The organism is Bradyrhizobium sp. SZCCHNS3052, assembly GCF_032484495.1.
Classification (GTDB): domain Bacteria; phylum Pseudomonadota; class Alphaproteobacteria; order Rhizobiales; family Xanthobacteraceae; genus Bradyrhizobium.
The window spans coordinates 1-57,671 of the sequence record NZ_JAUETB010000013.1; the positions used below are offsets into that span (position 1 = coordinate 1).

The window sequence follows — 57,671 nt, forward strand, 5'->3', positions numbered from 1 at the left end:
TGCGCTTCATGCTCTGGTCCTCGTTGGGGCCAGAACGAACTTCAAGCTGGATTAAGCCCGAGGGGCAAGGTCACGCGTGCCCAACGGTGACCAAGAGACAAGGCAGCCGAGTGTCTTGCAGCTCGCGATCCTGCCCGCCTCCAATACGGAAGGCTTGGTATCCTCGAGGTCCATGCCAAAGCTCGGGGGAATATCGAGAAGGCGGCTTTTCTTTCCTGTCATTTTGGCCAATAGAGTCTGGATCGGATTTTGATAGAGCTATTTGAACGTCAATAATTTAGGGGGCAATGGTGAGGGCAAGCGCGATCGTAGCAGCCGCGTCTTCCATTCCACAAGTCGGCAGCTTCCTAAAAGTCCGCGGCAAGAGCTGGATCGTCGAGCGCGCCGAGCGGCGTGGGCCGGTCGACGTTGTCACCCTCATCTCCTGCGAAGACGATTCGCAGGGCGAGGCGATTGAGCTGGCCTATGGGGCGGAGCTGAAGCCGGAGATCCTCGATCCCAACGACTGGTCGCCGCTGCTCACCAGCGGCTTCGAGGGGCCGCAGCGCCTCGGCGCCTATCTGCGTTCCACGGAATGGCGCACGGCCACCGCCGCCGACCGCAAGCTGTTCCAGGCGCCGTTCCGGGCCGGCATCCGGCTGGAATCCTACCAGCTGCTGCCGCTCGCCAAGGCGCTGGAGTTGCCGCGCGTCAATCTCCTGATCGGCGACGATGTCGGCCTCGGCAAGACGGTCGAGGCCGGGTTGATCGTGCGCGAGCTCCTGCTGCGGCGCCGCGTCGACTCCATCCTGGTCGCAGCCCCAGCGTCGATGCTGCTGCAATGGCAGGATGAGCTGGCGCAGAAGTTCGGCCTCGATTTCACGATCGTGGACCGCGAGCATCTCCTGGAGACGCGGCGCACCCGGGGTTTTTCGGCCAACCCCTGGAGCGTCGGTTCGCGCTTCATCGTCTCGCACAGCGTGCTCTCCGACGAGACCTATACCGGCGGCCTGCGCGAGCTGCTGGCGCCGTTCCGCGCTGGATCGATGTTCATCCTCGACGAGGCGCACCACGCCGCGCCATCATCTGGGGCCGCCTGGGCGGTCGAGAGCCAGATGACCAAGGCCGTGCGCGACATCGCCGCGCTGTTCGAGCATCGCCTGTTCCTGTCGGCGACTCCGCACAACGGCCATTCGAACTCGTTCGCGACCTTGCTGGAGATCCTCGATCCGCAGCGTTTTACCCGCGGTATTGCGGTCGAGGCCAAGGATCTGGAGCCGGTCATGGTGCGCCGGCTCAAGGAGGATCTTCGCCGGCTCGGTCATGCCTTCCCAGAGCGCATCGTCGATGCGATTCCCATCTCCGGCCTGCGGCCGGATGCGCCCGAGCTGCGGCTCGCCCTCATGCTCGACGAGTACAGCCAGTCGTCGACCGGTGGCAGCAAGGCGCGCTTCCTGTTCGCCAATCTGCAGCAGCGTCTGTTCTCCTCGATCGCAGCATTCCACCGCACGCTGACGACGCATCGGCGCAGCCTCGCCCGGAAGAGCGAGGAGCTTGCGTCCGACACGCCCGAGACCACAAGCGAGACCACGCCCGAGCTGATCGAGGACAACGAGGACATCGAAACCGCGACCCATCACGCCCGCGGCGAGCTCGGCGATCTCAACGCCGCCATCGCCCATGTCGACCGCATGCTGGCCATCAGCGCCGCTGCGCGCGACGAGCCCGATGCCCGCATCGCGGTGATGCTCGACTGGATCGAAGAGCACATGCTCGACGAGAGCTACGCCTGGCAGGACCGCCGGCTGATCCTGTTCACCGAATGGGAGGACACCCGCCGCTGGCTGGTCGAGCGGCTCAAGGAAGGGCTGCTGCAGCGTAGCCTCGGCCGCGTCGATCTCGACGGCCGCATCCTCAACTTCACCGGCCAGACCAGCCTCGCCGAGCGCGACCGCATCAAGATCGCCTTCAATGCCCCGTTCGACAAGGAGCCGGTGCGCATTCTCGTCTGCACCGATGCCGCGCGCGAGGGCCTCAATCTGCAGGCCCGCTGTCACGATCTCATCCATGTCGATCTGCCCTGGAATCCGTCGCGCCTCGAACAGCGCAACGGCCGCATCGACCGCAAGCTGCAGCCATCGAAGACCGTCACCTGCCGCTATTTCGTCTACACCCAGCGTGAGGAGGACCGGGTGCTGGATGCGCTGGTGCGCAAGACCGAGGTGATCCGCCAGCAGCTCGGCGCCTCCGGCGAGGTGCTGCGCCAGACCATCGAGACCACGCTCGCCCGCCAGGGCATCCGCCGCGGCGATGCGGCGAAGCTGGCCGACAGCATCAGCGGCGCCACGTCGGAGCGCACAGGCATCGCCGCGCGCGAGCTCGATGAGGACGCCGATCGCCGCGTGGCCCGCCTGAAGCAGGAGGAGGAGCGCCTGCAGCGCGCGCTCGAAAACGCCCGGAAGCGCGTCGGCGTCGACGGCGCCGACATCCGCCACGTCATCGAGGTCGCCCTCAAGGACGACGGCGCAGCGCTGCAGCCGGGCAGTTTCAGCGTGCCCGAAGCGGTGCTGCTCGATCCGGACACCCCGAGCTTTGCCAAGGACCCGAGCTGGGCGTCGCTGTTCGACGAGCTGCGGCCCGGCCGCCCGGCGACGCCAAAGGAGCGTGCGCGCTGGCGGCGCGACACCCCGGTGCGCGGTCTCGTGTTCGCTCCTCCGCTCGTGAGGGAGGGGCAGCCGGAGCCGCATGACGTGGTCCAGCTCCATCTCGAACATCGTCTCGTCAAGCGGCTGCTGTCGCGCTTCGTCAGCCAGGGCTTTCAGACCCGCCTCGGGCGCGTCACCGCGATCGTCTCCTCCGGCGGGCAGCCGCGCGTCGTGCTGCTCGGCCGGCTCTGCCTGTTCGGCCCGGGCGCCCGCCGCCTGCATGAGGAGATCATTCCCGTCACGGCCGCCTGGCGCGACACACGCCGCGACGCCAGCCCGCTGGTGCCCTTTGCCGAGACCGGCGAGGTCACCACCATCCAGCAGCTCGACGAGGCCCTGCGCCGCGGCGTCTCGCCCGCGAACGGCGTGCTCGACCGTCTGGGCCAGATGGTCGAGCGCGACATCGCCGACCTCCGTCCGCATATCGAGGCGCGCGCCGACGCCTCCGAACAATCGGCTGTCGCCGATCTGGTCGAGAACGGCCGGCGCGAGGCCGAGGCGCTGGCGGCGCTGCTGCAACGCCAGATCGACCGCGTGCGCGAGGCCATGCACACGAAGACAATGCCAGAAGCGCCGGCGCAGATGGATCTGTTCGGCCCGAGCGACGACGACATCCGCAAGCAGCATGAGCGCGAGCTGCGCCAGTTCGAGGCCGACCGCCGCTCCTGGGACGGCAAGCTGCTGCGGCTGCAGCAGGAGCTGGACAGCGAACCTGAGAAAGTCCGCCGGGGCTATGAGGTGCAGGCGCGCCGGCTGGAGCCGGTCGGCCTCGTCTATCTCTGGCCGGCGACGAACTGATCATGACAATGACCTTTCATTCCCAACAGGACGAAACCTCGGAGTGGCTGAACTATCTGCAGCCCGAGGGCCTCGTCGTCGGCGCCAATGTGCTGCGCGAGACCGGCGTCACCCCGATCCGCCAGACCCCGCTCGACACCGAGACGGCGGCGCGCGCACTGCATCTCGATCCCGAGGTGCCGCGCGAGCAGGACCGGCTGTTCGAGCTGCACGATGCGTGGGGCTTCTTCGAGCAGGTGCTCGACTGGCCGGCGAAGCTGGTCGCCGGCAGCCCGGGCGGCCCCGCCGTCGATCCGGCGCTGACCGTGACGGTCCCGGAGCACGAGACCCTGCTGTCGCCGGACTACGCGCTGTTGTGGAACGGTGCGGCGCCCGCCGGCATTCCGGCCCAGGCGCTGGTCATGCTGTATCCGACCCTCGACGCCGACGGCCGCAATCAGTTCGAGCAGGGTGAATGGGAGGCGACGCCGCATCAGCGGCTGGAGCGGCTGTTGCGCGAGAGCAATGTCGGCGTCGGCATTCTCATCACGCGCAACGCGCTGCGGCTGATCTATGCGCCGCGCGGCGAAACCGCGGGCTGGCTGACCTGGCCGCTGGCCGCGCTCGGCCGCGTCGAGGGCCGGCCGATGCTGGCGGGCCTCAAATTGTGCCTCGGCCGCAACGCCTTCTTCACCGGCGCGCCGGAGCAGCGGCTGCGCAAGCTGCTGGAGGCCTCGCGCGAGGCGCAGAACGCCGTCTCCGAAAAGCTCTCCGGCCAGGTGCTCGGCGCGCTCTATGAGCTCTTGCGCGGCCTGCACCGCGCCGCGCCAGAGCAGATCGAGGCGCTCGCGACCAGTGATCCGCACCATCTCTATGAGGGCCTGCTCACGCTGCTCATGCGGCTCGTCTTTCTGCTCTATGCCGAGGACCGCGACCTCCTGCCATCGTCGACCGATCCGCAGCTGAAGCAGCTCTGGGACACCGGCTATTCGATCAAGACGTTGTATGCGCGGCTGCTGGTCGACGAGGCGCTCAACCCAGACACGATGGACGAGCGGCGCGGTGGCTGGGGCCAGCTGTTGGCCGTGTTCCGGTTGATCCATGGCGGCCACCCGCATTGGGTGACCGGCCGCGGTGGCAAGCTGTTCAATCCCGACGCCTTTCCGTTTCTCGAAGGCCGCTCCCGCGGCAGCGCCCGCAGCGAAGCGGCGATCCTGCCGGTCTCCGACGGCACTATCCTGCGCATCCTCCATGGCTTGATGACCATCGAGGGCAGGGGTTTGTCGGGCGAGAAGATCCGCGAACGGCTGTCCTATCGCTCGCTCGACGTCGAATCCATCGGCTCGGTCTACGAGACCGTGATGGGCTTTACGGCCTCGCGCGCCACCGAGCGCATGATCGCGCTGCGCGACGAGAAGAAGCTGCCGAACTTCATCGGCCTCGACACCCTGCTGGCCCAGAAGCCGGGCGACCGGCAGAAATGGCTGAAGGAGCGCGGCATCAAGCTCTCGGCCAGGCAGGCCCAGGGTGTGAAGAACGCGAAGGATCTCGCCGCGCTGATCGAGGCGTTCGGCTCGCTGGTCGACGAGCGCGCCTCGCCCAAGGCAACCCCGATCGGGCAGGGCGCGCCCTATCTGCAGCCGACCGAGGAGCGCCGCCGCTCCGGCTCGCACTACACGCCACGCTCCCTCACCGAGCCGATCGTCCGCCACGCCCTGGAGCCGGCCTTCGCCCGGCTCGGCACTGACGCCTCGCCTGAGGCCGTGCTGTCGCTGAAGGTCTGCGATCCCGCCTGCGGCTCCGGCGCCTTCCTGGTCGAAGCCTGCCGCCAGATCGGTGCCCGGCTGGAGCAGGCCTGGAACATGTACGGCGCGGAGAAGCCGAGGATTCCGCCGGATGAGGACGAGGCGCTGCATGCGCGGCGCCTGGTGGCGCAGAAATGCCTGTACGGCGTCGACCGCAATCCGATGGCGGTCGATCTCGCCCGGCTGTCGCTGTGGCTGGCGACGCTCGCCCGCGATCATGAGTTCACGTTTCTTGATCACGCGCTGAAGGCCGGCGACAGTCTTGTGGGGCTGACGCGGGCCCAGATCCAGGCCGTGCATTGGGACCCGTCCAAGCCGGGCCTGCCGCTGTTTCGAGAGACGATCGAGAAGGCGGTGAGCCGCGCGCTCGAAGGCCGCGAGGCGATTCGCAATGCGGATGATGATGTGCTCATCACGGCGCAGGCCGCGCGCTATTCGCGAGTTGTTGAGGCGAGCGACCCGGCGCGGATTGTGGGTGACTCTGTGATAGCTGCCCATTTTTCGGCTGACAAACAGCGCGACCGGGAGATTGAACGGCTTAAAGTGGAAGACCGGATCGCCGGCACCCCACCGAAATGGGATGAGTTGAGCGTCAAGCGAAAGGCTTTCCAAACGGAAGTAGGGTGGAATCCTTTCCACTGGGATATTGAATTTCCAGAAGTCTTTTTTCGCGAAAATGCAGGTTTTGATTGTATCGTAGGCAATCCGCCATTTGCAGGGAAGAATACGATCACGGCAGCGTCAGGCCCGTATTATTTGCCTTGGCTGCAGACACTGAACGTTGGCGCTCACGGAAACGCTGATCTCGTGGCACATTTCTTCCGGCGCGCATACGACTTGCTTCGTATTGGAGGAGCATTTGGTCTAATAGCGACAAACACGATTGGACAAGGTGATACACGAGAGACGGGACTCGCAACGATTTTGCGGCATGGAGGACATATCTTTCGGGCTACAAAACGTCGCCAATGGCCAAATGAAGGAGCAGCGGTTGTCATTTCGATAGTTCATATTCAAAGATGCGATTTGTCGATTCTGCCCGTTCTGGACGACCGTCCCGTCCGACGGATTTCAGCTTATTTAGTCGAGGGCGAACTAGATCATTCGCCTGCAAAATTGACCTCTAACGACCGTAGAGTCTTCAAAGGCTCCGAGCTCCACGGCGCTGGCTTCTTATTCGATGACGAAGGAGCCGAAAAGGGCGAATGTGAGTCGCTGGATAAGATGAGAGCTGTTCTTGCATCCGATCCGAAAAACGCGGACCGGATTCGTCCATTTTTGACAGGGCAAGATGTTGTCACGAGTCCGATACAGGCGACTCACCGATATGCAATCGATTTGAACGATCTTTCCGCTCAGGACGCCGAGTCCAACTATCCGATGTTGTTTGATATTCTCGCCCGACGAGTCTTGCCCCAACGGCGTCAAGACAATCGCGCTTCCAGGCGCAAAAACTGGTGGCGCTACGGCGAGAGGTCGTCCGGCCTTTACAACGCTATCAAAGGCAAGACTCGCCTTCTTTGTACGATCTTTACGTCTCCCCACATGTCTTTCTGTTTCGTCGGTAACTCATTTGTCTTCGCAAACATGGTGATCATTCTCCCCAACGAGACGTCTTCGGGCTTTAGCGTTCTTCAATCAAGAATCCATGAAACCTGGACAAGGTTCTTCGCTTCTACGCTTGAGGATAGGCTCCGGTACGCTCCTTCCGATTGCTTTTCGACATTCCCTTTTCCGTCCAGCTATGAGACGGGGGCAGCTCTCGAAACTGTAGGTCAGAACTATCACGATCACCGGGCCGCGCTGATGGTGGCGGCGAACGAAGGCATGACCAAGACCTACAATCATTTCCACGATGCGGACGACCGCGGCGACGCCATTCAGACTTTGCGCGATCTGCACGACGCCATGGATCGCGCCGTGCTCCGCGCCTACGGTTGGCATGACCTCGCTGACGAATTGTGCCCCGAATTCCTGACCGAGGATACGGAAGACGACCACACCTATCAGGGCCGCTATTTCTGGCCCGCCGATCAGCGTGACCGCGTGTTGGCCCGCCTGCTTGCGCTGAACGCCGAGCGGCACGCGGAGGAGATGGCAGCCGGACGGGCCCCAGCCGCGCAGGAGTCTGGTGAAGAAGCCGACGGGCTGGAGGATGCAGGCGCCGGCCCGTTGTTCGATCGCGATTGAGCCCGCAGGCTGGCTAAACCGCTGATTGCCATCGGCGGCCGGTTTGATAAGGCTTGCAGATCCAAGCCGTTGCTTGAGACTTTGGGGGACGCATGACCACAGCGGAGCCGACGCCGCCACAGCAGAGGCCGACCGATCGCCTTGTCGGCCTGCCGAAGCCCACGACCCCGGTGGCGGTGCGTGAGCGGCTGGTCGATCTCCTGCGCCGCGACCTGGTCGGGCCGCATCCTGACCTCGACCCAGACCTCGCGCGCGAGGTGATCGCAGGGGTCGCGCCCGCGACCTGGTATCTGACCGGCTTCCTCGGGCCGAAGCGCGACACCGGCGCGGCGAAGACGGAGGCGAGCGGCGATGCCGACATCGCGGCCGAGCAGGCGGCCGAAGATCTGCTCGAAACCCAGCGCGGCAGCGAGCCCCTGTCGGAGGTGACGCAAGGCAAGGGCGGCGCCCCGGACGAGGGGCAGACGGAAGCGCCGCCGGTGCGCTCGTTCCAGCCGTCCTCGATCGGGCTCACCGTGCTGCTGCCGCGCGACGCCAGCGGGCTGCAGGCGCGCGTGAGCTGGGGCGACTATGTCACCGAGCCGCGGCTGGATGACGCCGTGTTTCTCGAAGCCGCGCGCGAGATCGCCGAGGCGCGGGGCGAGACGCCGAAGACGCCGGGCCGGGAGACGCTGGACTGGCGCCGGATTCCCCGCGAGGAGACTGTACCCATCACCATCCGGCGCGGGGACGTGCCGCAGCGGATCGTTATCCCCAACAGCGCCGCGCCGATGGCGATCGGCGGCGGGCTCGAGCTCGTGGTGTCGGCGCGTGAGATCGAGACGGCCGATATCGACGGCGTCAAGCGCGAGCTGCTCGCGGTGTCGGTGTTCCTGGTCAATGCAAGGCCGCACACCATCCGCTTCCGCGACATCGCGTTCTGCTTCCAGGCCCGGCTGCAGCTCGATTTCGCCGCAGGTTTCGAGCGCCGCGACGACCGCGCCTCCTATGATTCCGACGAGGCCGACGAGCGGCTGGCCGACCTGCATTACCACGACGTCTGCTCCTATGCGGTCGGCCACAACACCTCGGGCGATTGGAGCGCGCCGGACGGCGAGGGGCGCGTGACCACCGTGTTCACCAATCCGCTGCCGATGCAGGAGGTCGAGAAGCTCGGCGCCGATATCGATCTTGCCGGTGTCGAGCGCTCGATGGCCGCGCTGGCCAAGGCGGCAGACGATGCCGGCACGCTGCAGGCGGCGCTGTCAGGCCTCCCCATTGCCTACGACGCCTGGGCCAAGGAGGAGGCAAAGCGCGTCGCCGGCATCGACGGCAAGCGCCGCCGCGAGGTCGCGACCAAATGCCTTGAGGACATTGCGATCGCGCGCGGGCGCATCGCCTCCGGACTGGCGCGGCTGCAGAGCGATCCGCTCAGCCGCGAGGCCTTTGGCATCATGAATCGGGTGATGGAGCGCGCCAACCGGCAGCGCAGCGCCGCCAACAACAAGAAGCCGTTGGATCAGCAGAAGGCGCCGACATGGCGCCTGTTCCAGCTCGCCTTCATCCTGCTCAACCTCGACGGCCTCGTCGACCCCGTTCATGCCGACCGGCCGATCGTGGATCTGCTGTTCTTCCCGACCGGCGGCGGCAAGACCGAGGCCTATCTCGGCCTCGCCGCGTTTGCGATCGCGCGCCGCCGGCTGAACAATCCAGGCCTGGCCGGGGCGGGGCTGTCGGTGGTGATGCGCTACACCCTGCGCCTGCTGACGCTGGACCAGCTGCAGCGCGCGGCGGGGCTGGTCTGCGCGCTGGAGCTGGAGCGCAAGGAGAAGAAGCGCCTCGGCGACTGGCCGATCGAGATCGGCCTGTGGGTCGGCGGCGGTGCCACGCCGAACAATCTCGGCAGCTCCCAGAACAGGAAAGAGAACACGGCCGTCTATTGGCTGGACCAGTACAAGAAAGGGAAGGGCCCAGCGCCGGCGCCACTAAAGAGCTGCCCCTGGTGCGGCGGCGAGCTGAAGAAGGAAGCGTTCGCGCTGCAGCCGTTGGCCGCGAGCCCGCGGCGGCTCGACCTGCGCTGCTACGAGATCGACTGCGCCTTCTCCAGCGACAGCCGGCTGCCGATCGTGGTCGTCGACGAGGAGATCTATGAGCGCCTGCCGGCCTTCATGATCGCCACCGTCGACAAATTCGCCAACGTGCCTTGGGAAGGCCGGGCCGGGGCCTTCTTCGGCCATGTCGAGCGCAGCGATGCGAACGGTTTCTACGGAGCAGCCGAGCCGCCGGGGAAGGGCACGAAGCTGCCGGCCGAGCTGCGGCCGATCGACCTCATCATCCAGGACGAGCTGCATCTCATCTCCGGGCCGCTCGGCACCGTGGCCGGGCTCTATGAGACCGCATTCGATCTCCTGGCGTCACGCAAGATCAATGGCGAATGGCGCGGGCCGAAGATCGTCGCCTCGACAGCGACCGTGCGCCGCGCCGAGACCCAGATCCGCAATCTGTTCGGCCGCGACCGCACCGCGATCTTCCCGCCGCCGGGTATTGGTCGCGACGATTCGTTCTTTGCCAGGGCCGATCGCGCCACGCCATCGCGGCTCTATCTCGGCATCGCCTCGCCGGGCCGCGGCCCGAAGCTGGTGTTCCTGCGCGCGCTGCAGACCTTGCTGTCGGGGGCCGAGGCGCTGTCGCGCCGCGGCAAGGATGATCCGGCCGATCCCTATCTGACGGCACTGTGCTATTTCAATGCGCTGCGCGAGCTCGGCGGCGCCCGCCGCATCGTCGATGACGAGGTGCGCGCGCATCTGACGACCTACGGCCGCAGCCGTGTCCGTCGCGAGCCTGCGGGCCAGCCATTTGCCGATCGGGTGCTGCGCGAGATTCAGGAGCTGACCTCGCGCTACACGACCGATCAGGTCTCCGACGCGCGGGCGCGGCTCGGGCTTGCAGTGTCCGACAAGAATGCCGTCGATGTCGCGCTGGCCACCAACATGATCTCGGTCGGTCTCGACATCGGCCGGCTCGGGATGATGGTGGTGCAGGGCCAGCCGAAGACGGCGGCCGAATACATCCAGGCGACATCGCGCGTCGGACGCGAGAGCGACAAGCCGGGCCTGGTCGTCACCCTGCTCAACATCCACAAGCCGCGCGACCGCACCCACTACGAGCAGTTCCGCGCCTTCCATCAGAGCTTCTATCGCGCGGTCGAGGCCACCAGCGTGACGCCGTTCGCGCCGCGCGCGCTCGATCGGGCGCTGGCCGCGACCCTGGTGGCGGGGCTGCGCCACGTGACGCCGAGCCTGACGCCGAACAAGGCGGTCGACAAGGTGGCGGACGAGCCCTCCGCCTACAAACGCGTGCGCGATGTGATCGAGGCCAAGATGCGGGTGGCGGGGGAGGACAGCGCCTCGATCGCGCGCTGCCTCGCGCGGCTCGACGAGCTGGAGGCGGCGTGGATCAGAATCGCGGACAAGCAGACCCGCAATGGCGACGAGTTCGCCTATGCCGGCCAGCAGGCGGTGCGCCGGCTGTTGCAGGACCCGTTCGATCAGCAGCCCAACATGGACAAGGAGCGGGAATGGTTCGTCGCGGGACGCTCGATGCGCGACACGGAGCCCGTCTCGCTGCTGAAGCTCAGGAAGCCGGACGGCAGCCTTCTCGGATAGTGGAATTCTCATGGCCGACATCACTCAGAACTTCAGCCAGCTGCTGCTGACCTATGGCCCCGGCGCCATGATGGACCTGCCGGACAATGCCGTGGTCATCGGCGGTCTCCAGGACTGGGACTACAAGGGCTCGAACTGGAAGCCGGTCGAGGAGGAGCGCCTGGTGGCGCTGTTGAAGCAGCAGCTCGGCACCAAGCTGAGCCCGAATTTTTCGGGGTTGCGGCATCCGCCGATGTTCGACGAGGAGCGCCGCGACAGCAACGCGCCCGGCGTCGGCGTGCGGCTGTTTCCCGAATGGTTCCTGGTCAACGAGGCGACCGCCAAGGGAGCGGACGTGATGCCGGCGGGGACGGGCAATGAGAAACGCCGCCGCATGGTCCAGTTTACCGAGCTCGACGTCAACGCCGGCGGCAGGCTGTCCTACACCGGCTCCGGAGCCAAGATCGGCGTCAACCCGATCCGTTTCGTCGGCGCCTGCACCAAGGGCCATCTGCAGGACATCGCCTGGCGCTATCTGACCCACCGCGGCAAGGATCAGTCCTGCCGCAAGCCGCTGTACTGGGTCGAGCGCGGCGTCAGCTCCGATCCCTCGGATATCTCGGTGCAATGCACCTGCGGCGCCTCGATCAGCATGGCCGATCTCTACAAGCCGCAGTTTCTCGGCAAATGCGATTGCCACAGCCCGTGGCTGACGCCGCGGCGCGATGCAAACGAGCAATGCAACGAGGATCTGCGGCTGCTGCCACGCTCGGCGACCAACACCTACTTTGCGCAGACGGTGACGGTGATCTCGCTGACCAAGTCGAACGACAGGCTGCGGCAGACGATCGCGGAGAACAAGACTGTCATCGACGGCATCCGCGCGCTTCCGAACTTCATCGTCGTGTTGCGAGCGATCCCGCAGCTCAAGGACGCCTTCAAGGAGTTCTCCGATGAGGAGATCCTGCAGGCGCTCAACAGCGACGACGGCTCCGGCGCCAATCCGAGCGCGCATCCGCACATCGCCGAGTTCGACATGATGGCGACCGGCGCGCCGGTGATCGGCAGCGACGGCGCCGGATCGTTCTTCTATGGCGAGACGCTGCCGCGCGACGCGCTCAAGCTCCAGGCCCCCTGGGACACGTTCCTGCAGGCCGTCGTGCGGGTTCACCGCTTGCGCGAGGTGACATGTTTGTACGGCTTCACCCGCCTGGAGCCGCCGCCGACCCCGGCCGAAAGCGAGCTCGACGAGATCCAGCTCGCCGTCGGCGGCGCCGACCTCGCCCGCAACGTCGAATGGCTGCCGGCGATCGAGCAGCTCGGCGAGGGCATCTTCCTGCACGTCGCGCCCGACTTCATCAATCAGTGGCTCGACGCCGACCCGACCGTCGCCAAAGCGGCGAACCTGCGCGACCGCGAACGCCGCGACGCCGCCCGCTTCAACCGCGAGCCCAAGCACCGAGGCATCGCCTATTGGGCGCTGCACTCGCTCTCGCACGCCTTCATGGCCGAGCTGGCGTTGGAATGCGGCTACCCTCTATCGTCCCTGAAGGAACGCATTTATTCCACCGGCCCCGCCCAAGCCGACCGCTTCGGCATCCTGATCTACACCTCCACCGCCGGCGGCCAGGGCACCCTCGGCGGCCTCAGCCACATGGCCGAACGCGCCGGCGAATTGCTGACCAGGGCTACAAGGCGCCTCGCCCTGTGCTCCAACGACCCAATCTGCGCCGAACACAGCGACGGCAGCGAGGAATACCCACTGCAGGGCGCAGCGTGCCACGCCTGTTTGCTGGTGCCCGAGACGAGCTGCGAGGCCAGGAACACGCGGCTGGACCGGGGGCTGCTGACACGGACGGTGCTGGGCGGGGGACTGCCGTTGTTGGAGAGAATCAGGTTGGATGCACCCTAGATCGATTCTGGTTCGTGTTGGATATCTGGCTGTTGAGAGAAGGTCCTGCGGAGCGGCTTAGCGAGTCTTGCTTCGCCTTTGAGCAATCTTTCATTGATCGATGTGCAGGTCATTCGCTGGCGCGGTGTTCACCGTCATTTCTTTTCGGTCTGTCGCTCGAGGGCTGACGCCATTGCGCCGAAACGATCCCCGGCAAATTCCTGTTTCTGATCGGTGTCCCTGATTGGAGGACTACGAGGCATGCTGGCTTGGCTCGATTTCGACTCCGATGCAATGCGGCGAGCGCACGAATTGCTCCAACAGTTTCGTGATTCCAGAACGCTCGATCATCTTCGGCTGGGCGGCGTGAGGGACGATTTCGCCGAGCATTTTTTCCCCGCCACTTCGACGATCATGCCTCATGCGCGCTATCTCATTCTGGTGCCGCGCGCGTTCCTGCAACTCGAGGCGGAGATCCGGAGGAGCCGTCGTTCACTTCAGCAGGCCGTCAAGCGGCTCGACGAAATCGAAGCGTCTCAGGCACACAGGCTGATCGCCGAGCTCGGAAAGAAAGTGAACAAACGTGAGCCGGATCGGCGGGATCTCGAAGGGTCCGGCATCATCGGTTGGGACAAGATCCGCGAGACAAAGAACGCCGAGTTCGTGAGCCAGACACCCTCCAACAGCTATTGGGCCTCACTACGAAAGCTTCAGATCCGGATTCCCAAGGGCTCGCGCGTACAATACATCGGCGAGATGATGGCCCGGGGGAACGTCAGGTATGCCCGCTCTGGAGTTCCTGAGGAGGAGTCCACCGGGCTCGAGCGAGTCATCTGGAACAAGGACGCAGTGGAGCTGGCGAGGGATGCGTCGGCCTGTCTCGAGCTCAACAAGAAGCAGGCAGACTTCCTTTGCGGACGGTATATCGGGCTGAATAGCCTGATGTCGCGGTTACTTCTCGCGCCCGAAAAGGGAATCAAGACGAAGGCCGATCTTGAGGAGTTCGGATATGTCTGGGACTATCCCTCGGCGATTGGTGATCCGACCGTCGAATCCGCCCGCCGGCTGTCCGCGCTCATTCAAGGCGCCAATCTTCTATATGGCGCTATGGTGACGAAAGAGTATGGGCTCGAACGTCACCAGGATTTTGATGGGTGGTGGCCGGCACTCGAGGAGTGGTTTGTCAGTCCGGAACGGGCGCTTGGCGCCAAAACCGCTAAGCGGACCGAATGGTCGACGGTCGCCGCTGTTTGCAACGATCGTTCCGTCGATCTTCATTTCCTCAAGGAGATCCAGGCCAGACTGAAGGACGCGAAGTCGCCGTCCGACCTGCTGGAGTCGTGCACCGCTCTGATTGTTCGCAGAGAGCAGGCCATCAAGCGGGGCAGCTATCGGCTTGGCCGGACGAGAGGCGCCGGCAGTGCCGACACGAAAAAATTCCGGGAAAGAGTGTTGAGCCAGCCAATTCGGCTGACGCGAGCCCCTGACTTCAGGTGGGGCATGGCGAGTGAGTTCATGTGGAACATCAACCTCGGCTTGGGCGTATGGGGCTGACGAGAGACCACCGCCGAAGTCTCCTTGAACAAATCGATCCTGGAGATCGGCGGCTCAGGGCCGGCCTCATCTTGACGTATTCGGCTGAAGCAACTGCTCTCGTGGCGATCCTTTCCACCCTCGCAGGACATTCTCTGAGCGGAGAAGACGCGGCGCTGCCTGGCATCGAAGATGGTTTCCGCATCATGCGCGATATCGAGACGCTCTCCAGTCGCGTGCGCGTCCTGCTGAATGTCGGCGGGTTTCGCGCGTCGAGCTTCAGAATGGCTGCGCCATTGGATGCGATCGTGCGGGAGATCGTTCCGCCGGATCGACAATGCTCGTTCCATCCGAAGCTGCTGATCTTCGAGTACGATACTGACGACAGGCAACAAAGGACCGTTGCATCTGACATTCGGATGTTCGTCTGCACCAGGAACGTGACGACCGACGATAGCGTCGATGCGATCGTGTCCCTTCGGCTCATCGAACGGAATGAAGTCACCGAAAACGGAAAGCGGCTTCGCGGCTTTCTTCAGGCGGCGCTGGACGAGGTCGGGGAAGACGTCCCCGCCGAGTTGAGCAGGCTGCTGAAGCGTCTCGATCATGTGGATTTGGAGCCGCTCCACGGTGCGCCGTCGCTGCAGGGGATCGAATTCCATGGGCAGATTCCCGGAAAGGAGGCGCTTTCCAGCCTGATATCTCGGTCGGCCGACGGCGTCGAAGAGAGAATTGTGGTCAGTCCGTTCATCGACAAGACCACCCTTCGTGAGTTCGCCCTGGGAGGGCAGCGCAGGACGTGCCTGCTCAGCGAGCCACGCGAGATTGCGAGGATCTGCGCGCTCGATGCGGGGGACGCCTTTCTCAGGGAGAATTTCGAATGCTATGAACTCCGTCGCGACCTCGATCAGTCGTTCCACTCGCTTCATGCAAAGCTGGTCCTGGACAGGACCGCCTCGGCCACCGTGGTCACCGTGGGGAGCGCGAACGCGACCCTGCGGGCATGGAGGGGCAAGAACTGGGAGGCTGTCATTCGTTTCCAGGCGAGGCAGGGCTACTACAACCAGGTCTTCGACGATCTGTTCGTGGATGACCGCGCGAAAAACGGCGTGGCGCTCTGTGTTCGAATCGTTCCGGTCCCTGAAGGTCCAGCTCCGGAGTCGGCAAAGGAAGCGGTTGCGAATCTGATTGCACGAGCGGCGCTGGATTGCACCATCAGCTGCCATGACGCAGCGAGCGTTACCGTCGATCTCTCGATGATCCCTGGAGACTCCGAGTTCGAGCTCAAGAGGGTTTCCTTCCGCCTGTTCGGCGAGATGGTGGATCATCAGGCGTGTCCGGAGATGGATGCCTGGAGATTGTCATGGAGCGTTCCTGTCGCGCGGTTCTCCGCATTTTTGTCGATCGCCGCGACGTTCATGACCGGAAGCGGCGAAGATGAAATTCGGGTGAATCGCCGCCTGGACGTCGATCCGGCCCTGCTAGCGCGAAGGAATCACGGGCTTCTCTCGGAGTTGGTGCAGGGCCGCGGAGTTCACGAGATACTTGCTGCCATTCTGGAAGGCACGGATCTCGGGTTCTCGCCGGACTTTGGCGGCGATGCTGGATCGTCATGGACGGTGAAGGGGGGCGCAGGTGTTTCGGTCGCCAGCCTGGAAGCACTGGTTTTTCTCTGTCTCAATGATGATCCCGAGTCCCTGGCCAAGCGATCCATGATCTCCGACGTGATGAAGGCGGAGTTTGCCGAGAGTCCCCCCGGAACCGATGCTGAAAAAATCGACCGTCATCGACGGCTGTTCGAAGCTGTCAAGAAGATTTGGGCGGAATTGGATCGTCAATTTCCCGTAAAGGCTCGTGACCCATGGGGCGCCTGAATCCAAAGCAGTTCCAACTCGATACGATCGAACACGTCTATCGGAGAATGGCCCGTGCGCCGAGCCGCTTTCTGGTGGCTGACGAGGTCGGCCTTGGCAAGACGATCATCGCTCGCGGCGTGATCCGCAGGTTTCAAAAGCATGCGGACGAGAATGCGGGACGCAACGCAAGCGGCAACCGGCAACTGGTGCTGTACGTCTGTTCCAGCTCGGACATTGGCAAGCAGAACGTCAAGAAGCTGATGTCGGAAGGGGGAGAAGCTCTCGGGAATGGTCGCGCCTCCAGGCTGACCATGCTCCTGTGCGACGAGGCCCGCGCGGCCTTGAAAGCCGTTCAGGATTCCGGACGCCGGCGCTCTTCCGATGACGAAGGACTGCCGCACGGATCGGCACTGGAGGTCGTTTGCCTGACCCCGGCGACATCGTTCGATTTCGGCTTTCCCGAGGGAAAGAAGGAAGAGCGTCAGTTTCTTCATGCGCTTCTGTCCGCAGCATTCGAAGGGTGCGGGTTCAAGGGCAACCTCCTGACGACGGCGGCGGCGAAGTTCTTCATACCTCCGGCCGAGGCGGCCCCTTCGGCCTGGCTGAATGCGGTGAAGCAGAAGCGCGTCAACGAGGTGGCTTGGATCTTGGACAACAAGCCGGTCGTGGTCGGATCGTTGCGGAAAAGGCTCGCGTTGCCCTTTCTGGACGAGTCGTTCGATCTGGAAAGGAGCGTGGCTCGCGAATTCTACAGGAGCCTGCGTATCGACAGGCGGGTCTCCACGATCGACGTGTTCAACCTCGCGGTGGACGAGTGCGTGGGATTTCTGGACAAGAAGAGCGAGAGGGCCGATCAGCTCAGGGCTTTGCGGCGTAGCGTCATCAGGAAAGTTCGCGAACAGCTCGCTCTCGTTGTCGTGTCGACACTCCAGCCCCATCTCGTGATTCTTGACGAATTCCAGAACTTCAGCGAACTGCTCGTCGAAAACTCAGCCGATGGACGCGGCACCAACGATATCGTTCGGACGCTTTTTGGAACAGAGTCGCGACTCCTGCTCCTGTCCGCGACGCCCTACAAGGCGGCGACCGCGGACTTCGAAATGGCCCAGCAAAGCCACTATCAGAAGTTCTGGGACACGATCAAGTTTCTGTTCCGAACTCATCGCAATGGTGAAGACCTGGTGAAGTCCATAGCCGAGCACTTCACTCTCTACAGGCAAAGCATTCAGGGCCTGAGTGAAGTCGGCGATTCGCACTTCCTGCAGGCAAAGAAATCCAAACTGCACATTCAGGCTCAGCTCAGGGAGGTGATGGTTCGAACCGAGCGGTTTCGATACCTCGATGACCCCGCGAACGGCGTCGATGAACGGCAAATCCAGCCTTGGGTGGATTGGGCTTCGAGCGAATCGGACGAAATGAGTGCACCGCTTCCCGGCGTCGAATTTCGCGTTCAAGATGGTCGCTACCTTGCCTGGCTCAAGACAGCCATCCGTCCGGAACAGCAGATGTTCCTGCCGGAGATCTGGGCCAGCATTCCGTACGCTCTCAATCTGATGCCGAAGAGCTACAAGATGATCAACTCGCTCTATGAGACCGACACACGTCTCGCCGATTGTCTGAAGCCGGCCATGCGGGCGACTGAAGCGCAAACGTTTTGCCCGTCACTTGACGAGATGCCGATCACCACGCTGGACAGCGTTGCGCCCAATCCGAAGATGCGGGAGTTGATCCGACAGATCAAGGAGGAAGGGCTCCATCATCACCTTTGGGTGTGTCCCACCAAGACCTACTATTCCGTCGCGGACGAGCAGGACCTGAAGGGACCTCGCAAGAGGCTGATCTTCAGCAGATGGCAGGCCGTCCCGCAGGCCGTCAGTATTCTGACGAGTCTGTATGCCGAAAAGATGCTCGGTGCAGCCGATGAATCGCACGGACGGTCACTGGAGTTGTCGTACGGTTCAGTCGAACTGGCGCCTGTGCTGTTTCATCCATCGCTTTGGCTGGCCGAGGTTGGACGGGTGATCTACGACCGCAGGACGTGTGGACGCGTTTCGCTGGATGCGTTGGAACAGATGGTGGCGAAACGGCTGGAGAGGGACCTCGCGGCTCGCAACATCAAGGTGGTTGATGGCCGGCTGGACTCCCTGGAGACGATCGCTGCCGTGTTTCATCGCATGGAGCAGAAGAGCTATGCCGCGCTCTACGGCAGAACCATCGGATCGAAATTTCAGCATTGGCCCAAAGCGAAACGTGCCGGGGAAGATGGCGAAGAGGCGGAAACGGAGACCAGTACAAGGAAGGCGATCGAAGCGTTTCACGACACATCTCAAGAGCAGGCGAAACGTCTGGCAAAGAGAATCTCCCGCTCGTCGCTCAACCTTCTTGCGCAGCTTGCGATTGCCGGGCCCGCGACCTCTCTCCTGAGGGTCTGTCTGCAGTTCGGCTTGCTGCATTCTGCCGAGACGTCTTCGGGCCGAGGGCACGGCGCCGAGGTGCCGGAAAAGATCCTTTCGGCCGTTCTGCGCGCGACCCACGGGCCGATCCGGCGCTTCTTCAATCACAGTCACGCCGGTCTCGTGATCCGGAAGCTGAGGCTGAATGGAAGATCGACGCATCTGGAAAGAACAGCGGCGTTCTGCGCTCGAAAGCATCTGTCTGCTGTCATGGACGAACTCGCGTTCCTGATGGAGGAGGATCTTCCACCCTTCGAGAAGCGGCCCGGCGATCGTGCGGTCGAACTGATCGAAGGGCTGGGCTCGAGCTTTCGAATTGCCGTTGGGACGCCCGTGTTTCGGGAGGTTCATGGCAAGGAGCGGCTGTCTGTAAAGAACCGGAATGTGAGCCGTCACATCGCGCAGGCCTTTGTCGACGAACGCGGGGCGAAGGATGACGCGGGCAAGGACCTCCTGAGGGATCAAATTCGGCGTGCCTTCAATTCTCCATTTTGGCCTTTCGTTCTGGCAACGACGTCCATCGGCCAGGAGGGGCTCGACTTTCACCGCTATTGTTCGGATGTGATCCATTGGAATCTTCCCGAGAGTCCGGTCGCTTTCGAGCAGAGGGAAGGAAGAATTCAGCGCTATCTCAGCAAGGCGATTCGTGAAGCGTGGGTGAAACGTAGAAGCTGGGACGAGTTTCTGCCGGCCGGGCTGCATTCGCGGGGGGCCACCGCAAAACTGAGCAACCCGTGGGCGCGCATCCAGGAGGTGCTCGAGAGCAGCGAAAGGGAAGGCAAAACCGATCGACGAGGTCTTTCACCGCAATGGATCTATGAGCGTGATGGTGAGTTCGCTCAGATACGTCGCTGGATCTTCTCTCATCCATTCTCGCGCGAGGCGGTGGCCTATCGTCGGATGCGTGACTCGGTTCTGCTTTATCGCCTGGCGCTCGGCCAAGCGCGTCAAGATGATCTGATTCGAGCGCTGAGCCAGCAGACCTTGTTCAGAGAATCCGATCCTGAACAGCGCCGGAGATTGATCCGTGAACTCTGGATAGACCTTTCACCACCGAAGTCAGGGCGGACGCTTTCGGAGTGATGGCATCGCCTGGCGGACTTTCCACCACCGTGGTGATGGCGCGCCCGGTCAGGCCGCCGAACGATCATTTTTGCCGTCCTGAGCCGCGTCCGGCTCATTCGAAGGGGGGTTATGGTGACGCCGCATAAAATAAATCCCTGCGTCGATGGGCATGGTGCGGCGACTGCTCTTCTCGAAGCGCACAGTTCCATCTCAATAATGCGGCGTCACCGTCGGTCGCTCCGCCCGGTCATCGACGCATGAGCTGTCGGCGCGTCGCGGTGCAGCGCGGGTGAGCGATGGCGACAGCTGGGGTCTCACGCGCGGCGTCGGAGAACCCGGATGTCGCTTTCGGCCTGCGCCCTTGTGGGCGCAGGCCTGGCGCTCATCCGGGCTACGCTGTGGGTGATGTCGCGCGCGGGCGGGCGGGCAAGGTCGGTTTTTTTAGGCGGCGCGGGGCTGGCGTCCGGGTCATTCGAAGCGCCAGTAGCGGCGGTCCTGGGGGGGCAGCGGCACCGGGTGGATCTGGCTCAGGCGGGGCGAGGGCAGGCGGCGGTCGAGCAGCAGCTTGAGGTCGTCCATCACGGCGCGGTTCTGGGCGAAGGTGGAATGGTTGAGGCCGAGAAACTCGTCGCCCAGGCGGGTGACGTCGATGGTGTCGAGCTCGCGCAGGGTGACCGGACCCTCGGCGGGAACGTCGCCGGCGCGCGAGAACTTCTGGATGAGGGACGATGCCCGCAGCGCCAGGTCGGCGGAGGAGGCATACAGCGTCATGTCCTGCGTGATCTTCTTCAGCACGGGAATGGCCTTCTTGAAGCCCTCGGTTTCGAGATCGGGGGCCGCCATCACCAGCCGATCGATCTGCACGGGCTTGGCAACCAGCGCATTCGTGCTGAGCGCATCAACGACGACCAGATTGCCCATGCTGTGCGCCAGGACGTCGATCCGTTCGACACCCAGATCGTTCTGGAGCTTCTGCACCAGCCTGATGAAGCCGTCGCGCGCGAACAGGGCGCTGTCGCGATCGAAGCCATAGTCGGTGATGCCGTCGCCGCGGGTGCTCCAGGCGAACAGCACCGGAAGGCCGCGATAATCGAGATCCCACAGCATCTGGGCGTTGCGGAAGACGGCGTCCTCGAAGCTGTTGTTGAAGCCGTGAACGAAGATCAGCGCCGTCTTGTGGTCATGCTCCCTGACCAGCGCGTCGAAATCCTGCTCGCTCAGGAACGCCGCCCGCTTCAGCGAGAAATGCTTCGTGTCGTTCTGCTTCTCGCGATAGAGCTCGAACGAGAACACTTTCCAGCTGCGCGGAAGCTCGACATTGCCGGTCTTGTGGTTCTCGGGAATCCGGACCGTCACCGCGCCGAACGACAGCTGCGGATGCCGCACGCCGGAGAATGCGACCGAATTGGAGCTGGGGGCGGGCTTTCGATCCGTGACGAACAGGAAATCGACCTCGCGCCGCGTATATCGCTTGGCGACGTCCTCGCCGTTCAGATCGTAGGGCATCGACTTGAGATGTCCGATCTGCTTGGAGCCGCCATCTTGCCAGACGTCGGGGACCCTGACGCCGGCGATCGTGCCCCCCTTGTTTCGCAGGGGCTTGAGCCCGAAGCCGGACTTGTCGTAGTCGATCGCCTCGGGACGCGGCGACGTGAGGCAGACGGCGCTGCCGATCTTCTCCCCACTAGCGTCCAGCCGAAACACCCAGTCGGTGCGGCCGGCGGTGTGCTCCACCTCGGCGACATGGACGGTGAAGGCCGAGTAGGTCCTGCTGTCGGTGATGCGGACCGCCTTCGGATTGCCGTAGGCGGCAATGAAGCCCAGGCTGTCATCGAGGCCGCCGCTGTCATTCACCACCGATCGATACTGCTCGATCGTCGCAACCTCCCGCAGCCCGGCGGTGTTGAGATTCACCACGGCCTGGACATAGGCGCGCAGCAGCGTGGCCGGGTCGGCGGCGGCGTCGGCCTTCAACGGCAGCAGCACGCAGCCTGCAGCGACGGCGATGATAGCCAAGGAGCGGGCAAGCGGCATCTGTCTCTCTAGGGCGAGGTTCGTCGGAATGGCAGCCGGCGAGATTATTCTTTCTCAACCGGAGCGGGCAGGCAAGCGCGTGCACGCCGGCCATCGCCCGGGCCAACAGCGCAGATGCAGACCGGGCTCGGGCTTTGGAGAGCGTGGCTGCGCTTGCAATGACTGCCATGGCGGCGAGCGTCGGTGCGTTCGTGCATTTGAGCGCCTAAGGACAATGTTACCTCTGCTGCCTCGCGCTTATGTCCCAGCTCGAGAAGAAGCCAAGTGCTGGTGACAAACATCGGCAGAGGATTGTATCTTTGAAAGACTCAATCTTGTAGCGATCAGGGCTAAATCCATCTAAGATTGAGATGGAAGATGTTGATAGCTCAGTGCGAGCCGGGCCGTTTGGTTGTTGTTTGATGGATGGTGCGTTCTAATAGAAGTTGGAGTGTCAATGTCATTCCATGAATTTATTTCCGAATGGCTGTTATGGATTACGCATATTGCCGTGGGTATTTCGGGAATCGTTGGCACGCGTGTTTTTGAAACAATCAAAGCTCATAAAAAGAAGAACGAAAAGTCGTCGATCAAGGCGTTTAAAATAGATAAGTTGCGGGAATTGAACATAGGGATTGGGAATCCGTCACCGATTCCAGATCGAGAGCTTGAAAGCGCTTTGGCTAAAATCGTTAGGAGCGCGCTCCCTGCTAGTGCGGCTTATCACGAGCGGCAGCAGGCGAACTACGAGCCAGCCCCGTCGCCTCCTTCTGAGTCGATTTGGCTAGATCCGCTACCTGCTCCCAGCAGAGATGAAGAAAGTCGGTGTCGAACGATCGACGCAAATCTGGTGGCAGAAAGGTTCGAGCCAGGGGCGATCGCTTTTTTCACGGTTACAATCCGGCTTCCCAGCAGTCGAGCAACTGGAAAATGGCGGGGAGCGGCACTTTTGAGTCTTGTTGATGGGCCCGTCGATGTCATTCTTGAGACTGAGGGCTTCACCATCTTGTCTGAGCGGCCGCCGCCGGTACTGATTTCAGACGATCGAGATAGTGCACCCGTTGCCTTTGAGCTTCGTATCGATGACCGAAGCTCGCGTTGGATACATGTCTTGCTCGTGCAGAACGGACGTCCTGTCGGTGAAATCAGCATAAATGAGTTCCCCGGTATTGGTTCAAGTCCTTCACAGCAGACGGCGAGTGCTGGTTACCGTATGGCAGCCGAAGCAGATCTGACATTGATCATTCGCGCCGCTGAAGGGCGAGTTGAGGTGTCGAGTCCTCGCGACCGAGCTTGTCTCGATCATGTCACGATGACTGGCTTCCAGTATCCGGAAAAGCCGTTTCGCGAGATATTGGAAGGCCGGCTCAAGAACTTGTACGATCTCAACTCCACCCCTCAGGGTGCGGCGCGGGAGATGATGATCGTGGGGGTCGATCTTGCCAAATGCCTACCGCCGGATCTGATTAAATTGCTGCGCCGCAAGGATGTGAGATCTGTCATGTTGCGGCACGAAGAGGATTTCGATTTTCCGCTTGAGCTCGCGTATCTCGATGACGAGCATGATCCGTATTTTGTAGGCGATCGCATAGCGGTTTGTCGCTGGTATCTCGGCGTGACAAATCCGCCTGACAGGATCTTAAAAAAGATCGCGCGAGCTGCCCTTATCAAGGGGACAGATGACGCTTTTGCCGCTGATGAAAGATTCATCAGCGGTGCTCTCGGCAATCGCGCGGAAACGTTCGAGTCACGGCAGGAAGTGATCGAGAAGATCTTCAAGACAAAGAACTTCGACCTGATCCACTTTACCGGGCACTGTCGGCAGAACGACGAAGCGATCGGCGGGCTAGAAATGGCCGATGGCTCATACCTGCGATTGAGTGATGTGGGGCAGCTCGAAATCGAGCGGAGGTTTGCGGGGGCGAATCCTCTGGTGTTCTTGAATGCCTGTGCCAGCGCTAAGCCATATCTGGGGCTCACCCAACGTGACAGCTTTGGCCATCGTTTCGTGGTGAACCAGGCTTGTGCCGTCATCGGAACGCTTTGGCCGGTCGCTGGAGACGTTGCGAACGAGTTCAGCAGGAAGTTCTACGAAGCGCTGGCATCCGAACCGATCAGCCGCGCACTCCTTACCGCGAAAGCTGCTCTCATCACAGAAGCTGATGAAGACGTCTCGGACGAAGACGAGCAACTGGCGCTGCGGCGATTGGCTCGGCAAGTGGCTGCTCGAAGCTACTGTCTATTTTCCAATCCCGATCTGCGGGTCGATGGCTTGAAGCAACTGGAGAAAGCACAATGACCAAGGACCGAAAAACGATCGCAGTGTTTACCAACAGCGCAGGCGACTTCAAATTGCTGAGTGAGAAGAACAAGGTCGAGCTTCCGGTCGAGGATTTGCGAAGAAGCCTCGACGAGTTCATGGCCTCGTTCAGCGAAATATTGCCCGCAGCAGACAAACCCCCAGCTGGTCTTGGTCTCAAGACCATATCCGTCGCGCTCGGCATCAACGGCAAAGGGCAAGTAGGATTCCTCGGAACGGGGGTAGAGGTTGGGGGCAGCGCGACACTCACGCTCACATTTGAACGGAACAAATAGGCAGCATCGTCCGGCGCGGATGGCAGGTAAAAGCGAACTGGACGACGTCTTTCATCAGAACTGCGAGTTTGGTCTTGCATCGTGGCAATCGGCCTGCCGGCCTCCGAGCGCGACGCGGGCTTGGGCGAGCGAGCTGAACAGACAAAGCCCGATACCGTCTCAGAACAGGACCTTTACTATCGATGCATTCTTGCCGTGGAAGGCAAAACACGCGCCGTCCATCGGCGAGTTCGATGGCCATCATACCCTCCGGTGGACGCACGAGATCGCGCAGGGTGTGCGCGATGGGCCTGTCATCAGGCAGCAAGGCACGAGCGAACTTGGCGCGCTTCCTTTGGGCGATTCCGAACTGCGCGCACCAGCGGAACAGCAGCCCGGTGACGATCCCGTGCTTGCGCGCGACGGCAGAGATCTTGGCGCCTGGCAGCTCGGTTTCTTCGCGATCGCGAGCTCCTCCTCGTCGCTAAACATGCGCCGAGCCGGTGCCCGGGGGCGCTGTCGGATCGCCGACGTCGTCGACTGTCAAGCGGCATTCGGGCTGTGATTCCTGGCACTGGTGTTCACGGCCGGACAGCCGGAGGGATGAAGATGGGCGCGCCAGTCGATCGTGACCTCGCCGCTAGCCAGTCGGTATGGTCAGCCGTGAAGCCGGCAGTATGGCACCGTGGCTGCACGGCGAGCTCGTGTCCCTGGGCCTTCCCTTGGTCCTGTTGGAAGCACGGCAGGCGGCGGCTGCCTTGCAGGCGCAGCTCAACAAGGCCGACAAGAATGACGCGCGCGGTTTGGCGCATCTGGTGCGGGCGGGCTGGTACCGACCGGTTCATGTCAAGAGTCAGGAACGTCACAAAATACGGCTTCTGCCGGGACGCCGGCGGACGCTCAAGCGCAAATTGCTCGACATAGAGAACGAGATCAGACAGCCCCTGAAGGTCTTCGGATTGATGGTCGAACCGCGGATTGCGCGCGCGACATTTGTAACGCGGGTGCACGCAGTTGGCGGCGTGCGACCGGCTCATCGCTGGCGTGACGGACTGTATGTTGAGAGCGTGGGAAGCGCTGTGGGCCGAGTACAGAAGGCTGCACGATTTGGCGGTGCAGATGGTCGGCCGGGACGAGCGCTGCCCACGCTTTTACGCCATTCCCGGCGTCGGTCCGGTGGCGGCACTGACCCTCAAGGCGGCCATCGATGATCCGCACAGGTTCAGCAAGTCGAAGACCGTCGGCGCGCATTTCGGACTGACTTCCCCGCGCATACAGACGGGCACATCGATCGACATCGAAGGGCACATTTCGAAGTGCGGCGATGGGGAGGTTCGCACCGTGCTCTACGAGGCGGCGAGCGCGATGCTGGTGCGTTCCAAGCAATGGTGAGGCATCAAGGCCTGGGGTGTCCGGATCGCAGCTAAGCGAGGCCACAAACGCGCGTTGGTCGCCGTTGCACGCAAGCTGGCGGTGGTCATGCATCGCATGTGGATTGACGGATCTGCGTTCCGGTTCACAGCCGAAGATGAAAGCGCCGCTAAACCGAGTTTTAGGAACCCGACGGCGCTCGCCGCCGCAATGTGAGAGCTCTAGCGAGTGCCGTCTGACAGACGGTGCGACGACAGAGGATTGGCTGAGCTTCCGCCGATCGGCGGAGAGGCGTTTGGTGGATCGAAGCGGATGCGGAGAGCACGCTATCTTGCCTGGGACGACAGCTCGATTGAGACGTCGAGCGCGCTACTGTGTCTTTGTTGCCCTGCGATCCTGACGACGACATGTGCGCCCGCTTGGCAGGCGGGGCTGAGCACGAACTCCTGGATGGACCACCAGATGTCATCACCCCGAAATCACGACGAAAGCCGGACCAATGCCATGTTGTCGACCGCTCGTGTGCAACCGTATAATATCATGCAGAGGAGACGATCATGTCGGAGCAGAAGGCGGAGAAGCGCCCGATTACTCCCTGCCGTCCGTAATCGGCCTGACCGTCCGTCTGCTGACGCGGCAGCGGCGGCCATGCAGAATGCGCGCTCTCACCAACACAGGAGGCGCGCCATGGAGTTCTTCTGCGGATTGGACGTCGGCATGGATCAGACCGCGTTTTGCGTGGTCGATGACAAGGGCGTCGTGCTGCTGGAGGTCGCGGTGACGACCGACCCGGACGCGATCAGGGGAGCACTGTCGCCGTATCTCGGCCGCCTGAGGCGGGTCGGCCACGAGGCGGGCGCACTGTCGCCGTGGCTGCATCCCGAATTGCTCCGTCGCGGCCTGCCGGCGATCTGTCTGGAGACTCAGCACGTGCGCGCCGCGCTGCAGGCGCAGCGCAACAAGACCGACCGGGCGGACGCGCTCGGTATCGCGCACATCATGCGCACTGGCTGGTTCCGGCGCGCGCACATCAAGACCGCGCCGTGCTATCGGCTGCGACTGCTGCTGACGCATCGCCGCAATCTCAAACGCAAATTCCTCGATCTCGAGAACGCGATCCGGCACTCGCTGAAGGCGTTCGGCATCCGGCTCAACCGCGTCGGCCGCGGCGCCTTTGCGCAGGCCGTGCGTGACGCGGTGGCCGGCGATGCACTGATCAGCGAGCTGATCGATGCCATGCTCAATGCCCGCGCGGCGCTGTGGAAGGAGTACTGCCGGCTGCACGGCCTGGTCGTCAAGCTGGTCGCCGGCCACGAGTTGTGCCGGCGCTTCATGCAGATTCCAGGCGTCGGGCCGATCGCCGCGCTGAGCTTCATGACGGCGATTGACGATCCGTCGCGCTTTCGGCGGTCACGCGATGTCGCGGCGTATTTTGGCCTGACGTCGCGGCGCTGGCAGTCGGGCACCTCGATCGATGTGCAGGGGCCGATCAGCAAGGCGGGCGACGCCGATGTGCGGCGCGCGCTCTACGAGGCGGCGAGCGCGCTGCTGACGCGCTTCAAGCGTCGTGACAAGGTCAAGACCTGGGGACTGGCGGTTGCCAAGCGGTCTGGACACCGCAAGGCGGTGGTCGCGGTGGCGCGCAAACTGGCGGTGATCATGCACGCGATGTGGTGCGACGGCACGGCGTATTGCGGCGATCAGGCGGTCAGCACCGCCGACGCGGCCGCGCATGCCAAGCGCAAGGATCGCAGGCTGCTGGGAGCGCTGGCATGAACCAAAGCAACAGCCCGGCAGCAACGAATAGGCGTCGCGGACGACGCGCGAAGTGATGGAGCTCCGCTGTCAGCGGATGAGGACCGGTGCAGATCCAAGACGACGGAACGCACGCTATCTTGCCTGCGAGGCGGTGCCCGAAGCGGCAGCGCGATCGCGCGAAATTGCCTGTGACGTGGCTCCGTCAGACCGATGGAAAATTGCGCCGCGACGGCTATGCTGCTGCCATCGTGCAGCGGCGCGACGCCGTCGCTGAGCGCGGAAAGCTGCACGGCGCACTGGGACTCCTCGCTGTCAAAGAGCTGCAGATCAGAGCGCGCTGCAGGTGTGTTTTTGACGATGACGATGGAGAGCACCGATGGCGAAAACGACGAAGACGATCGTGGCGGAGAGGCAGAACATCCGGCCGATTAAAGCGGCAAGATAAAAGCGCCTCTCCGCGGCGTAGAATCGGCGGTCGTAAGTTCTTGTGTCCCCATCTTACAGCGTGGCACCATTCCGAGAGTGGCGGTGTTGCTAACAGAAGAAAGCGACGAGAATTCAAGCTCTCTAACGGCACTCGTAGTAGATTGGCGAAGTCGGGCGTACATTGGTGCAGACTGCTCATTGGCGCGCGAAACGGCCGCTCACGTTTCACATAGATCGTTCATGGTTTGGATCTTCAGCGCAAGCGGCGGACGTTCAACGGCCGCGGCTCATTGACGTCTGTGGCGACCGAGCCGCCTCAAGGGATTACCAGAAATGAAACAGAAGGAGTCGGCTGGCCCATTTGCCTACTGAGGTTACCGGCGCAACGGGGCCGCAGCCGATGCCGAGCGGCCAGTGCGTCACGCTCACTTTCTATGGTATGATCGGAGCTTCCTGCGCGCTGAATGCAATCCGCCGAGGTCTATGCCAATGGAATTTGTTCTTGTGCCAGGACCCATGGTTCGTGCGTCTAGCCTTGAGCCAACCGCGCGCCATTTAGAGGGACTGGGATATCGTATTCAACTGCCCGACGTTCTGGCGCATCGGCATACGCCACCCGCCTGGAGGGAGTGGACCTCCCATTTGGCGGCCCTCGTGGACCTGAGTCCGAGGGCCGTCCTCGTTGGGCACAGCTCCGCTACCGCATTGATCGCTGATCTGGCAGCGAGACTGCCGTGCCGCTGCTTGATCATGGTCGACGGCGAAGTGCCGCCGTCGAAGGGACCAGTCGCCCCGATTAGACCGGCATTGCGAGAGCTCATCGAGAGGTTTGCAAGACCAGATGGGACGCTTCCGATCTGGTCCAGGTGGCAAGGGGATCAACGACGCGAGGCTCTCCTTGGGCTCGATATCTTAGGGCGTGCCCCCTCCGCGCTAGCTGCCTTCGAAAGCGACCTGCCTGAGTTTTCGATCAAATGGTTCGACGATATCATCGAGCTTTCTGAGTGGGACCACATCCCGGCTGGGTTCATTCAAACGTCAGCAATCCATGATCATTCGGCTGCTGAAGCCCGACATCGCGATTGGCCGGTCGTACGGCTGGACGGGACGCATCTTCACCCGACTCTCAGTCCGGCCGAAACTGCAGACGCCATCGTTGCCATGTCCAAGGGACTGGTTCAAAACCTCGATCCGTAGTGCAGAGTTGGTTGCCTAATCCGTCAGCTGGTCAGGACGATTCTTCGGCATGGCAGGCGTCCTTCTGCGCCCGGCCGACGCCAGCAATCCCGGCGGCGGCTCAATTTCGATTGGTCCGACGTCGGGTTGAGGCCGCGCAGAATTTGCGGTGCTGTTGACGACTGGAAAGTGTCAAGAGCTCTGAGCTTGAAGTAAAGTCGGTCAGCGCCTTCGTAGTTTGAATGGCGCCGTAACTGTGGCCGGGAGAGCCCATGGAAAAGACGCGGGACGCTCAAGGAACAGCACCGGCACAGAACCCGCTGGAGGACCAGCTCGTCACCCTTGATCGGTCGGCACAGGGACGCCCCAGCCACCTCACTCCGACTCAACTCGCGGCCCATCTGGCTTGTCCCCACCTCACTCAACTCGAGCGCCAGAGGCGTGAGGGGCTCCTGCCTATCGAGTACAGCCCCGACCCACGCCTCGAGGCGCTCCGTGAGCGAGGCCGCCAGCACGAATCGGCCTATGTCGAGAGGCTGCGAAGTGCCGGCCGCTCGATCTGCGACCTGCGCGACGAGCGCGATCCTAGGGCAACCCAGCGAGCGATGGAGGCGGGCTTCGACGCTATCGTGCAGGCTACGTTAGCCAATGATGTCTTCAGCGGTATTGCGGACGTGTTACTGCGCGTCGGCAGCACGATTTCGTCATTGCCGGGCTACGCCTACGAGCCGGCCGACACTAAGCTTTCACTTCAGACCAAGCCAGGCATGATCCTGCAACTGTGCACTTACGCCGAATTGCTGAAGCCGATGCAGGGGCTGGAACCCGAATCCATCCACGTCATCACGCCCCTTCAGCAGGAAACCTACCGCACTGCGCAGTTTGCGGCGTACTACCGTCTGGTACGTACCCGCCTGTTGACCGCAGTAAGCGCAGTTCCGGCGCCGAGGACGTATCCGCAACCTGTGGCTCACTGCGACGTCTGCACCTATTGGCGCTATTGCGACCAGCAGAGGCGCGCCGACGACCACCCTTCCTTGATCGCAGGCATCAGCGGCGCTCAAGTGCGTGAGTTCCAACAGCAGGGACTTCCCACGGTTACTGCCATTGCCCAAGGAGAGGGTCGGCTTCCTGACAAGCCCAAGCGAGGCGCTGAAGAAACCTACCGACGGCTCGGACAACAAGCCCGGTTGCAAGTGGCAAGCCGAGGTGCCGAGATGCCGCAGATCGAGGCGCTTGCGCTTGAGCCAGGCCGCGGCCTGGCAAGATTACCAGAGCCTTCGGCCGGCGATATTTTCCTCGACTTCGAGGGCGATCCATTCGTTGCCCCGCATGGCCTGGAATACCTCACCGGGGTGTGTTTCACCAATAAGGCCGGAAACGTCGAGTTCAACCAACAGTGGGCCCTACAGACGGGTGAGGAGAAGGTTGCCCTTGAGGCCTTTATCGACTTTGCGCTGGCTCGCGTGCAGGAGCACCCCGGGACCCATGTCTATCACTTCGGCGCTTACGAGCCCGCGGCCCTGAAAAGGCTCTCAGCCCGCCATGCGACCCGGGGATCTGAGCTGGACCAATTGCTACGCGGCCGGCGATTTGTGGACCTGCACGCCGTTGTGCGCGAGAGCTTTCGCATAGGCGTGGAGCGCTACGGTCTCAAGGAACTGGAAGCCTTGCATGGCTTTCAGCGCCGGCTAGACCTTCGAGACGCCGGAGTCGCGCGGCGCAACCTCGAACTAGTGCTTGAACTGGGGAATATCGAAGTCGTCCCAGACGAACTTCGTGACCGCGTCGCGGCGTACAACGCGGACGACTGCCTCTCCACCGAGAGCCTACGTGGTTGGCTCGAGCGCCAGCGCGACGAATGTTTCGCGCGCGGCCAGTACATTGATCGGCCGGTGCCCGGTACGCTGGCGCCAAGTGAGGACGTCAGCGCTCGCGATCAGCGCATTGCGTCGCTCCGGGACGTCTTGCGGCAGGGCTTGCCTGCGGACCTCGAAACCTGGACGGCGGACGAAAGGGCGCGGGCGCTCCTCGCTGCGATGCTCGGGTACTACCGTCAGGAAGAAAAGAACGCCTGGTGGGAGTTCTTTCGGCTTCGCGATCTGCCCGACGATGAACACCTCGACGAGCGACATATGCTCGCCGGGCTTGAGTTCGTCGAACGTCTTCCAAAAAACGGGCGCGAGCGGAATGCGCGATGCCGTTTCCGTTTCCCCATCCAGGAAACCGCTGTCGATGTCGGTGACACCGTCGTATGGCCGCTGCCCGCAGAGTCGGGCCAGGAACCTCACACGATGAAAACCACGGTCGAAGCGCTCGATCTCGACGACCGAACCATCGTGTTGAGCATCAGCGAGAAGGCCATGCAGTCCCTCCCTGCCTCGGTTTTCAAAGATCCGGTGGTCGGTGCCAAGCCGCTCGAAGAGGCCGTGCTGGCTTTCGCCGAGCATGTCTGCAACAGCGGGTTCGATCACGACAGCCCCTACGCCACTGCGGGTGAACTCTTGCGAGCACGTCCGCCGCGCCGGATCGCTGGCGTCGGCTACGAGCTCCGCCGTGCCGATGAAGAGGCTGGCCGGGCGCTGGTGCGCCTGTCTAACGAAATCGATGGCGGCGTGCTGCCCGTCCAGGGGCCGCCCGGAGCCGGCAAGACGACGCAGGGCGCCAATGCCATCCTGGCGCTCGCCGCGGCGGGCAAGAAGATCGGTATTACAGCGGTCAGCCACAAAGTCATTGACCACCTGTTGGTTGCCGTGGGCGAAGCTAACAACGATTCGCACAGCCTCCAAAATCTGCACTTGGTGCACAAGGATGATGAGCACGACGGTGTGGATGGCATTGAATTTGCCAAGTCGTCAGGCGAGGCGCTCGATCGCATTGCCCCGGGCACCATCGTCGGTGGCACCGCTTGGCTGTGGGCGCATCCTGATGCTATTGGCCGCCTAGACGTGCTGGTCATCGACGAGGCAGGACAGATGGCTCTGGCACAGGCGCTCGCGGCCGCGCGTGCGGCCCGCAATTTGCTGTTACTCGGTGACCCGCAGCAGCTTGAACAGCCCACGCGGGGCGCCCACGAAGACGGCGCGGACGTTGCTGCACTTGTGCACCTGCTAGGTCCCGGGCAGGCGACCCTGCGCCCCGACCAAGGTCTGTTCCTCGACCGCACTTACCGGCTGCACCCCGCCATTTGCGCGTTCACGTCGGAGGCCTATTACGAAAGGCGGCTGCAGTCTAATCGCGGTTTAGAGCGCCAACGTATCGATGGCGCCACGCTGTTCGCCGGTGCAGGGCTGTTCCTGGTGGAGGTGGCCCATCAAGGCAACCAAGCCCAATCCCTCGAAGAGGTTGAGGCCGTCGTTGCGATCGCTCGTTCGTTGCTGCAACCCGGCAACACGTGGACAAACGCCGATGGGGAAGGCCGCTTTTTGGAGCTGGAGGACATCCTAGTCGTCGCTCCCTACAATTCTCAAGTAAGTGCGCTGAGGCGTGCACTCGCCAGCTTTGATGTAGTCCGCGTCGGGACTGTTGACAAATTTCAGGGCCAGCAAGCGCCGGTAGTGATTTATTCGTGCGCTAGTTCATCACCCGAAGAGGCGCCCCGCGGCATGGCATTCCTGTATGATCCCCATAGGTTCAATGTGGCGACCAGCCGGGCGCGCGGCACGGTGATCGTTGTGGCGAATCCACGTCTCTTCGAACCCGATTGCCGCACGCCCGAACAGATGGGCTGGGCGAGCGGATTCTGCCGGTTTGAGGAGTTGGCAAGAAAGGTGACGCTACTCGAAATCGGCGGGGTTGGTCGTCTTCAAGGCCAGTAGAGGTCTAGAGATTATTTCAGGGCAGCCCGGAGCGGTGGCGAGCAACGTCAGGCGAGCCGCTGATAGCGGCTCGTCTCTCCTCATGTACAACTAGTCGCCTTTGCGGAGATTTGCCGTACCTCCGCTCCCCAAGGCCAAGGAGTAGCGCGTCGCTATTCACCGGAGTTCGGATGGCGAATGTCGACAGGCACATGCGCAATCTTACAGATCTCCTCAACGAGGAGACGTACCGCTCGCCCTTGCCACTCGATTTCATCGATCGGAGATTCCCAATACTCCGATAGGACGTAGGCCAAATGGCGCGCCTTAATGCTCAGGCCCTTCACAGTATTGGCAGGCGTTTCCATGATCGCTCGTTCGATCGGATCAAGGCAGGCCAGTAACGCCTCGTCATGTGCCGTAGCGTACTCGTCAGCTTGCTTCGATTGGTCGGAAACGCCGCGATCGAGCTCTGCCGCCAGCGCAATGAATTGTTCCTCAAGCGCCGAGAGCGTAGCGTCTGGGTCTGACGACATCACAGAATCAAGACTGTTGAACGAAATTCGCGTGTCCATTTGAGCTCCGACAGAGCCATTTGCGCCGCACGGCTTTGCAGCCGCTCTTTTCCTCTACCCGCTTCGTCTCCGGGTATTCGATGATGGTCTTCGTTCACCTCGGGTTGACCCATATTGCAGGTGGTTGTGCCGGCGCTCGGTCTTCTCGAGGCTCACTTGCTTGAACCTCTCGCCTCGACTTCATCGCTGGCCTCCAAGGGCATGCGCATTCAGAAACCGCCCCACAACTCTGAAAGAGAGACGGTATTTTTGTATTATAGGTTATAACCTATGGAATTTCCAGCCCCCCTTTGGTCCTACCGTCCAGATGAACTGGTCGGACCCAAAAGCGGCGCGCGGCGTTCTCGGGGAGAACGTTAGGCGGCTTCGGAAAGCAAAACGGTTAAGCCAAGAACGCTTGGCCGAGCTGACCGGGCTCGACCAGCCGCATATCAGCGAGATCGAGGCCGGGCTAATTAACCTCACTCTCGATAACGTCCAAGCGCTGGCTGTAGCGCTGGGCGTTGAGCCATCCGATCTGCTGAAAAGGCCTTGCTAGACGAGAACATTTTGAAATGCCGTTGATGAACCGGCGGGGAAGTAAGTCGATCACTCTTCCGTCCGAGCATTACGCGCGCCGGCGCTGGGGCTCGTCCGGCTACGAACCGGGCTGCTAGTCTGGCCGCTCACCTTCTGCGCATGGGCCTCGTACCGGCAACCTTCAACACGGTTGATGCTGTTCGCGCCGATTGGACGCGGAGACCGCCCCGATCGCATAGCGGCTTAGCACAGCGGAGACTCGGTGCTGTGCGAGCGTTTGGTGGTTGTAGCGCAATCGACCCATGTAGCCGCGTAATTATTGCAGGAGTGAGTCGCGCCGATGACGAATGCGAAATTGAATGGCCTCTGCAGGAAGCGAGCACACGCTAACTTCGAATGTCGCTGTGGCCTAGCGCCAGATGCACTTGCACGCCTGTCGACGCAAAGACGCGGCGATCAGTTCTCAGTCGAGCTGCCATCATTCCGGCCGAGGCTGAGGCAGCGCAACTGGGTAGGTACGGTGCAAGTATCGCATGACCACCGCAGGAGCGACGGAGAAGCTAGTCGTCACCAAATAGCAGATTTGCCGTTGGCACGGTGTCACCACTAGCGTGGTCTTCCGCTGCTGCTTCGACGTTTGACAGAGCCCCCGCGAGTAATGGATTGCCACCCAAGGTAATGTCGCTGCCCGCCTTCGTTCCTTCTCAGAAGAACTTGCAGTTCAGCAACCCCGAATAGGTGGCGCCAGACCTTTATCTGGGTCTGGGCCCGGCGCGCTGCGGCGTCACCGCGGTGCGGCCGAGAACCTCTACCGTCGAGCCCACTGTTTGCTGCCTGCTCTTGTCCTCCGCATCCCGGCCCTTAGACATATCCTTCGTCTCCTCACAAACGGCACCAGAAGCATCGGCACACAAGCAGTAGGCCCGCACCGTCATAGTGTTGACTTTGTCCATCCTGGCGATGAGCTGATTGCCGATCGCGCGACACGCTTCAGGGCTTTTCGTTTCGATCTGGCTCGTGCTCTGGAGCGTCCAGTTGACCTTGGTCTCGAGGTCCGCCTTGGATAGTCCCTTAGGATCGAGCGGAGGTTGCCCAACGAAGTATAGGATAAGAAGAGTCGTCGGAAGATCCGCCATCATGAGCCCCTTATTGGCCGACCGGCCGTAAATTTTGCAATTGTTGCCGGATCTGTTGCAGTGAAATTTGCTGGTCTTCGAGAATGGAGATCGTCGACGTGACCTGACGCGCGCGGTTTCGTTTGAAACCAGCGCCGCCCTCCGGCAATGTTACCAAGTCGTACTTGGCCACAACCGCTGGCTTTTTCGTGAAGACGATATTGAGCGTCTCATCGAGCTGGTAGTACCCACCGAGTGTAGCGAAATCCGCGCCCGGCGGGAATGTATACGTGTAGCTGGCCGTGCCGTTGAACTTCACGATTACCTGTGCCGTAAACTTGGGGTTGTCGATTGTTGAGCCTGCGGTGGCAGTCGCCTGCACGGAACGGTAAAGCCAATCTTTGATCGCCAGGTTTTTGGTCAGTGAATGATAGGAGATCGTCTCTTTTTCGCAGGGTAGGGCGTTGTCGAGGATGAGCTTTTCCGAATCGAAGTTGAAGTCAACACTGCCGGTGCGATTTCCTCGCATATCGAGGGTGACGCCGTTTCCCGTTCCCAACACCCAGTTCGAGAAACGCGTCGTCGCGGTCGCTGGCACCTTCCGGGTCAGGCCGGCACCGGGGACGATATCCGCTTCCGATTTCGGATTTAGGGTAACCGCGATCTTCCAGTTTCGCGCGTTGAACAATTCATGCGGCACTTCACGGTCGAGCGCGCCGAGCGCATCCTGAAGCTCGCAGGCCGAATGAAGCATTATCTCCCGCATCGGGAGCGCCCAGTCCGGGGCAATGTCCGGCATTATGGCGCAACCGCCGAGGCTGCCCCCAAGCACAAGCGCTAATCGTCGCAATCCTATCACGTTCCCCCCACCCGCCTATCCGTTACCGATGCAACCCCTCAAGCCTGCTTATAGTTTCGGTGCTGCGCAGCACCTCCCATCGCCTACTGCAAGCCGTCCGCTGCGGTACGCTCTTGCTGCAAGGAGACGTATCCCGCCCACCATCCCCGCCAGCGATCGAACGCTGGTCCACTCTCGAGTCGATATGCGAAGACTGCCGAGCCGCCACCGCTATCGATGTTGCAGGTGATATCGTGAGCGTGGTTTGCACTCTCGGCTTTTGGCGTACAAGATACGATCTTGTAGCCGGGCTCTGCCTGGAAGCGTGATTGATAGGTTTTGGAATGCGATGCCAGCGCGACCGGGTGATCGTCTTTGGTTTCCGAGATAGTATAGCTGCGTTCGAGCTTTGCTGGTCCCGCCGGCAATTTCGCAGACTCATTGTCGATCTCAATCGATTTCTTCGCATCCACAATTAGCTCTTCCTGAGAGACCACCCAGCAGCGCTTGTCGGACGGGATCTTGTCGATGTGCTGATACAGGGTACTTGCGACCAGCTCCGATGCGGGAATGAAGAAGTTCACGCCGTTTACCTTGCGCGTCTCGCCCCCGATCGTCCAATCTACGATCCCTCCCGATGCGACGCCCAAGAGATAACCATGATCTTCAAAGACTGGCCCGCCGCTATTGCCGGGATTCATTACGGTGTCGGTCTGCCAACGTATCTCTTTTGGAGGCGAGCCTTGATTGCTGACCAAGCCGCTCGCAATGCTAAGGTCCCGGTCGACCGGAAAGCCAAGCACGAGCACTGTCGTACCCATCGGCGCTTGTGATGGCTTCAAGACGATGGGCATCGGACAACGTTGTCCGCCCGCGTCGGAAACCGGCGCACCCAATTGAAGCAGCGCCAAGTCCCGCTGCTTATCGCGTTCCAGAACGGTTGCGGCTAATGGATTGGTCAAGCGCGACTTGAGCCGAACGTACAGGTCCAGCCGCTTGTAGTTGTTCGCGTCCGGGACGACATGGCTATTTGTAAGAATCAGCGTCTCACCGATCAAGAGACCGGAGCCGGCCCCGACTTCTTGTTTATCGTTGAACAAGGTTCCGATCGTCTCCACATGGGCGACGCGGGCGTCGTATTTTCCGGCAACCTTTACCGCAGCCGCATCAGCAAGGGCGCTGGCGGGAAAACTTAGCGCGGCCAGGAGCGCTAGCCGGGCTTGCCATAAAAGGTTTGCAGCGCCTCCCTGTCGAGGTCGCTCAGCTTTCCGTCGCCGTTCCATATCGGGTTACAATAATTCATGATGGATTGAGGATCGTACTTCGTAACCTTGTAGTCGCCGTCCGTGCCTTGGGCGTCTTTATGGCACTCCGGAGGAGCGTCATCCCGGTTTTGCTCATGTGTAAAGCCCAAGGCGTGCCCGAACTCATGGGCGGCGACGGCATAGACGCAAAACTCGCGGCTCGTCTGGCAACTCTTACTCCAGTTTTTGAAAGCGAAATTGAGGACCATGCCATCGGGACGCTGGTCGAGATATTTACCAAGAGCCTTCGTGTGAGCGCCTTCATCTGCAATGCGGATATGGATCCCGGGCGTATCCTTTGCGCATTTTCCCCAACCTTCAAATTTTATGTTCGAGTAATGCTGCCAAGTCTGTTCTGCGGCTTGTCGCACGATCAGACGATAAGGCGCGTCGTCCTTAGCCGAATTTTCCCAACAAACCTGAATGTTAGAGCGCTCCCACTTGGAGTCTCTCAAGACAGTTCCGAAAGCTTCTTCCTTGCTGACACCGGCTGGGAGCGCGGCTTGAGCTCGCGCCTTCGAGTGGTCAACCACTACTGCGCCGCTCATGACGACGCTAAACAATACAGGCCTTAAAAAACTAATCGGCGAAGGCATGCGAAGCCCGCGGATCGAAAACGATGTTTCAAAACAAGACAACCAAAAGTTGGCATAGATCAGCAATGAGCGCAAGAGCGACTTGGTGGGCTTCAACGGCTTGAGACGTCCTGCCAAGGTGCCATGATGGTCTGCTGGCAGCATCTCGGTCCATTCGGCGGCGGGGCGGTCTGCGTGAAGTGGGTCGTTGCGGCCATCGCGCGAGATCACCTAGACCTGTGGCTAGTCCTCGAGGTTTGCGTCCGCTCGTGCGGCAGAGCTGGGTGACTTCGATCGCGGTCACCCGCCCGGGGGAGCCGACGATTTCGGCGGGCACGGCTGAACAGTAGCCGCCGCCCGCTCCGATCTGAAGAACCCGCTCACCGAGGGCGATATTGAGGTGCTCCAAGTTGCGGGCCCAAAAGCTCGGCATCCCATTGTTGAGCTTCCGGCTCAGGTCGATCGAGATCAGGCCGTCGTAATCGCGCCAACTCGGGAATGCCAGGTTCGGCAAGCGCCTGAACGAGGCGAATTCCCGTGTGAGCCTCGTACGCCATCTGGTAGGGCAGGTGGGCCTTTGGCTGACCGAAGTTCGTAAAGATCTGGACAGGCGCGCCTAGACGGTCAGCCGCCACTGACCATCGTCCGTCGCGAGCACAGGGCGCAGTTCACCAACGTCCCGAACGCGGTCTTTGCGGACCCCCAGTCTTTCTGTCGAGGCCAAGGGCGTCCTCGGCCATCTTTTGTCGAGTCCCCGCAAATGGCACGTCCGCCTGGATCATATCGGGCGAGCCCTCGTCGGCCGCAAGAAGCTCCAGCGAATTTTCCGAGAGTTGATCGCCACTGACTACGTCACACGCGAAGCGCAACGAATTGTCGACAGACATCGGTTCGGTGAGATCGATTACGTCGCCCGCGACATGCCGGTCTCTGTGGATAAGTCGGTGCGTCCGCGGGGCCAAAAGGGACCTGCGTATAAAGACTCACCGCAGGGCCCTCAGAGACCTGCCTATAAAGGACTATATAAAAACGGATCCAGTCTGCCGGGAGCCTGCGTTCTTTAAAGGTTGGTCGGACACAATCGGCGTGACGCGCGATCAGATGGCCGAGCTCCGGGATGACGCGCGCCTTGATCCCAAGATCGTTACGCTCTTCGACGACGTCGCTGAAGGTTGGGAATTGATAGCCGCGCTCCCGGACCAAGCACGGGACGAGTTGCGCCAACGCTACAGGCGGGGTGGGCTCGACCGGTTTGCGATCGTAGAGCTCCGGACCCCATACCGACATTTGCTAGGTGGCGGTCGCCAGAAAGGCAGGTAAGCGATCGGGATGTTGGGAGGAACGCCTATATTATGCTCGGTGCAGTGACGTGACGAAGCTCTAGAACGCTAGGGGAGCCCGCGCGGCGGTCAAGGCGGCCGAACCGGAAGCTATGCCGTGTATCGTCCTTATCTCCCGCTCCCGCTGAACATACGCTGCGGGGCCCAGAGCGGGCCCAGGAGGCTGAAGCGACTAGGATCGGTCCCTCGTCGCGCCGATCTCCTTTGAAACACTCCAAGGCCATCCGGAAGGCTGGAGAGCTTTTGAACCGAGGGTACGCCAAGGCGCAATAGTCGGGGCATTGCTCGGAGACAGTCGGCACCTGGCCGGAGCTACGACAGCGGTTCGGTGCGAAATCGTTGATTTGCGCGGACCGCGCCTGTTTGCCAATCGTTAAAATAGTCGTTATGGCTCAGTGCCAGATTTCAGGGGTAGAAAACTGGCAAACGCCTTGATTCGTTAATCTTTTTTCTCTTCCCTAGGGAGCGCCATTTCCGGCGCTCAACCCTTCATGTCTGACCTGTAAGCGCGGCTCCGCAGCCTCGCGGCGCGCTGTCGCGTCCGAGCTTTGCTCATCGGGGCACCCTTCAGAGAGAAGGGCGCAGGGAAGGCCGGGTGCGGGCCGCACCCATGGCCCGCCTGCAGAAAGAAAAGCAGGCGGCAGTCACCACAGGATTGGCCGAACAACCGGCCTTCCCTGCGCGATGGGTTGAACGGCTGCTCCGTGCTCTCCCAGGGGACCGGGCTTGCTTGCCCCCGTCATCGGGATGTCGCCGACCAAGACACCAGCGTCGGGGTGTCGGGACCACACGGCTTGACCGTCCGCGAGGGGCTCGTTCGTCCGCACGCGAAACGCGCACTGCGATCCCAGGCGGCCACCGCATCTCCCGCTCCACGGTCCGTGACGATCGCGAAACGCCCCTTCAGCGAGCAGGAGACGGCGGGGAGCATCGATCTGATTTGCCCGACGACACAAGCGGAGAGTTGCCCGACGGAATGCGGCAAACTGGCACGACGGGCAGTTTGGGCATGGGTGCGATGCGGGAGGCGATTTGAGGGCGGTGAGTTGAGTGCGGCGTACCAAGATCTGGCATCTGGGGCGCTTGCTGCCGATGCCGCCGTGCGGCAGCTCTGCAATCGGATTGAGCGGGATCATTGCAAATGCAACGGCGCGGGAGCGCGCTTTCTGTCGGCAACATAGATCGGCGCATACGATTTCGTCGCTTGATATTTCACAAGCTTAGCATTTCGCATCTTTGCGGCCGAGCAAACATGGAGTAATCAAAGAACGTTTCTCGGGGAAGTTGATGACACCAAAGATTGTCACGATATTCAATAACAAGGGCGGCGTCGGAAAGACTACGTTGACCTTTCACTTGGCTCACGCGCTCGGCGAGCTTGGAAAAAAGGTCCTACTGATCGACCTCGATCCCCAGTGCAATCTGACGATCTTCTCGCTCGAAATGGAGCGCATCCATGATATCTGGGCCGCAGAAGACGACTTTATTGAAGATTTTGCTGCGACTAGAAAACGCACGCCGGCACGGAATTTCCAGGCGATGCTTCAGGAGCCTCGATCAATTCACTTCGACCTTAAGCCCACGGAAGACGGCACTGCCGAGATCGACAACTTGCCTCCGCCTATCAAGCTGGCCGAGAACGTCGACCTCATACCTGGCCGCCTGACGCTTCATCTCTTCGAAGCAAAAATCGGAGAGCGATGGAGCGGCATCTACCAAGGCGATCCCCTGGCTATTCGAACGGCAACGCGGGTGCGCCAAATCGCTTACCAATTTGCCCAGATTAACGGGTATGAACTCGTGATCTTCGATACATCACCGAGCCTAGGCGCTCTCAATCGGCATCTGCTGACGTTGGCAGATGGCTTTCTTATTCCCTGTGCGCCTGACTTATTTTCGGTTTACGGTATCCGAAACATAGGCAGCGCTCTCCGCCTTTGGCGCAAGCAGTTTGACACGATTTTTCAGTTGCTGTCAGATTCAAAGCGCGATCAATTTCCGAAGAAGTTTGTCAAACTCATCGGATATACGATCTACAATGCGAAACGCTATAGTGGTCTGCTCAACGATCTGGATCTGGCCACCGCACATTATCACTATGCCCAGCAGATACCTCAGACGATCTCCAAATTCATCGATGCCGAAAATTCATTGCCGTTCAAAAAAGTCTTGGCTGGCTCGATCGGTGGAACAGCAGTTATTCATACTCATAACACCTTTCCTGGGATGTCGCAAAAGTATCACAAGCCCATGTGGAAATTGCCGAGCATCGAGCTTCAACCTGAGGATAGCAGCACGATCGGCGGCAACCGAGGCAAGTTCGAAGCGACCCAAGGCAGCTACCACGCTTTTGCTAAGGACTTTCTTGAAAGGGTGGCTAAGCTTTGAATCCAGACGCAAACGATGGGCCAGGCAGCGATGTAGCAGCGGGTTCGGTGGAGTCGGTAGTATCTGGCGCCGCGAGGACAGGGGCTGCAGCTCAGCCATTGCCGGCCCCAACTGATGCTGAGTTGGATGCAATTGTATCGGCCTACGGTACCATGACCCATGACTTGAGGATTTTCATGTCCGGGGTTGAGCAGTACATTGGCGAGAACCCGCGTCTGACCGTTAACGGCCATCGGCTGGTGCACTCGTCAAAGAGTCGTCTGAAAGATCCCGGGCACCTGCGAGCTAAAGTCGTTCGTAAGGCTGCCGAAGGCAAGGCTATCACGATCAACGACTTCTACTCCAAGATAACAGATCTTGCAGGAGTTCGCATATTGCACCTGTTTCAAGAGCACTTTTCTGAGATTGACTCTGTGATCCGCAGGAAGGTGGATGAGGGCGATTGGTTCCTCGCTGAGCGCCCTAAGGCATATACTTGGGATCCTGAGGCGGCCGCCTACTTTCATAGGTTTGACCTCGAGGTTTCGGAGAAATCGACTTCTTACACCAGTATCCATTATCTGGTGAAGCCTCGCGCGGATTCGAAGCTGTGCTGCGAGGTTCAGGTCCGCACCTTGTTCGAAGAAATTTGGGGTGAAGTTGATCACCAGATTAACTATCCAGTCCCGACCGAGAATGTTTCGCTACGGGAGCAGATCAAAGTGCTTTCAAAGATTGTAGGTGCAGGGAGTCGTCTTCTAGATTCGCTGCAACGAGTCCAACAGGCCAACTGAGGGCGATCGCTTTGCGCGTCTCGTATATCAGCATTTGATGCAAACTCTGCGGAAACGCTCGAAAATGCGTGAGTAGTTGCATCTGCTCTTCCATCGAAATAGGTGCTAAATTTTCAGTACTTCACATCGGCGCGTCGGGTTGATCTGCTAATCATCTTATGATCAGTTAAAATGTATTGATGGCGAAACGCAGTAGTATTTTTATCTCGTCCCAATCCTATTGCAGCCGCACCGGCAAATTCAGCGGCCCCCGAAACCCAAACCCGTGCCACCGCACGCTGGCCGCATCCACCAGCTTCATCCTCGGAAACCGCTCGAACAGCATCGGCAGCAAAATCGCGCCGACGGTGCGGCGGGAGAGGTGGGCGCCGGCGCAGTGGTGGGGGCCGTTGCCGAAGGCCTGGTGGGGGTTGGGGTCGCGCAGGGCGTTGGTGGTCTCGCCGTCGGTGAACAGCTTCTCGTTATGGTTGGCGGAGGCCTGGATGGTCATCACGGTGTCGCCCTTCGGGATCAGGCAGCCGCGGATCTCGGTGTCCTCCATCACCAGGCGTGAGCTCGCCGGGCTCGGCGCCACCCAGCGCACACCTTCCTCGAAGACCGATCGTCATTTGTCCTGCGCGCGCACAGCGGCGAGCTGCTCCGGATTGGTGAGGAGGCCGTAGAGGATCGTCAGCAGCGCGTCGCGCGGTTCGTTGATGCCGCGGCAGCGGCCTCCGCACAGGAATGTGCGAGACGGGACGTTCGCCCTTCGAGCCCGCCGCTACGGCGTCCAGTTCCCCGGGCCCAGCAGGGTCGGAGGAATGAGCGCGCCGGTCATGGCGTGGATGAAGTGGAATCTCGAGCAGGCCGGGCAGCTCACGGTCTCGAAGGTCACGGTCTCGAACCGACAGTCGTCCTTCGGCTGGTGCAGGATGGCATCGACCTCGGACCCTGTCTGGGGGCAGCGAAATGTGATCGGACAATCCATCATCCCATCTCCGGTGCAGACTCGAAAGTTGGGTCGCCGCAGGTTGCGCCTGATTCTCCGGTATTGACTGAGCAATATTGATCAGCCGCGCGCGTTCGCCTCTGGCAGTCTGGTTGCGGGAGACATTGGGAGACGCGCTCGAACGGCGGCTTCGCCCCGCCCGAAAGGCCGCGAGGCGGATCAAGCGTCGCTTCAGACCCGCTGTATCACGGGGCGTTCAGTCGTGGCGGCCGCCCGCGAACGACGCTTCGTGGCGTCGCGTGCCGTGCGGCGGCGTCGAAGCTTGGATGACGACCATGCCGGAGAGCTGATCATGATCGCGAATTCCATCTTGCGACGTTTGACGCTTCACCTGAAGGAGACACGGATGTTGATCGATGTCAGGACCGATGGAAACGTCGAGGACGGCGAGCAGTTGTCGCAGGACGTGAAGGCGTCGCTTCATGCGGTGCTGCATCGCTATGAGGATCAGGTCAGGCGGATCGACGTGCAGCTCAGCGACGCGGTGAGCCACAAGCCCAGTCACGACGACAAGAGCTGCAAGATCGAGGTGCACCGTGACGGCGGCGAGCCGATCGTCGCGGCGCATCAGGACAGCTTCATGGAGCAGGCCGTGCGTGGCGCGGTCCACAAGCTGAAGCGCGCGCTCGACCACGCCTTCGGCAAGGAGGCGGTGTCCGATCAGCTTCGGGACCATCGCTAGACGCGTGGCGGGACGGTTTGCCGGCAAGGCCGCCGGTTGGGAGATCCGTGATGGACATGCTTGCTGAGATCACCGACATCGGGCCGCAGCCGCAGGCGTTCGACATCGAGCGGGCGACGCGGGACAATGCCAATTATCGGTCGGTCGCCTGGAGCGGGCGCTATCTGCAGGTGACGCTGATGTCGATTCCGGTCGGCGGCGACATCGGCCTGGAGGCGCATCCGGAAACCGATCAGTTCCTGCGGCTCGATGCCGGCCGCGGCCGGGTGCAGATGGGGCCCGCCAAGGACGAGCTGACATTCGACCAGACGGTGTCGAACGGCTGGTGCGTGCTCGTTCCGGCCGGGACCTGGCACAACATCACCAACATCGGCCCGACGCCGATGCAGGTCTATGCGATCTATGCGCCGGCCCATCACGCGCCGGGCAAGGTGCAGGCGACGGCGGCTGCGGCCGCAGCCGACCGTGACGACGCGCCCGCGACCTGGTCTGTGCAACCCAAACAGGTGGCCGATCACCACGGATGAACGACCGCGAGGATGCGATGAGGCCTCATTCACTCGGCCGGCGCGCGCCGAGGAGATGGTCGAACGCGCGGGGTCTGGTGCACGCCGGTCTCTCGTTCGAAGCGGCTCCGGCGTGAGCATGCTCCATCATGTGAGGGGCTGCATCGCAGGGAAGGTCTCGCATCGATTGCAGAATGGTGCTCGCGGCGCCTTATCCTCGCCGGGAACTCAATCGGAGGGCGATGAGAAGATTGACCTAGCGCAAAGATGGAAGCGGTTTCCACCGTAAAATTTCGGCATGTCCACCGAGGGGGATGGGGGCTGTGCCGAGTTCGAACCTCGCCAGATTTGATCCGAAGGCCTTTCTCGACAAGGTATGCCCGGGGCAGAAGGTCCTGAAGGTTCCCAAGGGGGGAAGCGTGTTCGCCCAGGGCGACCCGGCCGACGCGCTGTTCTTTCTCCAACAGGGAAAGATCAAGCTGACCGTCGTCAACGACGTCGGCAAGGAAGCGGTCATCGGCATCGTCGATGCCGGGCAGTTTTTCGGCGAAGGCTGTCTGACGCGGCAGGCGGTGCATACCGGCTCGGCATTCGCCCTGCAGGATTGCGTGGTCACCGCCATCGCCAAGAAGACGATGATCGCAGCGCTTCGCCTCCACCCCGAGCTTGCGGAGATGTTCGTCGCGTTTCTGCTGGCCAGGATCGACCGGTTCGAGGCGGACCTGATCGACCAGCTCTTCCATAGCAGCGAAAAGCGGCTGGCGCGGCTGCTTCTGACGATGGCCGATTACGGCCGCGGCGAAACGCCGCTGCCGGTCATTCCAAGAATCAGCCAGGAAACGCTGGCCGAAATGATCGGCACGACGCGGTCGCGCGTCAGTCATTTCATGAACAAGTTCAGAAAGGCGGGCCTGATCGAATATGACGGCGAGATCGTCGTCTATCCGGCGCTGCTGCAAGCCGTCCTGAACGACAACCTGCAGGCGGAGCAGCAGAACTAGCTGCGGGTGTGCAGCGCGCGGGTGGTCTGTTTTGCACAGACGGAACTCCGTCCGCATCGCTAGCTGCCATAACTCGCCGCCGGGCTCTGCGTTTCGTTTCGCCGCTTGAAGGCGGGACACGCGAAGGGTTCGTGACGGGGGGACGTGTTGCGTAGGGAGGGGACCACATGTTCAAGCAGCAGTTTTCCGACGCGTCTGACGCGTGCGCACTTGCCGAAGCCATTGTGGACACGGTCCGGGAGCCGCTGCTCGTCCTCGACCACGATCTGCGCGTGATTGCCGCCAGCCGTTCGTTCTATCTCACCTTCTCCGCGACGCCCGAGGACGTGCTGGGACAACTCTTCTATGAGCTGGATGACGGCGCCTGGAATATTCCGGCGCTGAAGTCGTGGCTGAGCCAGATCTTCTCCAACACCGGCGCGCTGCATGATTTCGAGGTGGAGCACGTCTTTCCCGCCGTCGGACCCCGGGCGATGCGGCTGAACGCCCGGCAGGTGTCCTACACGGTCGGGTCCCATACGACCATCCTGCTCGGCCTCGAGGACGTCACCAGCGAGCGCGAGATGGCGCGCCGGAACGAGGAGCTGCTGCGTCAGAAGGATATGCTGCTCGAGGAGTTTCAGCACCGCGTCGGCAACAGCCTCGCGATCATCGCCAGCATCATCTCGTTGAAGGCACGGTCCGTCGGCTCCGAGGAGGCGCGACGCCACCTGGACGACGCCCGCGACCGCGTCATCTCGTTCGCGAACATCCAGCAGAGTCTCCACACCTCCGCGCGCAGCGGCGTGGTCGCGCTCGGAGCGCATTTCGCGAGGCTCTGCCAGGCGATCTCGCAATCGATGATCGCCGACCATCAGCGGACGAGGATCGAAACCCGCGGCGACGGCCTGGCGACGACGAGCGAAGCCGAAAGTCTCGGGCTGATCGTCACCGAGCTCGTCATCAACTCCCTCAAGCATGCGTTTCCCGAGGACACCGCGAATGGGCTGATCACCGTGACCTACGAGTCCTCCGGAGCCGGCTGGACCCTGTCCGTCTCGGACAATGGAACGGGGAAATTGCAGCTGAACGGCCGGCCGAAGGGGGGCCTCGGCACCGGCATCGTCACGGCGCTGGCGAAGCAGCTCGGTGCCGAGGTCACGACCGTGGCCGGCCGGCCCGGCACGACCGTCTCGGTGCGTCACGCCGCCGTGGCGACCCGCGACGACTTGACCGGAGCAAGCGTGCCGTCCGCTTCCGCGATCCGATCCAGGGCCGAATCCAAGGCAGGATCCACGGCCGGATCGCGAACCGTCAGCCGATCGTGACGTCGTCGCCGATCAGTACGACCCGATCAGTACGACGGCGAGACCAGGGTCCTCGCCCACCCGCGACCAGATCAGGCGCACTGACTCAGCGCGCAGCAGAACGATCCCCCGCGCGCTGCTTCTCCTGCAGCCGAACCGGCAGATTGAGCGGGCCGCGGAAGCCGAACCCGTGCCAGCGCACGCTCGCAGGATCGGGCAAGGTCATGTTGGGAAAACGCTCGAACCGCATCGGCAGCAGGATGGCGCCGACGGTGCGGTGGGAGAGGTGGGCGCCGGCGCAATGGTGCAGGCCGCCCCGATTGCGCAGCTCACTCTCCTCGCGCGAGCGACGGCGTCCTGATCGCAAGGAACCAATGGTCCGACACGGAGATTGGTATCGAGACCGGGCTGGCCCCACTCCGGCGATGCCGCACAGGAAGGCCGTTCAATGAACAAGCGCAAATCAAATGGCTCCCACAAGGGGAACAGCGCGAAACCCGTCGTGGCGAAGCCGGTATCAATGCCCAAACACGCCGACGCGACAGCGAGGCAGAAGCGCGCTCGCGTGCTAACCGAGTTCGTAAGCTCGGACGCAGACGAACTGCAGGCAGTTCCGGAGACCGAAACGAGGCTCCCGGGACGACCCGGCCAGGAGACGGAAACGATCCTGCCGCCGCTCCCGCCTCGTGAGCCCGAATCCGCGCCGGCGCGCCTGCCGCCTCTCAGCGAGCTGAAGCCCGATGCCGCTCAGCCTGTCGGCGCTGGGACGGACTCGCACGAAGCCCAGCCAACCCCGATCGCTGAAGCCAGGGCGGCCGATCCCTCGCCCGTGGCGGGCGGACCGCCGCCGGCGCTCGCCGGCATGGAGGCCTGCCAGACCCTGCTTATGGAGATGACGCGAGACAATCTCGATTTGGCGGCCAGCCTCGCCACGATGCGCTCGCCTCTCAGCATGTTCGGCGTCGCGACCACGTTTGCCGGCAGACAGATCGACATCTACCGCAGGTTCACGAAGGCCGTCGTCGAGATCGCCACCGGGCCTGCCAAAGCGCGATAACTCGAACGTGGTGATTCCAACCAACCCGGGGCCCGCCTCAGGTGCACTGAGACAACGCGAAGAACAACGCCCTTCGTGCCGGTCCTACTGCAGCCGTACCGGCAGATTGAGCGGGCCGCGGAAGCCGAATCCGTGCCACCGCACGCTCGCGGGATCGGGCAGCGTCATCTTCGGGAAGCGCTCGAACAGCATCGGCAGCAGGATGGCGCCGACGGTGCGGCGGGAAAGGTGGGCGCCGGCGCAGTGGTGGGGGCCGTTGCCGAAGGCCTGGTGGGGGTTGGGGTCGCGCAGCGCGTTGTAGTGCTCGCCGTCGGTGAACAGCTCCTCGTCGCGGTTGGCGGAGGCCTGGATGGTCATCACGGTGTCGCCCTTCGGGATCAGGCAGCCGCGGATCTCGGTGTCCTCCATCACCAGGCGTGAGCTCGCCTGGATCGGCGCCACCCAGCGCACGCCTTCCTCGAAGGCGGAGCGCCATTTGTCCTGCGCGCGCACGGCGGCGAGCTGCTCCGGATTGGTGAGCAGGCCGTAGAGGATCGTCAGCAGCGCGTCGCGCGGCTCGTTGATGCCGCCGCCGATCGCGATCTTGATGTTGGCGATGATCTGGCTTTCAGGGATCGGATTCTTCGCGTTGACCATGAAGGAGAGCGCGGAGGAATCCGGCGCGGCACGGACGCGCGCCATGTTGGCGCGGATGCAGCGGTCCATCTCCGCGTTGGCGATATCGGACGCGTCGAACGGCCCCGGCGTCCAGCCGAAATTGCCGGCGCCGTCGATCAGGGCCTGCGACCAGCGCTGCATGTCCGCATCGCTGGCGTCCGGGATGCCCATCACTTCAGCGAGGATGCGCGCGGCCAAGGGGCCGGCGAGGGCGGGGAACAGATCGACGATCTCGCCGCGCGGCAGCCGGTCGAGATAATCAGTGGCGAATTTGGTGTAGAGCGGCTCCCAGACGGCTTCGATCGTCTTCGGCATCAGGGCCGGCATCATCGCCATGCGCTCGGCGCGGTGCTCGTCGTGATCCTTGCGCATCAGGGTATGCGCGAGGAAGGCGCGCTTCATCGGCGTGTTCGGATCGTCGGACGAGAACAGCGCCGCATTGTCCTTCACATATTTGGTGTCGGCCGCCTTGGTGAGGAACGTCCGGCCCACCGACTTGACCCGCAACACCGGCGCTTCGCGGCGCAGGCGCCGGTAGATCGGATAGGGATCGCGCGTCAGCTCCGCGATGGTGATGGTCTCGTCCAGGGGAGCCAGGGTCTGAGCCGGGGTCGCGGTCGGCATGGGGCGCTCCTGTGGGATGCGGGCCAGCGCGTGTCTCACCTCAAGGATAGTGGCCGGGACGGACCCGTGCAATCCTGGTCCGATGCATTGGCCGGGACGAGCGTCCGTGCTGAACGAATTCTGACCTCGCCTGTTCCGTTCCTTCAGCGATTCCGCGGGTTTGCGGTGACAGCCGGAGGGGCGACATTCCGCCCTGCGGGGCGTCAGCTCCGACATCGTCGGCGCTCCACCGCCATTGCAGGACGCGGATGGATCGCGAGATCGTCGTTGCCAGCGCCTCTGCGCAACGCGGTGCGACGTGCGCTCCGCGGGGCGGCTGTGACGCGGCGTTCGAGCCTGATTCCCGGCACGCATTCAGCCGGTCAGTCCTGCGCCGCCGGCGAGGCCTCCTGCGGCTTGGTCAGCAGCGCTCCTTCGCGGCGCAGGTGTCCTGCGTCGAGAAGACTTCTGAGACTGCCCTGCACGGTCTCCCGCAGCTGGGCGCTGGTCGACCCGAAGCCAAACAAGCGGGCCACCGCCTGGATCAACTGGTCCTCCTCGGCACCGAAGTTCTGCTCGACAATCTGCATGATGGCCGCCTTGATCTCATCCGGCGGCAGCATCTCGGGCTTGCGCAAGGACTGCGATTGCACGTCCTCGCGCGTGCGGACGACGATCGCCTGTCCCGGCACGGCGTAGAACGGACCTCCGGCGATCTGTCCCCTCGCAACTGCCGATCCCAGCGCCGCTCTCACGGCATCGCGGATGCGGTTGCCGGCGCGGGCAAGGCCCCAGGCCGATCTGATCCGGACGATGATTTCCGATTCATGCACCGGCCCCTCGATGGCGACGATCTCGACGACATGCCGCGTCATGTCGGCAAGCGGCGTCTCGTGCGGCTCGATCTCCCGACGGACGCGCAGCTTCGCCTCTTCATAGGGGGCCACCGTCGGTGCCTGTGCGAGGATCTCCTGAGGGCGCTGCTCGGTCTGCTCCGGCGCCGGCACATCGGAGGTTGCCGGAGGCTCGGGTTGAGCTCGCGCAGTCCCTTGGTCGATGTCCCGCCAATGCGCCTTCGCAGCATCGATCGCGCGGAGGACTTTCTCGGTTTCCTCCTTGGGACGGAGAAACCAGTCGGTCGACCAGATACGATGCAGCACCCAGCCATGCGCTTCCAGCACATTCTGCCGCAGGCGGTCGCGGTCTCGCGCCGAACGAGACGCATGGTACTGGGCGCCGTCGCATTCGATTCCGAGCAGGAAGCGGCCCGGCTTGTCGGGATCGACGACGGCGAGGTCGACGAAGAATCCGGCGGTGCCGATCTGGGTCTTCACGTCGTGGCCGAGCGCCCGCAGCCTTGCGGCGACCTGCTCCTCGAACACCGAGTCGGGATCGCGCCCGGTCTCCTGCGCGATGCCGAGCTGCCCCGTCTGCGCGAAGGTCAGGAACGTCTTCAGGGCCGCGATGCCGCGGCCCTTGGCGCGCGACAGGTCGATGTCGTCGCCGGTGATCGACGAGAACACCTCGCATCGGAGCTTGGCGCGCGAGATCAGCACGTTCAGCCGGCGCTCGCCTCCGTCTGAGTTGAGGGGGCCGAAGCTCATCGAGACGAAACCTTCCTTCGTTCTCCCATAGCCGATGGAGATGAAGATGACGTCGCGTTCGTCGCCCTGGATGTTCTCGAGGTTCTTCACGAAGAACGGTTCGCTGGCCCCGCGGACGAAGAAGCTCTCCGTTGCCGGGTTTTCCTTACGAAGGATTTCGAGCTGATCCTGGATCGCCTGGCGCTGCGCCACCGAGAAGGTCGCGACGCCAAGGCTTCGGTCCGGGGTCTCGCGCGCATGGCGCATGACGGCCTCGGCGACGAGCCGCGCTTCCCTGGGGTTGGTCCGGCTGCTGCCGCGTTCGTAGTGCGCATCGGGGTTGTAGTTGAACTTTAATCCCATTCCCGCGACGGCGTCGTACGGGCTCGGCACGATGAACAGCCGGTTGTCGTAGAACTGCTTGTTGGAAACGGCGATCAGCGACTGGTGTTTGCTGCGATAGTGCCAGTTCAGCATCCGATGCGACAGGCCCTTGGCAAGGCAGAGGTCGAGAATGCTCTCGGCGTCCTTGACCTGGAAGGTCGGCTGATCCTCGTCGTCATTGTCCTCGTCGTCGTTACCTGTCAGCTTCGCGAAGAAGCGCGTCGGCGGCAGCTGCCGCTCGTCACCGACGACCACGATCTGCCGGCAGCGCGCGACCGCGCCGAGCGCGTCGACCGGCTCGATCTGCGAGGCCTCGTCGACCACCAGAAGATCGAAGGCGATCGCGCCAGGCTTGAGGAACTGTGCCACCGACAGAGGGCTCATCAGGAAGATCGGCTTGATCTGCTGAATGACCGGACCTGCCCGTTCCAGGAGCTGGCGGATGGGCAGATGATTGCGCTTCTTGGCAAGCTCGCCGTTCAGCACACCGAGCGGCCCGATGCCGCCGGCGTTGCGCGGCAGGGCCGCGGCATGCTCGTGGGCGATCTGATCGCGGGCCAGTTGCATCCGTGCGACGTCGAGCTTGCGGAAGCCATCGACCAGCCGATCGTGCGATTCGCCGTCGAAACGTTTCAGTTCAGGATGGTCGGCGAAGATCACGCTGCGCATGGCGTCGTAATAGGACCGGTCGAAGGCGGCTTCGAGCGCTTCGCCTGGCAAGGAGCCATCGAGCGTGCGGTCGACCAGCGCGGCGAGGCCTTGCGCGCGCGCAAGGCGGACCCGGTCCATGAATGCGATCCAGCGGGTGAGGCGCTCGGTCGCGTTCTGCCACTCCGACAAAGTCTGCGACAGGCCGTCCAACCGGATCTGGTCGCCGGCCTCGAGCGGGATGCGGGCAGGCTCCAGCTGGAGAGAGTCGATCAGCCTGCCGAGGCCGGACCTCAGACTTGCGAGGTCGTGGTTGAGCTGTTCGATCGATTGCCGATCATCGGCCGACAAGGCCAGCTGCGTCAGCCGCTGGCGCGTTTCGTCGTTTGCGAACGGCTTGGGGAATGCACTCCACCAGGTCGCCAATCTGGACAACGCATCCCAGTCCGACCGTTCCTTCTGCCACGCCGTTCCGAATGCGGTGCTGCCGGCAGCTTCGACCTCCGCGAAGGACCGGCGTGCGGCTTGCGCCGCGATGAGGCCGTCGAGCAGCAGGAGCCGCTGCTCCAGCGTTTTCGGCATCGGCACCTTCAGGTACGAGGCCAGCAGCGCCACCTGCTCGCGATAGCGCGGGCTGAGCAGGCGCAGCCAGGAGCGGCCCTTCTCGGCGATGACCTTGCGGCACTCGGCGATCGGCGCATCCCAGGCGGCCTCGACGAAGGCGCTCTCGAAGGCCGTCCTCAATTTCGCGTAACGCAGCCCCTTGTCGATGATGTCCGTGATGAGTCCGGTCTGGCTCCAGACGCCGTCGCGGAAGGACGTCCGATCGCACTCCGGCATCGCGGCCGCGGCCTCGGCGAAGGCGAGTATCCCCGCGGCATCGGCCAAGGTGGCGGGCGGCGGGAGATCGAGCAGCGTGCCGAGGCGGGCCGCGCCAGTGGATACGCTGCCGACAACGTTCGAAATGTCGTCGAGCGAGCTGCGCAGCTCGGTCATTTCGGCGGGATCGAGCGCGTCGCGGCCGACACCGCGCCAGGGATGCAGGTGCGGCGCGCCGTCGGCCGCAATTCGTTCGGCGAGTTCGGCGATCAGCTCACGCCGCCGCTCCAGATCCAGAGGAGACCAGGAGGGGGCGCCCTGCAACGGATAGGGATGCTGCGCGGAGTTGTCCCCAGAGCGCACGAGATGACCCAGCAGCCTGAACGGTGTCAGCTCGCTCGGCTGATGCGGCTGGTGCATCATCTCCGCATGCCGGTTGAGGCCGTCCCGGCTGTCGGTCAGGCGCTGCACCAGCGTGGCTTCGCCGCGCGGGACCGGGACCTCAGCCGATTTGCAGCGTTTCAGCTCTTCGAGCAGAACGCGCTTGTTGGCCTTGTTGGAGTGCAGCTCCAGCGCGAGCGCGCCGAGACCGACATGCTTCAACCGCCGGTGCACGACCTCGAGCGCCGCCATCTTCTCGGCGACGAACAGCACCGTTTTCCCCTCGGCGGCAGCCGACGCGATGATGTTGGTGATGGTCTGCGATTTGCCGGTTCCAGGCGGTCCCTTGACGACGAGGTCGCGTCCGCGGACCACTTCCTCGATTACCACGGCCTGCGATGAATCCGCATCGACGACATGGTTCATCGCCACTGGTTGGATGACGGAATCGATCTTTCCGTCGTCGGCCACGATCGGCTCCGCGCCCTCGAAGCCGTCCTGAAGCAGCGCTGCGATGAGGGGGTGACGATCAAGGCCACCATCTGCCGGCCAATTCTCGGGATCCAGATCGCGATACATCAGGAACTTGGAGAACGAGAAGAAGCCGAGAACGATCGCGTCCGCCCTGACCTCCCACCGCTGCTTGGTGGCGACCGTCTCCGCGACGCCGGCAAGATAGGTCGCGATGTCGACGTCGTCCTCGTCGCCAAAATCCTCGATCTTGAGTCCGAATTCGGCGTCGAGCTTGGCCTGGAGCGAGAGGTTCGGCGACGGCGGCTCAGCGCGCGAGACCAGGTGAAACCGATCGGCGGCGCTGCTGCGTTCCAGGCGGACGGGCAGCAGGACGAGCGGTGCGAAGCGCTCGACATCGGATTTGTCGTCCTCGAACCATCTCAGCAGCCCGAAGGCGAGATAGAGGATATTGACGCCCTGTTCTTCCTCGAGCGTTCGTGCGTCGTACCAGATATCCAGCAGGCGCTTCTGCAGCGCCTCCGATGACAGCCGGGTCCTGAGCCGGGTGTCCGGCTGCCGCGTCTGCGACTCCGAATCATCACCTTCCTGGTCCACCTTGGTGGTCGGCGTGTCGGATCGAGGTGCCGGCACGCTCAAGGGCAGGGTGCCTTCCGCCTCCGCCGTCTCTGCCTTCGTCGGAAGGAACGTGAAGCGCTTGCCTTCGCCGAGAAGCTCGAAGAGCGCAGCAGAGCGCGCGCCGACGATGTCGATGGTGCGGATGGTCTTGGTCTTGAGCGGGATGTGCACGAGCCGGTTGCGCGTGCCCAGATCGAGCAGCGCGCGCCGGTCCGCCAGCAATCGGTCTCGTACGGATGTGGTCGCCACGTGCAATCCTCCTGCGATTCGAGGATTGCAACCCGGAATGATCGCGGTCAAGCATCCGGCGCGGTGGAGAAGGGGTCAATGAGCGATGGTTCATCTTCCCCGTGAAGAGGTCTCATCTCCCAATCGAGGGAGACGAGACTCGTATGTTCCCAGGCCGCCTGTTCCTAGGCCGCTGCCTTATGCCGCGCCAGTTCCGCCTTGTAGAGCTCGAACTCCTCGGCGATGGCACGGGCGATCGACGGCCGCGCGCGCAGGCGCTCGTAGTACGCCTTCACGGCCGGCCATTTCGCGAGCTGGACCGGCGGCGTTGCCATGGTCCAGTTGATCACGGTGACGAGATACGCGTCGGCGACCGTGAAATGATCGAGCAGATAGTCGCGATCCCGCAGATGGTTCTCGAGATGATCGAGCCGCGACAGGTTCTTTTTCAGGACATGAGCCTTCATTTCCTCGGGCGCGGTCTTGTCGAGGATCGGAATGAACAGGCCCTTGTGCAGCTCGGTGCCGATGAAGCAGAGCCATTGATGCAGCCGGCTGCGGTCCATGCCGGGGCCGGTGCCGAGCTTGGCCTCGGGGAAGCGATCGGCGACATATTGCAGGATCGCGGCGTTCTCGGTCAGCAGGTCGCCGTCATCGGTGCGGAGCGTCGGGACGAGCCCGAGCGGGTTGACGGCGCGGAAATCGGAGCCGTCGTTGAGGACGATCTTGGTCTTGGGATCGACCTCGAGATAGTTCGCCTTCGCGCCGGCTTCGTAGAGCGCGATGCGGGTGGCGAGCGAGCAGGCGAGCGGCGAGAAATACAGGTCCATGGACGTCTCCCTCGGGCTCCGGACCGGAGCATTGGTTGATTTTTATACTGTCTCGCATAATATGAGCTCGGTCAAGGAATTTAGTGCGAAATGGTACAAAAAAAGAAAGGGCCGCCGCAAGGCGACCGTCCGATAGAAAAGGCGGGTGCCCCCGACCAGCCGAAGCGGCGCGGGAGGCCGCGGGCGTATGAGCCGGATGTCGCGCTCGGCAAGGCGCTCGACCTGTTCCGGTCGACCGGCTTCGCCGCGACCTCGCTCGACGATCTCAGCGCCGCCACCGGCATGAACCGGCCGAGCCTCTATGGCGCGTTCGGCGACAAGCGCGAGCTCTACATCAAGAGCTATCAGCGCTATCGCGACAATGCCCGCGCCCTCATGGGCGACGTCTTCAGTAACGATTGGCCGGTGCGACGGCAGCTCGAGCAGATCTTCGCCACGGCGCTCGACATCTATCTGTCGGGCGAGGAGGGACCGCGCGGCTGCTTCACGGTGATGACGGCGGGCTCGGAGGCTGTCGCCGACCCCGACATCCGCGCCATGGTGCAGAACGCGCTGACCGAGCTCGACAAGGCGTTTGCGCATTGCTTCCGCCGCGCCAAGGAAAAAGGCGAGCTGCCGGCCGACGCCGATCCCGTCGTGTTGGCGCGTCTGGCGTCGGCGACGATCCACTCGATCGCTGTCCGGGCGCGCGCGCGGGCGCCGCGTCAGGAGCTGGAGGCGATCGTCGCCGGCGCGATCGATGTGATGGTCGGCAACAAATAGCGGTTCAATATCCCCTGACGCGATCGACCAGATTGCGCAGCGCCCCGCCGGCCTCGAAGGTCGCGATCTGCTCGGCGACGTAGCGCGAGATCGCGTCGGCGTCGGTGTCGGCCGCATTGTGCGGCGTCAGCACCACCTTCGGGTGGCTCCAGAACGGGCTGTCGACCGGCAGCGGCTCCTGGCCGAACACGTCGAGCGAGACCGAACCAAGTGTGCCGTCGTCGAGGCAGGCGAGGATGTCGGCCTCGTTCTGCAGGCCGCCGCGCCCGGCATTGATCATGACGGGGGCGCCGAGCGGCGAGCTGCGCCGAAGCCTCGCGAACATCTTGCGATCGAGAATGCCGCGCGTGTCGGGCGTCAGCGGTAGCAGCGACACCAAAATGTCGGTCCGCGCCAGGAACGCATCCAGCTGCGCCGCACCGTGGAAGCACTCGATGCCGTCCGCCTGCTTTTCGCTGCGGCTCCAGCCGGCGACCTGGAAGCCGAGCCGCTTGAGCACTTCGGCCGCATCGATGCCGAGCGTACCCAGTCCGAGAATACCGACTCCGATCGCGGCCGCCGGCCATTGATACTTGGGCGCCCAGCGCTTCACGCGCTGCGACTCGCGCAGATACAGCTCCTGCCGATGATGCATCAGCACGTGCAGCACGACATATTCGGTCATCCGCGCCGTAAGATCATCGACCGCGACCCGGACCAGCGGCACGCTCGGCAGCGTCTTGTCGGCCATCAGTGCGTCGACGCCCGCGCCGAGATTGAAGATCACGCGCAGGTTCGGGAAGCCGGCGAGCTCGCCGGGGACCGGCTTCCACACCGCGGCGTAGTGCACCTCCGCCGGATCGAGGCTCGCATCCGGCAGCAGCACCACCGGGCGGTCGCCGCAGACGTCGTCGAAACGCGCCTTCCAGCGCTGCGGCGACCAGTTATCGGTGCCGCCATGGATCAGGAGCGCCAGCGCGCCTTTGGTCATCGGGGGGTCCTCGAGCTTATGTGACGTGTTCCACATACCAGATCGCGCGCGCAGGCCAATCTCCAGCCATCAACACGGAGACATCGTCATGCGCAAATTGCTTCTCGCCGCCGCTTTCGTCATCGCATCCGCCTCGGTCCAGGCTCAGACCATCGATGTCGGGTCGATCCTGTCGGCCAACGGCATTTCCATTGGCAAGGGCGGCGGTCAGCCGCAGGCCGCCAGTCAACAGGGCGCCGCGGACGGCATGGCGCAAGGTGCGGGCGGCCAAGGTGCCGCAGGGCAAGGTCAGGGGCAGGGCCAAGGCCAGTCGCAGCGCCAGACGGGCCGAGCCAGGCAGCCGCGCGAGAGCGCGCAGGAGACGCGGGCGCGCAACATCGCGGCCAAGTACGGCATCTCTTGGTAGGCGGCTTGTTCCTGCAGGCGGAACCCGCGAAAATACTTCGTGGGTCTGTCGGCCGGAGGCATACTCCGCCGTCTTGAAGACGAATGGAGATGACTTCCGATGCTGTATGCGCTGCTCTGCTATCATGACGAGGATGTCGTCTGCGCCTGGAGCAAGGACCAGGATGCCGCGGTCATGGCCAAGCTTGCGGTCATCCAGGAGAAGCTCGCCAAGCAGGGGCGGCTCGGGCCGGTGGCGCGGCTGCTGCCGACCACGGCCGCGACGACGCTCCGGAAGGAGGATCCGCCGCTCGTCATCGACGGCCCCTATGCCGAGACCAAGGAGCAACTGCTCGGCTTCTATCTCGTCGACTGTGCCAATCTCGACGAGGCG

35 protein-coding genes and 4 pseudogenes (1 of these 39 running past the window's edge) are annotated in these 57,671 nt (G+C 62.6%); 26 read left to right on the forward strand and 13 right to left on the reverse strand.

Annotated features, from left to right (window positions below; translation table 11 throughout):
* Positions 1 to 290: 290 nt before the first annotated feature.
* The 7 genes from drmD to QX073_RS28705 all read left to right on the forward strand — a co-directional run bounded on the left by drmD (position 291) and on the right by QX073_RS28705 (position 19,895).
* Entirely contained in the window at positions 291 to 3,482 is a 3,192-nt protein-coding gene (drmD, locus tag QX073_RS28675; RefSeq protein ID WP_316226737.1) for a DISARM system SNF2-like helicase DrmD, read from the forward strand.
* 2 nt (positions 3,483 to 3,484) lie between these two features.
* Complete coding sequence (locus QX073_RS28680; protein ID WP_316226738.1) at positions 3,485 to 7,456, forward strand: Eco57I restriction-modification methylase domain-containing protein; 3,972 nt, start codon at positions 3,485 to 3,487, stop codon at positions 7,454 to 7,456.
* A 92-nt stretch (positions 7,457 to 7,548) separates the two neighbouring features.
* Positions 7,549 to 11,100: a DISARM system helicase DrmA gene (gene drmA / locus QX073_RS28685; RefSeq protein WP_316226739.1), complete on the forward strand. Its 3,552-nt coding sequence runs from the start codon at positions 7,549 to 7,551 to the stop codon at positions 11,098 to 11,100.
* A 10-nt stretch (positions 11,101 to 11,110) separates the two neighbouring features.
* Positions 11,111 to 12,991 carry a DUF1998 domain-containing protein gene (locus QX073_RS28690; RefSeq protein ID WP_316226740.1) on the forward strand — a complete coding sequence of 627 codons (1,881 nt, stop codon included), beginning with the start codon at positions 11,111 to 11,113 and terminating at the stop codon, positions 12,989 to 12,991.
* Between the two features lie 240 nt (positions 12,992 to 13,231).
* Positions 13,232 to 14,524, forward strand: coding sequence for a DUF6361 family protein (locus tag QX073_RS28695; protein WP_316226741.1), 1,293 nt, complete (start codon positions 13,232 to 13,234; stop codon positions 14,522 to 14,524).
* 101 nt (positions 14,525 to 14,625) lie between these two features.
* Positions 14,626 to 16,377, forward strand: coding sequence for a phospholipase D family protein (locus tag QX073_RS28700; protein WP_316226742.1), 1,752 nt, complete (start codon positions 14,626 to 14,628; stop codon positions 16,375 to 16,377).
* Positions 16,365 to 19,895, forward strand: coding sequence for a helicase-related protein (locus QX073_RS28705; protein WP_316226743.1), 3,531 nt, complete (start codon positions 16,365 to 16,367; stop codon positions 19,893 to 19,895). The genes QX073_RS28700 and QX073_RS28705 overlap by 13 nt, the downstream gene beginning before the upstream one ends.
* Positions 19,896 to 20,345: 450 nt before the next feature.
* Here QX073_RS28705 and QX073_RS28710 read toward each other — a convergent pair whose 3' ends face one another.
* Positions 20,346 to 21,911, reverse strand: a complete 1,566-nt coding sequence (locus QX073_RS28710) for an alpha/beta hydrolase (protein WP_316226744.1) — start codon at positions 21,909 to 21,911, stop codon at positions 20,346 to 20,348.
* A gap of 436 nt (positions 21,912 to 22,347) precedes the next feature.
* Here QX073_RS28710 and QX073_RS28715 point away from each other — a divergent pair, with 436 nt between their 5' ends.
* The 8 genes and pseudogenes from QX073_RS28715 to QX073_RS28750 all read left to right on the forward strand — a co-directional run bounded on the left by QX073_RS28715 (position 22,348) and on the right by QX073_RS28750 (position 33,013).
* Positions 22,348 to 24,189 carry a CHAT domain-containing protein gene (locus QX073_RS28715; protein WP_316226745.1) on the forward strand — a complete coding sequence of 614 codons (1,842 nt, stop codon included), beginning with the start codon at positions 22,348 to 22,350 and terminating at the stop codon, positions 24,187 to 24,189.
* Positions 24,186 to 24,485 (forward strand): hypothetical protein, encoded by a 300-nt coding sequence (locus QX073_RS28720; protein WP_316226746.1) that lies wholly within the window; start codon positions 24,186 to 24,188, stop codon positions 24,483 to 24,485. Before QX073_RS28715 ends, QX073_RS28720 begins: the two co-directional genes overlap by 4 nt.
* Before the next feature lie 190 nt (positions 24,486 to 24,675).
* Positions 24,676 to 25,029, forward strand: coding sequence for a hypothetical protein (locus QX073_RS34490; RefSeq protein WP_410052397.1), 354 nt, complete (start codon positions 24,676 to 24,678; stop codon positions 25,027 to 25,029).
* Positions 25,030 to 25,141: 112 nt separating this feature from the next.
* A pseudogene (locus tag QX073_RS28730) lies at positions 25,142 to 25,354 on the forward strand (IS110 family transposase); the annotation flags it as partial.
* A gap of 124 nt (positions 25,355 to 25,478) precedes the next feature.
* Positions 25,479 to 25,856, forward strand: a complete 378-nt coding sequence (locus QX073_RS28735) for a transposase (RefSeq protein ID WP_316226747.1) — start codon at positions 25,479 to 25,481, stop codon at positions 25,854 to 25,856.
* A 666-nt stretch (positions 25,857 to 26,522) separates the two neighbouring features.
* Positions 26,523 to 27,611 carry an IS110 family transposase gene (locus tag QX073_RS28740; protein ID WP_316226748.1) on the forward strand — a complete coding sequence of 363 codons (1,089 nt, stop codon included), beginning with the start codon at positions 26,523 to 26,525 and terminating at the stop codon, positions 27,609 to 27,611.
* Between the two features lie 897 nt (positions 27,612 to 28,508).
* Entirely contained in the window at positions 28,509 to 29,216 is a 708-nt protein-coding gene (locus tag QX073_RS28745; protein ID WP_316226749.1) for an alpha/beta hydrolase, read from the forward strand.
* 251 nt (positions 29,217 to 29,467) lie between these two features.
* A complete protein-coding gene (locus QX073_RS28750; RefSeq protein ID WP_316226750.1) occupies positions 29,468 to 33,013 on the forward strand; it encodes a TM0106 family RecB-like putative nuclease in 3,546 nt (1,181 codons plus the stop codon).
* A gap of 152 nt (positions 33,014 to 33,165) precedes the next feature.
* Here QX073_RS28750 and QX073_RS28755 read toward each other — a convergent pair whose 3' ends face one another.
* The gene (locus QX073_RS28755; protein ID WP_316226751.1) at positions 33,166 to 33,567 is read right to left on the reverse strand and encodes a hypothetical protein; all 402 of its coding nucleotides are present in this window, start codon (positions 33,565 to 33,567) and stop codon (positions 33,166 to 33,168) included.
* 307 nt (positions 33,568 to 33,874) lie between these two features.
* Here QX073_RS28755 and QX073_RS28760 point away from each other — a divergent pair, with 307 nt between their 5' ends.
* Positions 33,875 to 34,105 carry a helix-turn-helix transcriptional regulator gene (locus QX073_RS28760; protein WP_316226752.1) on the forward strand — a complete coding sequence of 77 codons (231 nt, stop codon included), beginning with the start codon at positions 33,875 to 33,877 and terminating at the stop codon, positions 34,103 to 34,105.
* Between the two features lie 1,127 nt (positions 34,106 to 35,232).
* On the opposite strand, the gene QX073_RS28765 is transcribed toward QX073_RS28760, so the two are convergent.
* The 4 genes and pseudogenes from QX073_RS28765 to QX073_RS28780 form a co-directional block, all read right to left on the reverse strand.
* On the reverse strand, positions 35,233 to 36,000 hold the full coding sequence (locus QX073_RS28765; protein WP_316226753.1) for a hypothetical protein: 768 nt from the start codon (positions 35,998 to 36,000) through the stop codon (positions 35,233 to 35,235).
* Positions 36,001 to 36,143: 143 nt separating this feature from the next.
* On the reverse strand, positions 36,144 to 37,139 hold the full coding sequence (locus QX073_RS28770; protein WP_316226754.1) for a serine protease: 996 nt from the start codon (positions 37,137 to 37,139) through the stop codon (positions 36,144 to 36,146).
* A 110-nt stretch (positions 37,140 to 37,249) separates the two neighbouring features.
* Complete coding sequence (locus QX073_RS28775; protein WP_316226755.1) at positions 37,250 to 38,149, reverse strand: matrixin family metalloprotease; 900 nt, start codon at positions 38,147 to 38,149, stop codon at positions 37,250 to 37,252.
* Between the two features lie 88 nt (positions 38,150 to 38,237).
* Positions 38,238 to 38,351 (reverse strand): annotated as a pseudogene (locus tag QX073_RS28780) (protein-L-isoaspartate(D-aspartate) O-methyltransferase); the annotation flags it as partial.
* Positions 38,352 to 40,545: 2,194 nt separating this feature from the next.
* Between QX073_RS28780 and QX073_RS28785 the strand changes: the two are divergent.
* A complete protein-coding gene (locus QX073_RS28785; protein ID WP_316166837.1) occupies positions 40,546 to 41,646 on the forward strand; it encodes a ParA family protein in 1,101 nt (366 codons plus the stop codon).
* A 176-nt stretch (positions 41,647 to 41,822) separates the two neighbouring features.
* Positions 41,823 to 42,419 (forward strand): RelA/SpoT domain-containing protein, encoded by a 597-nt coding sequence (locus QX073_RS28790; protein WP_316166839.1) that lies wholly within the window; start codon positions 41,823 to 41,825, stop codon positions 42,417 to 42,419.
* 217 nt (positions 42,420 to 42,636) lie between these two features.
* Here QX073_RS28790 and QX073_RS28795 read toward each other — a convergent pair.
* Positions 42,637 to 43,119, reverse strand: a pseudogene (locus tag QX073_RS28795) (cytochrome P450); the annotation flags it as partial.
* A 60-nt stretch (positions 43,120 to 43,179) separates the two neighbouring features.
* Positions 43,180 to 43,386, reverse strand: coding sequence for a hypothetical protein (locus tag QX073_RS28800; RefSeq protein WP_315753977.1), 207 nt, complete (start codon positions 43,384 to 43,386; stop codon positions 43,180 to 43,182).
* A gap of 367 nt (positions 43,387 to 43,753) precedes the next feature.
* On the opposite strand from QX073_RS28800, the gene QX073_RS28805 reads away from it, so the two are divergent.
* The 4 genes from QX073_RS28805 (at position 43,754) to QX073_RS28820 (ending at position 46,903) form a co-directional block, all read left to right on the forward strand.
* The gene (locus QX073_RS28805) at positions 43,754 to 44,089 is read left to right on the forward strand and encodes an HPF/RaiA family ribosome-associated protein (RefSeq protein ID WP_315717609.1); all 336 of its coding nucleotides are present in this window, start codon (positions 43,754 to 43,756) and stop codon (positions 44,087 to 44,089) included.
* A 50-nt stretch (positions 44,090 to 44,139) separates the two neighbouring features.
* Positions 44,140 to 44,616 (forward strand): cupin domain-containing protein, encoded by a 477-nt coding sequence (locus QX073_RS28810; protein ID WP_315753975.1) that lies wholly within the window; start codon positions 44,140 to 44,142, stop codon positions 44,614 to 44,616.
* A gap of 293 nt (positions 44,617 to 44,909) precedes the next feature.
* Positions 44,910 to 45,596 carry a Crp/Fnr family transcriptional regulator gene (locus tag QX073_RS28815; RefSeq protein WP_315828620.1) on the forward strand — a complete coding sequence of 229 codons (687 nt, stop codon included), beginning with the start codon at positions 44,910 to 44,912 and terminating at the stop codon, positions 45,594 to 45,596.
* A gap of 167 nt (positions 45,597 to 45,763) precedes the next feature.
* Positions 45,764 to 46,903, forward strand: coding sequence for a sensor histidine kinase (locus QX073_RS28820; protein WP_316226756.1), 1,140 nt, complete (start codon positions 45,764 to 45,766; stop codon positions 46,901 to 46,903).
* 85 nt (positions 46,904 to 46,988) lie between these two features.
* Here the strand turns inward: QX073_RS28820 and QX073_RS28825 are convergent.
* Positions 46,989 to 47,195: pseudogene (locus tag QX073_RS28825) on the reverse strand (hypothetical protein); the annotation flags it as partial.
* Positions 47,196 to 47,330: 135 nt separating this feature from the next.
* On the opposite strand from QX073_RS28825, the gene QX073_RS28830 reads away from it, so the two are divergent.
* Entirely contained in the window at positions 47,331 to 47,939 is a 609-nt protein-coding gene (locus QX073_RS28830; protein ID WP_315753969.1) for a hypothetical protein, read from the forward strand.
* Between the two features lie 84 nt (positions 47,940 to 48,023).
* Here the strand turns inward: QX073_RS28830 and QX073_RS28835 are convergent, their stop codons facing one another.
* The 3 genes from QX073_RS28835 to QX073_RS28845 all read right to left on the reverse strand — a co-directional run bounded on the left by QX073_RS28835 (position 48,024) and on the right by QX073_RS28845 (position 55,161).
* The gene (locus QX073_RS28835) at positions 48,024 to 49,220 is read right to left on the reverse strand and encodes a cytochrome P450 (protein ID WP_316226757.1); all 1,197 of its coding nucleotides are present in this window, start codon (positions 49,218 to 49,220) and stop codon (positions 48,024 to 48,026) included.
* 362 nt (positions 49,221 to 49,582) lie between these two features.
* On the reverse strand, positions 49,583 to 54,352 hold the full coding sequence (locus QX073_RS28840) for a DUF3320 domain-containing protein (protein WP_316226758.1): 4,770 nt from the start codon (positions 54,350 to 54,352) through the stop codon (positions 49,583 to 49,585).
* A gap of 164 nt (positions 54,353 to 54,516) precedes the next feature.
* Complete coding sequence (locus tag QX073_RS28845) at positions 54,517 to 55,161, reverse strand: glutathione binding-like protein (RefSeq protein WP_315717604.1); 645 nt, start codon at positions 55,159 to 55,161, stop codon at positions 54,517 to 54,519.
* Positions 55,162 to 55,251: 90 nt separating this feature from the next.
* Here QX073_RS28845 and QX073_RS28850 point away from each other — a divergent pair, with 90 nt between their 5' ends.
* Positions 55,252 to 55,923 (forward strand): TetR/AcrR family transcriptional regulator, encoded by a 672-nt coding sequence (locus QX073_RS28850; RefSeq protein WP_315717603.1) that lies wholly within the window; start codon positions 55,252 to 55,254, stop codon positions 55,921 to 55,923.
* A gap of 4 nt (positions 55,924 to 55,927) precedes the next feature.
* Here the strand turns inward: QX073_RS28850 and QX073_RS28855 are convergent, their stop codons facing one another.
* Complete coding sequence (locus tag QX073_RS28855; RefSeq protein ID WP_315717602.1) at positions 55,928 to 56,893, reverse strand: glyoxylate/hydroxypyruvate reductase A; 966 nt, start codon at positions 56,891 to 56,893, stop codon at positions 55,928 to 55,930.
* A gap of 88 nt (positions 56,894 to 56,981) precedes the next feature.
* Between QX073_RS28855 and QX073_RS28860 the strand changes: the two genes are divergently transcribed.
* Both QX073_RS28860 and QX073_RS28865 read left to right on the forward strand, forming a co-directional pair.
* Positions 56,982 to 57,299 (forward strand): hypothetical protein, encoded by a 318-nt coding sequence (locus tag QX073_RS28860; RefSeq protein WP_315717601.1) that lies wholly within the window; start codon positions 56,982 to 56,984, stop codon positions 57,297 to 57,299.
* 99 nt (positions 57,300 to 57,398) lie between these two features.
* Positions 57,399 to 57,671, forward strand: partial view of a YciI family protein gene (locus QX073_RS28865; RefSeq protein ID WP_315717600.1) — the 5' portion only. 96 nt of this gene lie beyond the right edge of the window; the window shows 273 of its 369 coding nt (coding positions 1–273); its start codon is at positions 57,399 to 57,401; its stop codon lies off the right edge, out of view.

What these genes read in the sequence shown, in the direction of transcription:
- QX073_RS28800 (WP_315753977.1), bottom strand. Translation starts at nt 43,386, where the DNA reads ATGGATTGTCCGATCACATTTCGCTGCCCCCAGACAGGGTCCGAGGTC.
- QX073_RS28835 (WP_316226757.1), bottom strand. Translation starts at nt 49,220, where the DNA reads ATGCCGACCGCGACCCCGGCTCAGACCCTGGCTCCCCTGGACGAGACC.
- QX073_RS28715 (WP_316226745.1), top strand. Translation starts at nt 22,348, where the DNA reads ATGTCATTCCATGAATTTATTTCCGAATGGCTGTTATGGATTACGCAT.
- QX073_RS28690 (WP_316226740.1), top strand. Translation starts at nt 11,111, where the DNA reads ATGGCCGACATCACTCAGAACTTCAGCCAGCTGCTGCTGACCTATGGC.
- QX073_RS28765 (WP_316226753.1), bottom strand. Translation starts at nt 36,000, where the DNA reads ATGCCGGACATTGCCCCGGACTGGGCGCTCCCGATGCGGGAGATAATG.
- QX073_RS28710 (WP_316226744.1), bottom strand. Translation starts at nt 21,911, where the DNA reads ATGCCGCTTGCCCGCTCCTTGGCTATCATCGCCGTCGCTGCAGGCTGC.
- QX073_RS28760 (WP_316226752.1), top strand. Translation starts at nt 33,875, where the DNA reads ATGAACTGGTCGGACCCAAAAGCGGCGCGCGGCGTTCTCGGGGAGAAC.
- QX073_RS28785 (WP_316166837.1), top strand. Translation starts at nt 40,546, where the DNA reads ATGACACCAAAGATTGTCACGATATTCAATAACAAGGGCGGCGTCGGA.
- QX073_RS28695 (WP_316226741.1), top strand. Translation starts at nt 13,232, where the DNA reads ATGCTGGCTTGGCTCGATTTCGACTCCGATGCAATGCGGCGAGCGCAC.
- QX073_RS28855 (WP_315717602.1), bottom strand. Translation starts at nt 56,893, where the DNA reads ATGACCAAAGGCGCGCTGGCGCTCCTGATCCATGGCGGCACCGATAAC.
- QX073_RS28750 (WP_316226750.1), top strand. Translation starts at nt 29,468, where the DNA reads ATGGAAAAGACGCGGGACGCTCAAGGAACAGCACCGGCACAGAACCCG.
- QX073_RS28680 (WP_316226738.1), top strand. Translation starts at nt 3,485, where the DNA reads ATGACAATGACCTTTCATTCCCAACAGGACGAAACCTCGGAGTGGCTG.
- QX073_RS28755 (WP_316226751.1), bottom strand. Translation starts at nt 33,567, where the DNA reads ATGGACACGCGAATTTCGTTCAACAGTCTTGATTCTGTGATGTCGTCA.
- QX073_RS28845 (WP_315717604.1), bottom strand. Translation starts at nt 55,161, where the DNA reads ATGGACCTGTATTTCTCGCCGCTCGCCTGCTCGCTCGCCACCCGCATC.
- QX073_RS28860 (WP_315717601.1), top strand. Translation starts at nt 56,982, where the DNA reads ATGCGCAAATTGCTTCTCGCCGCCGCTTTCGTCATCGCATCCGCCTCG.
- QX073_RS28830 (WP_315753969.1), top strand. Translation starts at nt 47,331, where the DNA reads ATGAACAAGCGCAAATCAAATGGCTCCCACAAGGGGAACAGCGCGAAA.
- QX073_RS28850 (WP_315717603.1), top strand. Translation starts at nt 55,252, where the DNA reads ATGGTACAAAAAAAGAAAGGGCCGCCGCAAGGCGACCGTCCGATAGAA.
- drmA (WP_316226739.1), top strand. Translation starts at nt 7,549, where the DNA reads ATGACCACAGCGGAGCCGACGCCGCCACAGCAGAGGCCGACCGATCGC.
- QX073_RS28740 (WP_316226748.1), top strand. Translation starts at nt 26,523, where the DNA reads ATGGAGTTCTTCTGCGGATTGGACGTCGGCATGGATCAGACCGCGTTT.
- QX073_RS28720 (WP_316226746.1), top strand. Translation starts at nt 24,186, where the DNA reads ATGACCAAGGACCGAAAAACGATCGCAGTGTTTACCAACAGCGCAGGC.
- QX073_RS28810 (WP_315753975.1), top strand. Translation starts at nt 44,140, where the DNA reads ATGGACATGCTTGCTGAGATCACCGACATCGGGCCGCAGCCGCAGGCG.
- QX073_RS28820 (WP_316226756.1), top strand. Translation starts at nt 45,764, where the DNA reads ATGTTCAAGCAGCAGTTTTCCGACGCGTCTGACGCGTGCGCACTTGCC.
- QX073_RS28815 (WP_315828620.1), top strand. Translation starts at nt 44,910, where the DNA reads ATGGGGGCTGTGCCGAGTTCGAACCTCGCCAGATTTGATCCGAAGGCC.
- QX073_RS28790 (WP_316166839.1), top strand. Translation starts at nt 41,823, where the DNA reads ATGTCCGGGGTTGAGCAGTACATTGGCGAGAACCCGCGTCTGACCGTT.
- QX073_RS28745 (WP_316226749.1), top strand. Translation starts at nt 28,509, where the DNA reads ATGGAATTTGTTCTTGTGCCAGGACCCATGGTTCGTGCGTCTAGCCTT.
- QX073_RS28705 (WP_316226743.1), top strand. Translation starts at nt 16,365, where the DNA reads ATGGGGCGCCTGAATCCAAAGCAGTTCCAACTCGATACGATCGAACAC.
- QX073_RS28805 (WP_315717609.1), top strand. Translation starts at nt 43,754, where the DNA reads ATGTTGATCGATGTCAGGACCGATGGAAACGTCGAGGACGGCGAGCAG.